The sequence below is a fragment of the Legionella maceachernii genome (assembly GCF_900167045.1).
Taxonomy (GTDB): domain Bacteria; phylum Pseudomonadota; class Gammaproteobacteria; order Legionellales; family Legionellaceae; genus Tatlockia; species Tatlockia maceachernii.
Window position 1 is genome coordinate 113,808 of sequence record NZ_FUXJ01000009.1, and the last position, 42,037, is coordinate 155,844.

Consider the following 42,037-nt stretch of genomic DNA (forward strand, 5'->3'; position numbering starts at 1 on the left):
GAGTTTAATCCAATAAAGGGAGTTTAATCATGTTAACATGGGCTCTGATTTTTTTAGTCATCGCAATCGTGGCAGGGATATTTGGCTTTAGAGGCGTTGCTTCCACGGCTGTTGATATTGCAAAAGTGTTATTCTTCTTATTTATCGTTGTTTTTCTCGTTTTATTAATACTGAGTCTCTTTGGCGTCGGTGGTCCAGTGCCTCCAGCGGCAGCAACTTAGCCCTAGAGCCATTTTTTCCTTTTAAAGTATTTATAAGGGATTAAAGCGGATAGGAACATAAGCCCAATGGCTAAAAAATAACCCCACTTAAAATTCAATTCAGGGATGAAATGAAAATTCATCCCGTAAATGCTAGCAATCAGGGTGGGGGGAAGAAAAATAACCGCCGCGACTGAAAATATTTTAATGATGGCGTTTTGTTCAATATTAATCATACCTAAAGTCGCATCAAGAAGAAAATTAACTTTGCTTGAAAAAAAGCTCGCATGGTCACTTAATGCACCAATGTCTTTGCTCAAAGTACCTAGTCGTGCCTGTTCTTCATTATCGAGTTCAGTACCAGCGGATTGGCCAAAAAAGGGAACTAGGCGACTAAACGTAACTAAGCATTCACGGGCTTTGGTATTTAAATCCGCATTGACGCCGATATTTTGGATTAAATCCTGATAATTGGGTTTTTCGCTATCTTCTGTGGCTAAATGAGGTCTAAAAATATGCTTGGAATACTCTTCCAGGCGATGGCCAATCACCTCCAAAATATCGGCTAAGCGATCAATAGTGGCCTCAAGTAACTCAATAAGCACGATGGCAGCGCGGTTATGAACAAAATCAATGGTATGCAGTTGGGAAACAAACAATTTAAAAGCTTGAGGCTCGATATAGCGTATGGTGATGAGTTGCTTTTTGGTAAAAATAAAGGTAACCGCATCATGTTGAGGATCGGGAGAGGACGATTGGGCAATCATTGAAGCAGTCATGAACAAAGCCTCTTTCTGCTTATAGAGTCGGCTAGACAGCTCAATTTCGGCCATTTCTTCTCGAGTAGGGATGTTGATATTTAACTGTTTTTCTAGCAATAATTCTTCTGCTCGAGTGGGCCGAACGAGGTCAATCCAGATGGCCTCCTTCAATAAAGAGAGATTATTTTCTTGCACTTCGTAGGCTTTTAGGGTTTCTTCACTCAAGTAGGCAGTAATCATAGAGTCTTAAAGAATGATGTCTTATCAATTAACTTAACGCACTTATTGATGATAGTCTATCATCGGAAATGCTAAATTATTAGCGCTTCATTTTTTTCTAAGTAGCGTTAATGCGGCTAAATGCCCAGTTTGTTCTTTAGGACAGAAATCCATAGCCACTGCAAATCCGATGTGCTCATCCTCAGGCATAGCTAGTTTGCCATTTAAAATCGGGGTGATTTGTTTAATTATTGCTTGCATGGCGACATCATCAATTGAGGTAAAATGCAGTTTTCTACTCGATATCATTTCTTTTAACGTGATATGTAAAGCATATTTTAACAGGTATAAAGCGTGTTCTTGTGTTTCGTCGAGCGTATTCAGCAAAATGGGATCAAGGTCACAATAGAGATGCGTCAGTTCGTAATCATAAGGTGAAAAATCCTGATGAAGAAGGTCCCCTTGCTCTTGATGCGTGGATTGACACCTGAAGAAAAAAAGAACGCAATTATCGCTATCAAGCTCAGTGACTTTGAAGCATCCTTGAAAAACAAAAGGTGTACTCCAAACAGCGACGAGTACAATGGTTTCGATGTTTAAGGCTAGCCCATTTTTCATAATGCTTATTGTAAGCCTTATTCGAGGGATATGAAATGGCTCGCAAACTTGCACGAGCCAAGTAAGTTGACGCTACTGTTGAGCTTGAGCGACTACGACAAACTCAGCTTCGTCAATATCCCCTTGATGATGGGTAGTACTAGAAGCCGGCATCGATGGAGGTTCAGGCTGCTTTGACCAAAAATAACTTACTAACCCTCGAGTATAATCCACGACTCCTTGTCTTGGGCTCTCTGATTTAGGAGGTTTTGCTTCATCGGAGTTTGCGTCCCCATTCTTTTCTGGGTCCGCAGTTGTTACAGCAGCCGCGTGCGAACTTTTCTGCTCTTGAGAACTATTGATTTCCTCTTTAGCGGGTTTTGCACTTGCTTTCGATGAAACAGAGGTTGTATCAACCGATCCCTGAGTGAAATAGTGATAGGCAGGACGAAGGAGCCAATCGCCAAACTCATACGGTTTCTTGGGGGCAGGCGCTGTGGAATTCGCTGCTTTTAGCTGCTCTCGCATATAGCTTATAAGGCCCTCGAGGACTTCAATTTGATTTGCTGATAATTTACTTCTATCCCCAATAGCAGCAGTGGCCAGCATTAAATAGCGGGGACCTCGCTGGAATGGTTGAATAAGCAAAGAAGGAAGATCCAGATAACGTGGGTGGTTGAGACGTGTGTAAGTGTTAATATTGGCAAAAGGGAGCGGATTGGTTTTCTCCTCTTTGACATAAGCGCTATAAAGTTCGCAGCACTTTGGATAAATTTTAAAAAACGCTTTCAATAATTGAAATCGCTGTACCCTAAGGGCATGGAGATCCGTTTTAGGGAGGAGGATGCTTTGTTCAATGTTTCCAAGGAGCTTATCTGAAATGACCTTCAATGGTGGGACAAGGCTCTTAAACTCCTCTAAAATCGGAATGTCTTTAACTAATTCGTTTTGCGCAAAGAGGGAATCTAGAAAAGTTAAAGTCTCATTAAAAGTGCGTTCGGTTTGAATCATTTCGCGAATGACGTCGTGTTCCGCTAAATTCCCTTTTTTGCTCTCAGCAGCATCCTTATCGATTTCTGGAGATGAACGATCCGTCTCTTTTGTAGCAACGACAGTTTCAATCATTTCATTACCGACTTCTGCGGATGAGTGAGCCACTTCTTCTGCAGTGATGGTTGATGTTTTGTCTTGTTCTAGCGTTTCTTTGATTTCCTGGTTGGATTGCATTGAAAATACTCCTACAAATAGCGAGAAATTTGCTCATTCTACTTAAAAAAAATTAAGGTAATATTAAGTGGGGTCATTAAAAGGAACAGCGCTTTCTCTTGGATGTACAAGAGAAAGCGCCTCAAACAAGGATTAACCCTGGACAGGTGAGACTACTGGATTCAATTCCTTCTGACATTCTGCCAGATACCTTTCTCCTCGAGTGTAATGATTAAAAAATAAAGGTGACGGTTTGTTGTTAGCTGCACAATAAAGTAAATAAGCGGCACCAGGAATGATTCCTGTAATGATAATTCCCAACACCGCAAAGCAAGTTTTAGTGTAACGAATCCATGCTTCATCCCGGTGTACATCTAATTTATTTTTTTCTTGAAGTGCTTGACTAAAATTATCCACTCGCTGACTTGGAAGAGGGTAATTTTTAGTGTCGTTCAATTTATTTTTTAAGCCTAATACAAAATTAAATTTGTCAACAATAAGATCATACTCTTTTTTTGCAGAAGGAGAGGAAAAATCGCTTTCTGATAGATTAGGAAGAGGGGTATTTAAGTCCTCTGGTAAATCAGATTTATATTTTTGAGCTTTCCTTAATAAATGATCCAGATACTTGTTGGTTGGTGGAAGCAGTTTGTAGGAAATTAAACCGGCTTTATTTATCTCTTTTTCTGACAGCAATGCATTGATCGTCTCGTTTACGTTGCGACATGCACTTTCGATCCTTTCTATTTCACCGGTGTTTTTCTCAATTTGCTGCTTGAGTGCCTCAATCTGTTGCTGTTGGAGGGCTATTTCGGAGTTTTTATCCTCGAGCGTGGATGACGCGCTTAAAAGTTGCAACTTTAGTTCTGTAATCGATTGTCGGGCTTGCAGAGCGTTCCGGCTATCCCCGTGAAGTGTTTTTTCAAGCTCAGCAGTTTTTCGCAGTTGCTGCTCTAATTGTTGTTGTAAATCTTCAATTTCGGGCGAAGGCGTACCCAGCTTAATGGCTTCTTGTTTAATCAAATTAAAGAATTTTTGGCTTATGTAATCCGGTTGTTGACGCAAATTAAATTTCCTTTCTTTCACTAATGCGTCAAGTAACGCTCCGCCTGCTTGGATTAACCCAAGGGCGCGGAAATTAAGCTCTTGTGGTTCAATGTCAATTTTTTTATCAGAAACTAGATTCTGTAATGAAGGAAAATCGTTGTATAAGTTATTAGCAAGCTTATAGAGACGTTCAAGATTGATCAGGTAGTCTTTGACGGAAGTTTGATGCGCGTCAAAGCAAGATTGTAAGAATTCGCGTTGTTTGTTCGCAATAAACCCTTTTATGGTTGAAATTTCATTCTCTGGTAGTTCCCCTAAGGAATCAATAGCGCTATTTATCCCATTTTGAATACTATCTATACTGTCAGGTTTAATTTCTGCTAAAAAAGCTTGGATTTCGCGCACTTTATTAGGAACATTTTCACCCTTTGTAAGATTCTCAACAAAAATTTGGAAAACAGCATTGAAATGCTCAGGGGAGGCTAGCCGATGCTTTATTTGGATCCATAAAGCATCTGCCTGTTCAATAATGGATCGGTAATGCATTTCAATGGTTTGCTTAGTCCCTTGCTGGATCATGTCATCGCATTGATCAATAATTTTCTGGTATTCAGCCGGAAAATCCTGCTTTGCTGCGGCTTCTTTCTTTTTCGCTTTTAAAAGGATAAATGGCTGTTCGATGACGTCTCTTAATTGTTTGTATTCCTCTGCGCTAAGATTATTGCGCAGGTATTTTTGACTGATTGCGTCAACTAAAATCGATAGACCACTAAAGAAAATTTTACACCCTTGTTCATTTTGCAGTAGGCGTAATATTTTTAACGTTTCCGGTTTCGTGTCGCTCTGGGCGGCGAATCGCTCTAATTCTTCATCATTATCACTTAATGCAATGACTTCGGTTGATTCCAACATTTTGTCGATGGTTTCAGCAAGTCCGTCTGTAATTTTACCGACCATTTCATGCAAGGGGGCTTTTGCGAATTCATCAAACTGGATGTAATCACGTAAACACAGGAGTGCATGCTCTTCGTTGATAAAATCTTCATGGAGGGTAGGAGCAACCGTTTCCATGGATTGATGGTAATGAACCTGATAATGCACATACCGCTTCCCGCCTGTTGCGTATTGGGTTCTCAGCCAAGCGTAGCCTTTTCCACTATCAGCAAAATGGCGATATGCCTTGTCATTCTCCAGTATTTTTGTGTAGAGAGCGAGCAGTTGCTTGCTACGATCGGCTTCATTAGCATTCAAGAACTCATTTAATACCTGATCGAGTCCCTTATACCCCTTATACTCTTTATGTTCAAGGTCGAGTTGATGCGGTTCGCTTTGTCTAAATCGACCGTTAGAATAGCGATCAAAAAAATCAAACATTTTACACAAAAGTAGATCTTGAACCGTGGTTGTATCTCGTGCATGCAGAGTATCTGGCACTTTTTCGCTTTGTTGATTATAGCGATTACCACTGCCTGTGCCATGGTGTCCGGGGATCAGCTTCGCTTTCATTCCTTTGGGTACAATAGGGGTAAAGCAACAAGTTCTTTCATCGCGATAAAGTAGTAATTCATAATCGCTGCACTCAGGCTCTTCATAAAAGCGCGGGCTGTGCCAACGAAGCATTTTTAGGCCAAATTTACTGCCCCCAGGAACTGGATCAATTAAAAAAGGGTATTTATCTAATTTATCGAGCCTTGCGCGTAAGGCTTGACGGGACTCATAAGTGTCATTGTCTGCAGGGCTAAACAATTTCTTCATTGCTTCAGCAATGTAGGTGTTATCGTCGGTAGCAGGGGCGGCACAAAGAATGTCATAGAGTGATTTATGAGGTTCTTCTCGTAATGCTTTTTTGATACGTTTTAATTCACTCATCAGCATAACGCCTTCGACCGCACCGCGGCTATGTGCTGGAATGAATAATCTCTCTTTACCAGAAGCGGCTGCGCGTAATGCTAAAGAAACGGCAAGGGCAATTCGCTCTCCCACTTCAGAACCTAAAGTGGTGGGCCCATTCACCACATCTACCGATGGAGAGCTGTAGGATAAAGGATTATCTTTTTCACCGATTTCTACTTGCTCTTGCTCGCCTAATAAAGTAACGGCAGCTTGCGCCGCATAAGAAAGCGTTTCGCCACGTTTATAAGATCTACGATCGGCTCTAGTCTTTGGATTTTTCTCGAGAAGGGCGGTCGGACGCTGAGTAAAAACGGTATCTGTTCCCAGCAAAAATAAGAAATGGTTTTTTTCTTCAACAGGGGCTGCCTGTAAGAGCGAAAAAATATTTGTTAGATGGGTTGATTTTGGCATTTGCACTCCCGAGACAAAAAAGCATGATCATCCCTGAGGCATTATTGTCTTTGTGATAGCTTTAAAAATTGGTTTAAAATTCTAAATTTGATTGATTATAGAACAATTGTTGAACCAGAATCAATAGACCACAGCAAAAATACTGTCGATTATTTGGGGATTCATTCGCATCATTTAAGAGACAGGTTTACTTCCAGTGTAAACAATTCGCCATATTGAATTCGAGCCGTCATCGCTGACCAGCAAAGAACCATCAGGAGCAACGGTGACCCCAACAGGACGACCCCATACTCGAGCCTTATCAATGACAAATCCAGTCATAAAGTCTTCGTATTCACCGGTTGCTTTTCCTGTTTGGTGTAAAGGGATGCGAATGAGTTCATACCCTGTGCGCACTGAGCGATTCCAGGATCCATGCTGTGCCGCAAAAATATCGCCGAAATATTGAGCAGGGAATTGTTTACCGGTATAAAACGTCAGTTGCAGTGACGCATTGTGAGGCTGCAGAAGCACGTCTGGTTCAATGAGCTTTGCTTTAAGCTCGGGGTGTTTTCCCGTATGGCGAGGATCTTGATGGCCGCCAACGTACCACCAAGGCCAACCATAAAAACCACCTTCTTGCACATGTGTGATGTAATCAGGGACTAAATTATCACCCAATCCATCACGCTCGTTTACCGAACACCATAATTCACCGGTCAGGGGATTAATAGCTAATCCTCCTCCAGCATTGCGAATGCCGTCAGCATAAATGCGCATTTGAGAACCATCGGGCTTCATCACTAAAATGGCAGCCCGGTTTTTTTCTTCAGGGTGAGTATCAGGATCGTCTGCATTAGAGGCAGAGCCTACTGACACAAACAGTTTTTTGCCGTCGGGGCTAAATTGAATATCGCGTGTCCAATGCCAACCCAAATCGCTGGGAAGAGAGGTTATTTTTTGCGGTGTGCCTCTGGCTTGCAAGTCACCGTTTTGATAAGGATAGCGCACAATGACATCCTTATTAGCAATATAAATCCATTGGGGTTGGGGACCTGTTGGATAAAAAGCAATCCCATAAGGGCGATTTAAACCGCTCGCGAAAATTTGGGTTTGTTCAGGTTTACCGTCGGAAGTGATGCCACAAAATACTTTGATTTTTCCACTGTTGCTTTCGGCAAGAAAAATATCGCCATTGGGGGCAGTACGCAACAATCGAGGATTATCAAGTCCGGTTGCGTAAAGCTGTACTTGAAACCCTGGCGGAACTTGTGGCCAAGCATTTGTCGGTCGTTTGACAATTTTGGCCCCATTGTCAAATGAGGTTGATGGGGCAGGCTGCGGTAAATCTTGTGGACGAAGGTGATGAAACTGCCCTGGTTTTTGCAAATGATAATCAGTAAAGATAAGTTCGGCACCAGCTTGAGCATTGGCTAGGGACGCATTCGCAGACATCCCTGTCCCTAGAAACAAAAAAGCTAAAATCCATTTCTCGATCGTCATTAATGAACACTTTATGCTAATTGAATCATGCAATCCGGGCCTTAACAGTTACCATTAAGCCGTTTCTTTCGCAGCTCTTTTTAAGGATTTTTGATATTGTTTCCATTCTTTGTCTTTAGCGAAAACAAAGTAGGCCGCTTCTTCTATGAAATAACCCACATCATCAATCTTTGCCCAAGCGCAATATTGTTCGATTTGTTTTAGAATATCCACGCTGATTTCAGCTTTAATTTTTTCTTTTTTTGTAGAACGATTACCATTAATAATGGCCATAATTTGTTTCTCCAGTTATATTTTGCGAAAAAATACTAGCAGACTCTGCGAAAGAATAAAATCAAAATCCGCACGTGTGCAACAAGTCAAGGGATGGTCTACTATTTACAAAGGATGTTTTAGCAACGCGCCCTAAGTAAAATGCCATTTGAGCCGGAAGAAATATGCCTATTAACCTGACTAAGCATTCAAAAATATGGATTCACCCTAAAGGGCTTCTTCCCGAAAAAATCATTAATCGTTTGATCTTTCAAAGGGAGGTAAGGCCCAAAGACTGTCTAACTTTTTTTGTCAATCAAGCTTGTGTCGAAGAAGCGGATGCTAAAATTGCCTTATTACAAGAATATGGCATTAAGATAAAAATCATCGAGGACTGCTTAGAGGAAAAAGTTGACGACGAGTTTCTAATCAGTTTTGCAAAAAAGGTCATGCATAGGGTATTAGAGACCCAAAAAGTGCGAGATACAGTGTATGCAACCGATGTCTTAAGACTCATGAAAGTGGTTCAGCGAGAAGGGTTGTATTCTGACAATGACGTTTTGTTTTTAAATTTTAACGAGACTTCTCATCTATTGAAAAAATACCTGTTTGGCTGTCATACGCATGGAATGCCTGACATTCATATTTTTGGTATTGATTTAAATTATTGTGACGATTTTTATCGAGAGCTAATCGCTAAAATAAAAGAGATGTGTGGAGACCCACCCTATCCCGATGAAGACGTGTGTGCTATTCCTGGACTGGCTTTTATTCCGGATAGTATTAATTTAATTGCTTATGGTCATTTAGCCTTTCCAGCAACAAGTGAGAACATTATTTCGGGTAAAGATAATTCTCATGATGATGGTGAGCAGCTGCTGCATGCGACTGGTGAAGATCGTCTTTTGGAGGAGGCTAAGTCGGCGTTAAAAGAAGGCCATGTAAAAAAAATACCGTTAAGTCATCTCATCGAAGATGCAGGAAATGATGATTTTCCTAGAATGAGTTAAATTTTATCTTCACTTTAGAATTGAGACCGAAATAAACTTCTGGGCTCCTGAGTCGGTAATGCTCGCTTCTTTTGTCAACGCACTGCGGATAAGAATAAAGATTTATACCTGCTGGCTAACGCGCAGCAGGTACGGTTAACTTAATTCGTTTTCTCTTGTAAAAAAAGCAGAAGTGCTTTTTGTACATGCAATCGATTTTCGCTCTGAGCAAAAATGGCTGAAGCGGGCGCATCGGGTAATGTTTGCGACACCTCTTTTCCGCGCTCCATCGGCATGCAATGCATAAATATGGCTTCTGGCCGTGCTTGAGCCATAAGGGCTTCATTCACTTGAAAACCCATGAAACTCTCTTCTGCTCGCTGATGCTCAAATCCCATGCTTGTCCATACGTCGGTATAAACGGCATGCGCCTGATGAACAGCTGCTTGGGGTGTTTCATGACGTTTAATCCGCTGCTTGTGGCGTTGTGATGAGTGAGCAACGATTTTAGCATCAGGCTGATGATTAGACGGGGAACAATAATTGATTGTGACTCCTAATGAAGGGGCAAGTTCTAAAAAGGTGTGCAAAATGTTATTCCCATCGCCAATGTAGGCCAAGTTGAGTCCTTCTAAATGACCAAAATACTCTAAAAGAGTAAGAAGATCAGCAAGAATCTGGCAAGGATGATACAAGGCTGATAATCCATTAATAATGGGTACCGTGGCATAAGTCGCCATTTCTTGCAAAACGTCATCATCATGCGTTCTTATCATGACAAAGTCACAGTAACCATTTAAAACACGGATTAAATCGCGAGGTTCCTCGGTTTTTCTGGTGTTGCTCACACTCTCAATCGCGCTACCCCCTAAGCTTTGTATGGCACGTGTAAAACTTAAGCGCGTGCGAAAAGAGGGTTTTTCAAAAATCATTGCAAGGCTTTTACCTGCAAGCTTTTGACTAAAATGCTCCGGGTTTTGTTTAAGTTGTTTTGCCAGCTTAAGAATTGCCATCATTTCTTCATTGTCTAACTCTGAGCCAGTTAAAACATGCCTTGTTTGTTGAGGATGATTTACTCGCTTATAGAGTGTTTGCAAGGGTTTAATCAATGACGAAGGTTTTTTACAATGCATTAAGCTGCGTAAGAGCATGACTGCTGCTTCTCGAGTGGTGACATACGGAATATTATGCTGCAAAGCATAAGCTAAATTAGAGCGTGAGCCGTCAATGGCGATAACAAAATCGGGCGTTTTTGTGCCATCGAGTTCTTCAAAAACAGCCAGACCGGTTTGCTTTAGTGCAGTAAGTAATTCGTCATCTGCAGTAAGGCCTGACACCAACACGCTATTCGATGCACTGATACTAAAATCATGGCCCGCTGCAATTTGTGCTTTCAGATAAGCCTCATAGGGTGTGGTACCTATTCCCATTACTTCCCCTGTCCCTTTCATTTCTGGACTTAAAATGGGCGATGAGGTGTGAAATTTGCGGAAAGGGAGGACCGCTTCTTTCACGCAATAGTAGGGCAAATGAATCGGAGTTAAACATCGTTGTTCTTTGAGAGAATGGCCAAGTAGGCAATTCACGGCGATCTCGACTAAAGGAAGACCGGTTGCTTTGCAAATAAAAGGGGTTGTTCTGGATGCGCGTGGATTGACCTCGATTAAAAACACCTTGGAATCTTTCACTGCATACTGAACATTCATAAGCCCTTTCAGTTGAAGGGCACGTGCCAATTCTTTCGTTTGTTGATGAATCACATTAATGATTGCTTGGGGAAGGCGATAAGGTGGCGTGATGCAAGCGGAATCCCCTGAATGCACTCCGGCTGCTTCAATATGCTCAAGTACGGTAGGAATGAACACGTCTTCGCCATCTGAAACGGCATCCACATCCACTTCAATCGCGCCTGCAAGAAATTCTTCAAGTAAAACAGCATGGGCCGTTGTTTTAAAAAGATCACTGAGTTTTTCTTGTAAATGAGCTTTATTGGTTACTACCTCCATGCCCCGTCCTCCAAGAACAAAAGAGGGGCGGATAATTAGGGGAAATTGCAGATCGTGCACGCTAGCCCCAAGTTCATCGAGGTTGTGGATTGCCCTATTTTTAGGTTGCTCTAAACCGAGCCTGTGGACGAGAGCGCTAAATTGATCGCGATCTTCCGTGACAGTAACCATGTCATTGGTTAAGCCGAGTAAAGGTACTCCGGTTTGATGAAGTGCCTCAAGCAAATTTAATGGTGTTTGGCCACCAAACTGGAGTGCCACTGCCGTGGGTTGTTCTTTCTCAATTAAATCCAGCACTTTTTCAAAGGTAAGTGGAATAAAATAGAGCTTATCGGCAACGTCATAATCAGTCGACACCGTTTCAGGGTTGCAGTTTACCATGATGGTTTCATACCCTGCTCTAGCGAAAGCTTGAATCGCTTTTACACACACATAATCAAACTCAATGCCCTGACCGATGCGATTAGGACCGCTACCAATAATCATGATTTTTTCTTTAGTGCTGATTTTCGATTCGCAATAGTCTTGGTAAGTGCTGTATAAATAAGCTGTTTCGGTTTTAAATTCGCCTGCACAGCTATCCACGCATTTATAGACTGGATGTATTGCCAATTCTTGACGACGTTGACGCACCGCTTGTTCAGTGCTCTGAGTAAGGTAGGCTATTCGCTGATCTGAAAATCCCTGTTTTTTCAACTTCAATAAGGTGGGTTGATCAAGATCATGAAGCGTTTTGCCTGCTAAATTTTGTTCTGCGCAAACCAGCCCTTTGATCTGTTGTAAAAACCAAGGATCGATAAAAGACGCCGCATGGACCTCTTCCACGCTGAAGCCCCGACGGAAGCTTTCCGCAAGACACCAAAGGTGCTTAGGGGTATGTCGTTGTAATTCTAATTTTAATGCCTCATCGCTTAGTTCTGTTAATGAGTCAAAACCCGTCGCATTGATTTCCAGACTAAGGATTGCATTTTGTAAGCTCTCGGTAAAAGTGGAACCCATTGCCATCACTTCACCGACCGATCGCATTTGCGGGCCTCGTGATAATTCTTGTGCATTAAATTTCTCGTCATGGAAACGGGGAATTTTAACGACGATATAATCAATACTGGGCTCAAAGGATGCAGGCAACAAGTCAGAGGTAATCTCATTTCGTAGTTCATCCAAGGTATAACCCACAGCAAGTTTGGCTGCAATTTTTGCAATGGGAAAGCCTGTTGCTTTTGAAACCAGGGCAGAGGAGCGTGAAACTCGAGGGTTCATTTCAATGACGACCATTCTGCCATTGTGTGGATTGACAGCGAATTGGACATTACTTCCACCCGTATCGACACCGACTGCGCGTAAAACGGCAAAGGCGGCATCCCGCATGGCTTGATATTCATCATCAGTCAATGTTTGAATGGGGGCGACGGTGATGGAATCACCCGTATGAATGCCTAAAGGGTCAATATTTTCAACACCACAAACCACAATGCAATTATCTTTTTTATCGCGAACGACTTCCAACTCAAACTCTTTCCAACCAATCAATGCTTCATCGATGGAAATCGTTTGGTCATTAGGTTGAGCGAACACTTGCTTAAAAATTGCCATGGCTTCTTCTTTCGTATGGACTAAAGCAGCGCCTGCACCACCTAAAGTAAACGAAGAACGCACAATGAGTGGTAATCCCATTTTTTCCATAATCGCAATGGCGGTTTCCAGCGTATTGGCAGTAGAACTTTGTGGTACATCCAGGCCGATTTCATGCATCTTTTGATGAAAGAGCGTCCTGTCTTCAGCAAGAGTAATAGCGTCAATGGAGGCACCGATGAGTTCAACGTTGTACTTGGCTAAAATGCCTTTTTTATGAAGTTCAAGGGCACAATTGAGGGAGGTTTGTCCGCCTAGTGTCGCAATGAGGGCATTGGGACGTTCTTCTTCGATTACTGCAGTGAGGTAATCAATAGTGATAGGCTCAATGTATGTCACATCCGCTAATTCCGAATCGGTCATGATGGTAGCAGGATTAGAATTAACCAAGATGACCCGATAACCTTCTTCACGCAGCGCTTTTAAAGCTTGAGTGCCTGAGTAATCGAATTCGCAGGCTTGGCCAATGTTAATTGGTCCTGAACCGATAACCAGAATGCTTTTAATGTGAGTGTTTTTGGGCATGTTGCACCTCATGGATGAACTGTTGAAATAAAAGGTTTAGTTCGTTAGGGCCTGGGTTTGCTTCCGGATGACCTTGGAATGAAAAGGCAGGGGCTTGGCGATGACGGATCCCAGCAATCGTGCCATCAAATAAAGAGGTATGGGTAATCTCTAAATGGCTGGGCAAAGAAGCATCATCCACCACAAAGCCATGATTTTGTGAGCTGATGAAGACAGCGCCCGTTTGACAACACTGGATGGGATGATTGGCTCCGTGGTGACCAAATTTCATTTTTTTGGTTTTTGCACCCGCAGCAAGGGCTAAAATTTGATGCCCCAGACAAATACCAAACACCGGAATCTGTTGTTGTAAAAGTTGTGCGGTGAGTTGGATCACCGAGTCACAGCTTTCTGGATCGCCCGGGCCATTTGAAAGCAGCACACCATGAGGTGAAAGCGCTTTCAGTTCGGCTAAAGCAATCGACTGGGGCACCACCGAAATTTTAACGGGGTACTGCGCCAAGGACTTTAAAATACCTTGTTTTACACCACAGTCAACCACAACAACGTGCGCTTTACTGCCTTGCGGATCATGATAAAGGTAAGGTGCTTTTGTGGAGACTAAGGCTGCCAGGTTAGCACCTTGCATGCTCGGACAGCATTGTGCGAGAGAGAGCGCTTTTTCAGCGGTTATTGTAGTCGTTGTAACTAAACAAGCATTTTGGCTGCCTTTTTCACGCAAGTGCAAGGTAAGTGCCCGGGTATCGATACCCCTTAAGGCAACCACGTTATGTTTAAGCAGAAAATTATTCAAACTATCTTGAGCACGCCAATTACTAAAATGCTCGGAAAAATCCCTAAACACTGCACCGGCTGCGTGTATTTTGTTTGATTCATTGTCATCTTGGTTGACTCCGACATTACCAATATGAGGCACAGTAAAATTAATAATTTGGCCGTGATACGACGGGTCAGTGAGAATTTCTTGATAGCCCGTATGCGAAGTATTAAAAACCATTTCGCCTACGGCATAGGAGGAAGCGCCAATGGCTTCCCCTTGGAAAAGGGTGCCATCAGCTAAAATCAGAAAAGCCATCGCCTACCTCCATTATCTCAGCAAGTGAGCAATTTTTTTCGAGTGCTTGGCTAACCCACTGTCCCACTTGATGGTGGGCATCCCTAAAGGGCATACCTTGAAGCACCAAGGATTCCAAAACGGCTGTCGCATCCAAATAGCCTTCTTTGGCTTTTTTTGCCATCCATTCGGTATTGAAATGCAATCTCTTTAAGAAGGGCGATATGATTTCAAGGCACGCAGTCAACGTATTAACGGTATCGAATAGTCCTTCTTTGTCTTCTTGCATGTCTTTGTTATAAGCAAGAGGAAGTGCTTTCATGATGGTTAATATACCGACTAAGTTTCCGAATACTCGCCCTGATTTGCCGCGAATAAGCTCCAAAATATCGGGATTTTTCTTATTCGGCATCAGCGAGGAGCCGGTTGCAAAGGCATCATCCAAAGTGATAAAAGCAAATTCTTGTGTAGCCCACACAATTAAATCCTCGGCCAAACGAGAAAGGTGCATCATGATGATTGAAGCAACTGAGCAAAACTCAATGATAAAATCACGATCACTGACTGCATCAAGGGTGTTTTCAATGATGCCATTAAATCCTAACGCCTGGGCGACCCAAACCCTGTCTAAAGGTAAACTTGAACCTGCTAACGCCCCTGCACCCAACGGTGAAAAATTCATTCGGGCTTGCCAATCGTGAAGCCGACTTAAATCCCGTTGAAACATAGAAAGATAGGCTGCAAAAAATTGCCCTAAGCCTATGGGTTGAGCTTGCTGTAAATGGGTGTAACCTGGCATCCAATCATTCTCATGTTTGATCATTAGATCGGTAAAGACTTGGCAGAGCTCCTGCAATAAAACAGCTATTTTTTCTGCGGCTTCGCGTGTATAAAGTCTTAGATCGAGCGCGACTTGATCATTGCGGCTGCGGCCGGTATGAAGTTTTTTGCCTGTGTCTCCGATTTTTTTAACAAGCAAATGCTCGATGAACATGTGAATATCTTCGCAAGTTTCATCAAGCGGGTGCTGCCCTTGCTCAATTTCATGGGCAATTTCGGTTAAAGCCGTAAGAATGGCTTGCGCTTCTTCCTCTTTAATTAATCCTTGACGAGCAAGCATCTGCGCATGCGCTTTGCTGCCGGTAATATCATGCGAATAGAGAACATGATCGAAAAGAAGAGACGCATTAAATTTCACCACTCGTGGGTCGAGCGGTTTTTTAAACCGCCCTCCCCAGGTTTTATGACTCATGCTCGCCTCCTTTATGTACCATGCCGTACACTTTGGCTGACAAAGAAAATAAATTAATAAAACCTTCTGCATCTTTTTGGTTATAGACATTGTCTTCTTCAAAGGTTGCCAAAGCGGGATTGTGTAAGCTAAAAGGTGATTGCATGCCACAAGGAATCATGTTGCCCTTAAACAGTTTGAGCTTGACGGTGCCGGTAAGGTGTTTTTGGGTGACATCAATCAAAGCATCTAGCGCCTCTTTGGCTTGGGAAAACCATCGTCCTTCGTAGACTAAGTTTGCATAAGTCTGTTGCAAGGATTGTTTTAGATGAAGTGTTGCCCGATCTAAGCAAAGGCTTTCCAACATTTGATGTGCTTTATAAAGTACGGCAGCGGCAGGTGCCTCATAAACCCCTCTAATTTTCATGCCCACTAACCGATTTTCAACAATATCCGCGACGCCAATTCCATGGGCACCTGCTTTTTTATTCAGTTCAGCCAATAGTTCAATGGGGCTCATTTCTATACTATTTAAAGCGACCGGTACCCCGTGTTTGAAATCAATGCTGACTAATTCAGGCTGATTAGGGGTATCTTCAATCGCATTAGTCATCAATAACAGATCGGTAGGTTTTTCTTGACTCGGATCTTCTAAAACACCGCCTTCATGAGAGATGTACCAACTATTATGATCTCTTGAATAAGGTGATTTTGGCGTCACAGGCACCTCAATGCCATGAGTCTTTGCATAGTCAATCGCTTGCTGTCGAGATTTAATTTCCCAAGATCGCCAAGGAGCAATGATCTTAAGTTGTGGAGCAAGCGCTTTAACGGTGTATTCAAAGCGCACTTGATCATTTCCTTTACCGGTGGCGCCATGGGCGACTGCTTCTGCGTTTTCTTGCAAAGCAATGTGAACGAGTTTTTGAGCAATCAAGGGCCTGGAAATAGTACCGAGAATGTACTGATTCTCATAAAGAGCGCCGGCTTTGACAAGGCGCCAAAGGTAATCGCTCACGAATTCTTCTTGCACATTAACCACGTAGGCTTTTTCAGCACCACTTTTGATTGCCTTTTCTCTAATGGCCTCTAGATCTTCATTTTGGCCAAGATCACAAAGCACCGCAATGATTTCTGCTTGCTGATGGTTTTCTTTAAGCCAAGGGATCATTACTGAGGTATCTAGTCCACCTGAATACGCCAAAGCAATTCTTTTTATCGATTCTGTCATGGTTACTCCTGATAATATTTTTTTAATTCATGAACGGGGGAGGTGAGTTCGTTCGGTTTCACATCAGCGACTAATTGTCCGCCTTTAAGCACAATGATGCGATCGGCCATTTTGCTTAAGAAGTCCAAATCATGTGAAGCGATAACCATTGTCACTCCCATGGCTTTAATGGCATTTAATAAGCTGATTACATCTTCAATAGTGGCTAAATCCAAACCTGACGTGGGCTCATCGCAAAGCAGCAAATGAGGTTGCATCATCAGGCTTCGGGCCAAAGCCACTCGCTGTTTTTGGCCACCAGAAAGTTGATGAGGGTAGGCGTTTGCTTTTTCGGCAATACCCAAGGTGGCTAGAAGTGCTTTTGCCGATTCCTCATGGTTGATTGTCTTATTCTGCAATTTAGGCGCATATACTAAGTTGTTTAGAACGTTCATGTGAGGGAAAAGTTGAAAATCCTGAAACATAAAGCCCATTTTCCCGTCACAATGAATTTCTCCTGAGTCCAACGATTCCAACCCTTGAATACATCGAAGTAAAGTGGATTTCCCCCCTCCGGAAGGGCCTGCAAGTCCCACTACTGTTTTTGCTTCAATGGTCAAATTGACTTGTTTGAGCACTTGAATAGAAGCAAAATTTTTACTGGCTTCATGAATATGTAGCATGTTTGCCTCCTTGTTCGATTTTTTTACCCAATTGTTCGATGAAGAGGACTAGGCCATAGTAGTAACAACCGGCAATACAGAGGGGTAAAAAATAGGTAAATTGTTCGGCAGCAACGGATTGAGCTTTTCGCATTAAATCCATCCCTCCAATGGTTGAAATGAGGGCTGTTTCTTTAAGCAGGGCAATCATTTCATTCACTAAAGCGGGCAAAATGGCTTTGATCACTTGCGGTAAAATAATGTCTTTCCACAAGTAAAAATTGGGAATATGCAAGGTCTTCGCCGCTTCAAATTGACCTTTGGGTAAATGTTCTATTCCCGATCGCAGGATTTCAGCAATGTAAGCAGAACTGTTAAGACCAAAAGTAAGAATACCGGCCATTAAAATATTGGCTTTTAGACCAATCAGTGCGGGCAGCGCGAAATACACAAAGCTCAGTTGTAAAATGAGAGGGGTTCCTCTCATGACTGAAACAAATCGATTGATCAATGGCTTAATAATGCCGTTATATCGCAGTATCGCGAGCACTGTCCCTAGCAGCATGCCAATGAGCATACCGCCTATCATCAGTTCTAAAGTGAGGATTATCCCTTGACCAATAAAAAGGAGATTTTGGCTTAGCTCTTCCATTGTATACTCTCCAACCAAGTTTTCTGTAATTTAGCAATTTCACCATTCTCTTTTAGGGTGTTTAAAATGCGATTGATTCTGGCGGTCAGTAAGGAGTGTTTGGGTAACGCAATGCCATAGCCATCTTCCGCTTTAGCGATAATGGCATAAGAAAGGGTGGGATTTTTCTGGCTGAAAATAGCCCCTTGCGCACCATCCAATAACACCACGTCCACATGCCCGGCTTTTAAGGCCTCTATGGCTTGATTGTTGTTATCCATTGGGACAATTTGTTCTTCTTGAGCATGTTTTTTTAACCATATCTCCATCGTGCTTCCGAGTTGCGCTGCTATTTTTTTCCCTGCTAATTGAGAAGGATCATGAATTGGGGAGTCCTTTTTAAAAACAGCTGCCATTCCTTCAAAATAATAAGGGGATGTGAAATCGAAATTTTTCTGCCGATCATAGGTGATGGTTATGGTCGAGATGGCTGCATCTGCTTGTCCGGAAGTGAGGGCAGGTAGAATGCTGGAAAATTGCATGTTGTCAAAAACGGCTTCTTTCCCTAATTCTTTGGCGATTAATTTTGCTAATTCAATATCAAATCCTTTGATCACGCCGTGTTCTTCGTATTCAAAAGGTGGATATTCAGCAGCGGTGGCAAAGTGAATAACATTCGATTTTTTTTGTCCATTACCCCCATTACATCCAGAAATAAAAAGGAAGGATGCAAGTAGTACAAAAAGAATAATTTTTTTCATGATGAGTATAAATCCAGTTTTTATCCATTTTTTGACTATATTGCTTTTGGGTTGTTCTGTCAACAAAAAATGAATATAATTACATAAAAATGATTATGAATTCACTTTGGAGAGCAGCCATGTCTTACGACAATGTGCTAGATGGACATATTCTCAGCATTGTTCAAACCAAGGAAATCCTTGAGCAAGTCGATTTACAAAAGCAATTAAAGGAACGTGGTTATGATATTCCGCAGGCAACATTATCCCGTCGCTTAAAAAAATTGAAAATTGCTAAGGTTGCAGGTATTTATCGAGTGGTTGATTTAACCATGCCGAGTTTACCCCTGGTGCTTAATTTACAAATTTCTGATTCGGGAATTATTGTGCTGCATACTCATCCAGGCAGTGCCAGCAGTCTTGGCTCATTCATCGACAGGAAATACGTGTCATTTTCACCCCAGTCCGCTAATAACTCGGGTATTTTGGGAACAATAGCAGGAGATGATACGGTGATTCTCATCATTCGATCGAAAGCAGAAAGTAAGAATGTATTGCGTGTCTTGCAGGAGGAATTTCCTTATCTCAAAATTGAATCATAGTTCCCGTTTTCTTCTTATTCCTACAACTTAGGACAAGCCGCGAGACCTAGAGGAAAGGGCGTTTAGTGATTACAAGCTTGGCCTCTAGGAAGATTAACTTCCCTTTTCGGTGTCATCGATTTATTCTTAGTTCCCCAGGGTCTCTTTGCTCTATTTTAGCATCATCGTTGGAATAAATACCCTGGGTTATTTCCACTTCTTGGAGTGTGAAAACTCTTTTTTTCTCTTTATGTTTCATAAAATAGAGGTAATGGGAGTTGCTTATACTCTCAATCTCTTCCCCGGCCTTTTCTAAGTTATAAACCACATAGAACTTCGTTTTTGGTGTAATATCTTCCGGATCGGATTCATAATATCTTATATTATGAGACCTAATCTCCTGTTTCGTCATTTGGTTGGGTGCTTTAAACAAAGTAACCCCCCTTTTTTCACGATAAAAATGAGGTTTAAACTCTTCTAGCTTTTCCTCATAGGGATAATTAGTCCACGGGTAATAATCCACGAAAATTGGGGTCTTCGGTGAGTGGAGTCGCCAATAAATGCCGATAGTGGGGGTTGCACCGCTGATGTAAGTTACTTTTTCAATAAAAAATTTCATACCAATGAGTAAACAGATGGAATTTCCCAATGATACAGGAAAATACAGTTTAGCTCAAATTATGAACAAAATGGTTGTTCTATAATGCTCTGAACTTTGCGAGTAAACGAATGAATTTTTAGCTTGAGGTTCTCATCCTGGGTACTTTTTGTGTTCTCAAAAAGACAATGGAGATAGGCGAGCAGCAAGCGCTCGTTGAACATGACTTTATTTTTTTGTTTATCAGCAAAGTGAGTATAAAGTATAAATTGCTGATAGGCTTCAGAGCTTATTTCATCAGCTAACACGTGTTGATAAAAATGCTTAACCCAATCTGTTCTTTGGGCATTTTTTAAGTATTGACGTACTCTCCGTAAAGCTTGTGTGACGTGTTGTTGCCAACTGTCTATCAATAAGCAAGCTTCGTTAAATTCACGCTGTGAAATTTCTTCCACCGCACAAGCTAACCAACAGCAGAGTAATAGTAAATTAACATTAGCCCCTTCTTGATTTTGAAACGATAGGCAGTCTTCTTTTACTCCTTCATGTTGGTAAATCTTCAATGAAAATTGCCAAAAAGGATTGTCTAACTCATCAATTAACGTATTAGCCATTCTTTAACTCAATCACTGTTACGTGCAGTGGTTCTTTGTCTAGATTTTCGTCTTGATGAAGTTCTTTCCCTTGAGCCACACTTAAATAAAGAGGAATTTGTTTTTTAAGATGAATAATCTCTTCTTTACCGGATTGATAGATGACTTTTAGGCGGCCTGTTTCTTCTGGAATAACTACTCTGGAATAATGATGGACATGAAAACCAAGCTTTTGGTTGGGACAAAGTGTTGTTTTCCAGACTCTCGTGGAAGGGTTTTCAATAAAAAGTTCACGTTTAGTCATGCACTCTTGAGCGAAGGCAAGTTGACTGAGAAGGCTTAGCGCTGCAATAATGAATTTGACCATGTTTCAATATCCTTTTGTTAACTCAATGAAATGGTTCGCCGTTATCAGTAGCACACCATAACATGGTTCTAAGTGGATGAAAATGAATTTTACTTTGCACTTTAGGCACACACATCCAGTTTTTGAACATAACAACTTGTCTTTTTGTCTGCTTACCGCGCTTTACGTGCGGTATCCATCAATCCTATTGGGATCATACTCTATGATTACGCATAAAGTGCAAAACGCAGCCTTTTAGGTTTATAGAGTAGGATTAGATGCGTTTACTCTGGCTTTGCACTACTTCCCTGCCAACCACAAGCGATCGAAGATCGTGAGGAGCGAATAAGTACGCATCATTCGTGGAGATTAGATTGCACATATAGAGGAGGAGGGATAGTGATGTTCAGTTTCTTCTTTCATGGAAGGTACATGTTCTATTTCAAGGTCTTTGTTGTGAAAATCGTCATACATTTGCAGTGCCACTTGTAAAAGGCTATTAGCCAGCATCCAATCGGGTGTATCGCTCACATAGGCTGCGGAATTATTCGCTAATAAGCCTAAACAAGCAGTATGATCAGCGTCCAGAGCAGTGTGATCTGTTGTAACAGGAGCACCAAAGTCCCCCTTGCGTAAGTTTTTAGGGGTTGCAGGAGGAAGTTTGGCCAAAGTAGCCAATGCGGATTCTAAATGAGCAGAATTTAAATGGACGAGAAGACTATATGCCTGCCTATTCATTGAACAATGAGGGTGTTCAAACAATTTGCGAATGAGACGGACTAAGGGCTCAGATTCATTTTGGTGAGGAAGATCGACGAGTCTATTGTGAATCTTGCGCTTTAACGTTTCTTGCTTCATGAGAAAATCATTCCAATCCTCCAATAGGGCGGATAAATCGCGTAAGTTCCTTTCTTTTAATTGTATAAAAGGAGTGGATTCTTCAAAAGGTGAAAAAAAACAGCAAAATAAATTGAAGATGAAATTCGAGTGACTTAATTTGCTGTACTGGGAAAACAAGGCATGTAACTCACGCACTGTGCTTATATAAGGGAGTTTGTTGCTTAAATCGGCGGCAAGCTGCTTTTGCTTTGAGGAAATAAACTTAGAGGTTTTTAAGAGGTGCAGGTAATTCTCAATAATTGAATTTTTCATTGGGTCCCCCCCTCCTATTTAAAATTTTACTCTCTCAAACCCACTCCTTTTTTTAATAAGGTCATATTGAGCACTGTTAATATAATTAACATTATGCAAATAATAAACATAGAGGTCAACATATCAACTTCATTTAATCCAATCATGGCATGACGCAGCGCATTAACCATATAAAGGATTGGATTTAAATGAGAAATTTTCTGCCAGAAGACGGGAAGCATGTTGGTGGTGTAGAATACGCCTCCTAAATAAGTGAGTGGCGTAAGGATAAAAGTGGGAATGATCATGACATCATCAAAATTACGCGCGACTAAGGCATTAGTAAATCCAGCTAAAGAAAATACAGCCGAAACGAGTAAAACCACTAAAAGAGTCATTGGCAGATGATTAAGCTCAATGTCTGTAAAAAGATAGGAAACTAAAAAAACCAATAGGGCGACGATTAAACCCCGTAACACCCCGCCAAAAACATAACCGAGTAAGAGTAAGCCATCATGCATGGGACTCACCAGCATTTCCTCAACACTTTTTTGGAAGCGTGCGCTAAACAGCGAAGTGGATACATTTGCATAGGCATTTGAGATGACTGACATCATAATCAACCCCGGTGCAATAAATTCGGAGTAGCTTACACCATCCATGTAGCCGATGCGTTTACCAATTAAGCTGCCAAAAATTAAAAAATAAAGGGCTGTCGTGATCACAGGCGGTAAAAATACTTGGCTAAAGATGCGAAACATCCTTACCAGTTCTCGTCTTACTATGGTGTAAAACGCTATCGTTTGTTGCTTAGTGGCCATGAGTAATAAGATCCAAAAAAAGTTCCTCTAAACGATTTGTTTTATTGCGCATGCTATGTATGGTGATACCTTGTTCACTTAACTTGGCAAAAACGTCATTTAGGGAATATTGATTATCGATGCGTAATTCAAACGTATTGCTATCGATTATTTGGGGAATAAAGCTATTGATGTTGGGCAAATGAGTAAATGGTTGGGCTGTGGTAAAGACTAAAGTTTGATGCCTTAATGTTTGTAAGAGCGCTTTCATCGAGGTATTTGCTACAAATTCTCCTTTATCAATAATGGCAATATTTTTACAAAGCTGTTCGGCTTCCTCGAGATAATGCGTGGTTAAAATAATTGTTGTGCCTTCGGCATTAGTGCTGCTTAAAAAATCCCACATTGTCCGACGAATCTCGATATCTACTCCGGCAGTGGGCTCATCAAGAATCAATACCTTAGGGCGATGTATTAAGGCTCGCGCTATCATGAGGCGCCGTTTCATGCCACCGGACAAATGGCGGGCAATTTCGTGTCGCTTTTCCCATATGCCAAGCTGTTGCAGAAGCATTTTGGCACGAAGAGTGGCTTCTTTGCGTAAGATGCCGTAATACCCCGCTTGGTTTATCAAAATTTGCTCGCAGGTCTCAAAAATATTGAGGTTAAATTCTTGCGGTACTAAGCCTAAACACGCTTTAGCTAAGTCTGGTTTTTCATCCAAATCGTAACCATGTATTTTAATGGTGCCTGAAGTTTTGGTGAGGAGAGTCGTGATTAAACCAATCGTGGTTGATTTGCCTGCACCATTAGCCCCTAGTAAGGCAAAAAAATCACCGGTTTTAACCAGCAAGTCGATTCCTTTAAGTGCCTCAACGCCATTAGCATACGTTTTGCGTAATTGATGAATTTCCAAAGCGTACATAAGTGGGGATCATGGTGCGAAAAAAACTTCATTATACACGAAGCAGTGCTTAGAAAACCACCGACATCGATCGTGTTTTCAGCCAACCAGCAATGCTATAGCGTGTTTGCGTTGTTTCACAAACTTCATGAGGCAAGTCACTGCTAAAACAGATAAAGCGGTTACCCAATGGAAGCACACTGGTAATGAGTTGATTGTCTTTGCTGTAGAGATTCAATTGGCCTGCGTAATCTTCTTGCCAATTCTCGTTGAGGTAATAGACACAAGAGATGCGTCGTTCTTGCGTTGAGGTAAATTGATCGACGTGTTTTCGATAAAAAGAACCGGCTTGATAAATGGCAAAATGCGTTTCAAAATCGACCAAACCTAAAAATAAAGTTTGGTTCAAGGTCTTAGCAATCCACTGAATTTTGCTGAAATAGGTGCTAATTGCACTGTCTGTGGCGTCATCATTTAACCAGTAAATTTTATCCCTGCGAATATCAGCATTAGGCATTGCTTCGAGCCGATGACCAATTTTAGCACTTTTAAATTGGCCTTGGCTGTTCATAAGCTCAGCTTTAGTTCGCAGCAGTGCGTAGTGCTGTGGCTCCAGGAAATTATCAATAATATGGAACCCTTGATTGTAGATATTGTTCTCGAGTTGATCATTCATTGCTTTAACAGTACTTTAAAATCACGCCATTGGGGTAGAAACTGATCCATAAGGGCATAAAATCGCTTATTATGACTCGCTTCCAAGAGGTGTACCAATTCATGCACAATGACGTATTCTAGGCATTCTAAAGGTTTTTTAATAAGATTTAAATTAAGCCAGATGCGTTTTGCAAGCGTATTGCAAGAACCCCATCGGGTTTTCATTACTCGAATTCTCCAAGTATTAGCCTTCACGCCAATCCGTGTTTCCCATTTACTGATCAATGAGGGTAGATGCGCTTGCATTTGTTGTTTGTACCAACTTTCCAAGTGTTTTTGTATACCTGATGGAGAAGCATCGGATTGTGTATAGCAATGGATGTGTTCGTCTTGAACCAATACCTGCGGGTTTTTCATGCCTTCATGGACAATCAAAGTGTATTTTTTACCTAAAAATTCATGTTGTTCACCTGACTTAAAAGTCATGGGCAATTGGAGGGGGTGAGCACTCAATTTGGCTCGCTGAGTGAGAATCCAATGGCGTTTCGCTTCAATTTGATGGCGAATGAAATCCAGATGAAGTTTAAGCGGGGCAGTGACTTTTACCTTTCCATCAGGAGGATAAATCCGAAAATGGATGTTTTTGATGGGTTTTCTAAGGATTTCAATAGAGATACCATCGAGTTCAAAAAAATGTTTGGGCATAGAAATCCAACGCAGCCAATTTGAGCGCTATTGTATACCCATGAGTCTGTTAAATGCTATTTTTAGCCGCTAATACCGTTCAGCGGGTATGCAGGGGCTGTCAATGTATTCCCCATTGATTTTTAGTACCATGTTCACGCTTGCTCTGCGGTAACGAGACAGAGTATCGTATTGTGCTTGAGTGACATACCCGTAAGAATCCCCGCAGTACACTAAAGAATGAGCATGAGATGAGCGACTAGGCTTGAGCGGGATATCGCAGCCCCAGCGAAAGCGGGTTAAATCACAGTTTGCAAATACGGAAGCCATGGGAAGTAGTAGCAAGATTGCAATTATACTTATTTTTTTCATGTGCACTCCCTAGGTATTTTAGTGTTGTCACTAGTAGCCGGGGCAGGCTTACTATACTGCCATTAAACGTAGGTTGGGCCTGGGCTCAATTTGACTTTTAAACCCCAACTTTCGTTGGGCCTACGTTTATCGCTTAACTTAATGGCTGCGCGCTATGCCAGAATCCGGACTACCTGCTTTGCTATCGTTTTTTTGTGAAATTTCTTAATACTCTTTTAAGCATAGCAGTAGAAGAAAAAAGGGATGGAAAAAGCGATGTTATTTTTAGAAAAACTACACAACAGCAGTTTCATGAGTGAGCAAAGAAGTTTTATAGCATAAAGCGTCAGCACGTCCCATATACCCTCCCTGATCAGTCTTCCCCACAACTCGATGACAGGGAATAAACAAGGCAATAGGATTATTTTTACAGGCTTGGCCTATCGCTCGTGGGCTGGATTGCAACGCTTTGGCAAGTTCACCATAGGTGACTGTTCGTCCTACAGGAATCACTAACAACGCATTCCAGACGCGTTGTTGGTAGGGAGTGCCCTGAGGCTTTAGTGAAAGGTGAAATCGATGATGAGGATTTTGGAAATAATCATTGAGCTCTTGAGCAATAACGTGAGTGATGGGCAGCTCATTGCTGTTTCTCGATGGTGTTTCAGTAAAGATAGCGCGATGAATGTAATGCTCATCGTATGCAACTTCAAGCCAGCCAGCAGGAGTATTGAATGCGGTAACGATGAGCATGGTAAAAAATTAACTTTCTTTTTTGCCAGTTAATTTTTCTTTAATGCGTGCAGCGCGACCCGCTAAATCACGAAGGTAGTATAATTTTGCACGACGTACATCGCCACGACGTTTAACAATAATGCTGTCCACAATCGGGCTATAGGTTTGAAAAACGCGTTCAACGCCAACGCCATGAGAAATTTTGCGAACGGTGAACGCAGAATTTAAACCACGGTTGCGTTTGGCAATAACAACGCCTTCAAACGCCTGTAAACGCTCACGGTTCCCTTCTTTTACTTTCACTTGGACTAAAATAGTGTCTCCTGAATTAAATTCGGGAATTTCTTTGCCTTTCATTTGTTCAGCATTCAATTGGTCAATAATGTTGGTCATGGAATCACTCCTTAAATTGGCATTCCTTTTCAGCAGGAATTACCGTGTTCGCGTTTAAACTCGACAAGCAGTTGCTTGTCTGTATCACTTAATTCAATTTTTTCTAACAAGTCTGGCCGTTTAAGCCAGGTTTTACCCAGCATTTGTTTTCTTCGCCAGCGTTCTATGTCCTTATGGTTACCACCTAACAGCACCGCTGGAACATCGAGACCATTGATGCTTGCTGGTCTGGTGTAATGTGGGCAATCCAATAGGCCATTCATGAACGAGTCCTGTTCAGCGGAACCTGCATGCCCTAGGCTGCCTGGTAGTAAACGCACAATCGCATCAATAAATACCATTGCTGCCAATTCACCACCACTTAAAACAAAATCACCGAGCGACCATTCTTCATCCACATGATGAATGATCACACGCTCATCGATTCCTTCATACCGTCCGGCTATAAACAGCAAGGATTGCTCATTTTTTGCCACCCGATTTAAATCGGATTGGCGAATTACTCTTCCTTGTGGACTGAGATAAATCGTTTTACAGGTCTTTGGCATCTGGCTTTTTGCATGTGTAATTGCTGCATGCAAGGGTTCATACATCATGACCATGCCTGGGCCACCACCATAAGGTTTATCATCCACTTGACGGTAAGGTCGAGCAGCCCAATCACGTGGATTCCAGTACTCAAATTTTGCTAAACCCTGCTCTATTGCTCGTCCAACTACCCCATATTCCAGACTCGCAAACATTTCAGGCATTAAGCTAATTATGCCAAGATGTAACATTGATTTAAAAATCCACGTCCCAATCGACAGTAATAAGCCGTTGACTGACATTGACATCGATTACAAATCGTCCGGGTAAGTAGGGGATTAAGTGTTTTTTCTCACCCTGTACTACGAGGACATCATTGGCACCAGTAGGCAGCATTTCAATCAATTGACCAAGTAATTGGCCTTGCTGATTAATAACTTGCATGCCAATCAGTTCATGCCAATAGTACTCACCTGGTTGTAGTGCAGGAAGTTGATCCTGACTAACGGCAATTTCTGCATTCGTCAAACGAGCTACCTGCTCACGCTCATGGTAACCCTCGATTTGGGCAAGAATTGCTTTATCACGGACTTCCAAGTGCAGTATTTTTAAAAGCTTCCATTGATGATCAATGTAGGCGTGCCAGTCTGTATAACGCAAAATGTTATCACGTGGATCAGTGAATGAATGAACTGTAATCAATCCCTTAATCCCGTGAGCTCTGCCAAAACGACCGATAACAACCCAGTCAGTGCTATTATTCACGCTTACTTAGTATCAGCTTTCTTCTTGTTAAATTCTTTGACTAATGCCTTGACACGGTCAGACAACTGCGCGCCATGATTTTGCCAATGAGTTAATTTATCCATTTCTAAGTGCAAGCGAACTTCTTGGCCGCGTGCAATTGGATTAAAATAGCCAATTCGCTCGATGTAGCCACCATCGCGACGCTTGCGGCTATCCGTTACGACCATGTTGTAAAAAGGACGCTTCTTTGCGCCAGCTCGTGATAAACGTATAACGACCATTGTTTTCCTCTACTTATAAGCGTGTTTACGTAAAAAATGCCGTGTATTTTACGAAAATTAACTCGGCATTGGAAGCGATTTTTCAATATTTATTTACTTAGTATCTATTTTCATCAGGAGTGTCATTTATTTCCGATCATCAGGAAGAATATTTTTCAGACCAGGCAAACCACCAATGCCCCGCATCATTTGCTTCATGCCTCCTGGCTTAGTAAATTTTTTCATCATTTTTTGCATTTGCTCGTATTGTTTCAGCAAACGATTAACGTCTTGGATTTGAGTGCCAGAACCCAATGCGATGCGTTTTTTTCGAGAACCCGAAATGATTTTGGGAATACGCCGTTCTTTTGGAGTCATGGAGTTGATGATGGCTATCGTTCTAGCCATTGCTTTGTCATTAATTTGACCCATGGCTTGCTGAGGTAATTGACTCATACCAGGGAGTTTGCTCATCATGCTGCTAATGCCTCCCATTTGATTCATTTGTTCAAGTTGTTGTTTAAAATCGTCTAAGTCAAACCCTTTGCCTTTTTTAAGTTTTTTAGCGAGTTTTTCACTGGCTGCTTTATCGGCTTTACGTTCGACTTCTTCAATTAAAGTTAAAATATCTCCCATACCCAGAATACGTGATGCAATTCGGTCTGGGTGAAAAGGTTCTAAGGCATCGATTTTTTCCCCAGAACCTAAGAATTTGATGGGTTTTCCAGTGATTTGTCGTACGGAAAGAGCTGCACCGCCGCGGGCATCACCATCCGTTTTAGTCAAAATTACTCCCGTTAGCGGTAGTGCTTCGTGGAAGGCTTTTGCCGTATTAACCGCATCTTGTCCTGTCATGCTGTCCACGACAAAAAGGGTTTCTACTGGGTTGACCGCTTGGTGTAATGCTTTAATTTCTGCCATCATTTCCGCATCGATGTGTAAGCGGCCGGCGGTATCGAGAATGACGACATCCATGTATTGTTTTTTAGCGCTATCTAAAGCTTTTTTGGCAATAGCAAGCGGTTGTTCATGGGCTTCAGCTTCAAAGAAGGCCACATCGAGTTGATTGGCTAATACCCTAAGTTGATCTATCGCTGCAGGACGGTAAACGTCAACACTCACAAGCATGACTTTTTTGTTTTCAGTTTCTTTTAAATAGCGCGCTAGTTTGGCAGATGAGGTTGTTTTCCCTGAACCTTGCAAGCCAGCCATTAAGAAGACTGCGGGTGGTTGAGTTTTGAAATCTAATTCAGCGCGCGTATCTCCTAGTATATGCACTAATTCGTCATGAATAAGCTTTAGTAGTGCTTGGTCGGCTTTTAAGCTGAGAGCAACTTCTTGTCCGAGGGCTTTTTGTTTAACCTGCTCGATAAACTCTTTAACCACCGGAAGCGCAACATCTGCTTCAAGCAATGATATACGCACTTCGCGCAGCATTTGCTGCATGTTTTCTTCAGTGAGACGCCCCTGGCCGCTTAGATTTTTAAAGGCGCGTGTTAAGCGCTCGGTTAAATTCTCAAACATGGTGATTACCCAAGATGCAAAACTCCTATTATAGCATAGTGATGAGTGGAGTAGAATTGACACAGGCTTAAGTAAACCACATTTTATTTCCTCATTTGTATGTACAAAGAAGTAAGACTTGTTATCATGCTTTCTTCAAATTGATGCAAGTTGAAGTGAGATTTTGATGCCATTAGCAGCAGTACTGGTCATTGGAGTCGCCTCTGCTTTTCAGGTAAGACTAAGCTAGCTGGAAAGGTTGTTGAGAAGATACATTATTATGTGAGGAATGCTTTTATTAGCAAGAAGCTCAAAAAAAGCGTGTATAGCTAAGATTGATTATTAATGGAGGCAATTGATTTTAAATTACCTTGCAATAATCATGAGGAAGAAGAGAAAGAAGAATTTATTGCGTCACTCATAGTGTTAGTCTAAACCATTTGGAGATAGGCGGTGCAGTTTTCTCTAATCATACAGATCATTGCTCTAATCTTTCTGATTCTTTTATCCGGCTTTTTTGCCGGTTCAGAAATTGGAATGATGTCTCTAAATCGCTACCGTCTACGCTACCTTGTTAAGAAAAACAATAAGCAAGCTATTCGTGTTAATCAAATGCTGGCTCGCCCCGATAAGTTGCTCAGTGTAGTGCTCATTGGTAACACGTTAGCTAACATTGTGGCTTCAACAATAGCGACATTAATTGGTCATCGGCTGTACGGAGAAGTGGGTGTGGCTATCGCAACACTCTTTTTAACCGTAATTATTCTTGTTTTTTCAGAAATGGCCCCTAAAACTTTGGCTGCTCTTTATCCACAACAAGTCGCATTTGCTACCTCTTTGCCCTTAAAAGTGATGCAAAATCTCTTAGCACCAATCGTGCAAATCATTAGCTGGATAACCAATGGAATTTTGTGGCTGTTTGGTATTTCTGTCGATAAAGTGCAAAAAGACGCTTTAACCGGCGAAGAATTACGCTCCGTTGTTCACGAAGCGGGAGGTCTTTTGCCAGTAGAGCACAAGAGCATGCTAATCAGCTTGATTGATTTAGAGCGGGCCACAGTAGAAGATATCATGATTCCCAAAGCGGACATTATCGGTCTCGATTTAGAACAACCCTGGCATGAATTGCTTGACCAATTTGAGACCGCGCAGCACACCCGTCTGCCGCTTTATCGCGGTACCATTGATAATTTAGTGGGCATGGTGCATGTGCGTAGTGTACTGAGCTTAGCCCTTGATGAACGTCTGGATATGGATAATTTGTTAAAAATTGCTGATGCGCCTTATTTTATCCCCGAAGCAACGCCTTTGAATGTGCAAATTTTAAATTTTCGCAAAATGAAAAAACGCAGTTGTTTTGTTGTCAATGAGTATGGGGACTTACTTGGCTTAGTTACAATGGAAGATATCCTTGAAGAAATAGTGGGCGAATTCACGACGGACATCGCTGATTTAAGCAAAGACATTTTGCAGCAAGAAGATGGCTCGGTCATTGTTGATGCGAGCATTACGCTGCGTCATTTAAATAGGCTCTTAAATTGGCAATTACCGATGATTGGTCCTCGCACCCTTAGCGGATTAATTATCGAGCATTTAGGTTATATTCCCCCACCCGATTGCTGTCTGCAAATTGAAAATTTTCGGTTTGAAATATTGAAGGTAGGTGATAATACAATAAAAACCGTCAAAATAGTTAAAGTAAACAAGAAAAAAAGAACCGTTTCGATGTAGTTCTCTCCTATTTAGCATCATGCTTAGTCTAAAATAAAAGAAATGGATTTTGCAGAGTAAATCGATGCAAACAACTCTTGAGATAGAAACATTAAAAAGCGAGAAGTTAAGAACGACCATCTTAACCAGTGTTTTCGCAGTATTGGCGTTAATGTGGATTATATTCATTGCCTTGTCTCCTGAAGAATACCACCAGTACATGAGGAATGCTTCAGTGGCAATTTTACCTGGTTATTTAGCTACTGTTTCATTGTATTTTTTACTTGTGCGGAAGGTTATTTGTCAATACCTTAAGCAGAAGAAAATCATGCCAAATTTCCTCCGATATCTTAATGCTTTTATTGAAGTTAGTATCCCAAGCATAGGGATTATTTTTTTTTCAAAATTTCAAACCCCAGCTTACGTATTATTAATGCCGCCTGTTTTAATTTATTTTCTTTTTATCATTCTTTCTGCGCTGACATTAAATGAATGGTTATGTCGTTTTTCAGGGTTAGTCGCGGCAGTGGAGTATGGAGTGATATCTTATTATATTTTGCATTATACCAATACCGCAGGAATTGATCCTTTTTTAATGGAACGGCATACTTTTGCGTCTCGCATAGCTGTTTTATTCATCGGGGGTATAGTGACAGGATTTATTACCTCTCAAATAAAAAAACAGCTTAATGCCGTTTTTACTGCCCAAAAAGAACGTGATCGAATCGAAAGTATTTTTGGCCAACATGTTTCTCCGGAAGTTGTCTCGAGATTATTATCCAAAGATGCGAATGCCAGCGAATATATTCCTGTATGTATTATGTTCTTGGATATAAGGAATTTTACTCATTTCACAGAGCAAAATGATCCATCAACCGTGGTTAAATATCTTAATAATTTTTTTCAATACACGGTAGAAATCATTCATGAAAATAAAGGAATTATAAATAAATTTCTAGGCGATGGTTTTATGGCCGTCTTTGGAGCGCCTATTTCTAGTGGCAATGATGTAGCCAATGCAGTAAGGGCCGCACTGACAATAATCCAACGCAGGGATGAGGAAGTAAAAAAGGGTAATATACCTGATATGAAATTAGGAATAGGATTGCATTTTGGGTATGCAGTGACAGGGACTATCGGTACAAAAAGGCGCTTAGAATACACTATTGTTGGGGATGTAGTGAATTCCGCAGCTCACATAGAACAGCTAAATAAAACGTATAATACGAGTGTGTTAATCTCTGAAGATGCAATTAATAAATTCCCTGAAGTCAAGGCTGAATTCGTTGGTAATGCGACTTTAAAGCATCGCGAAAGTCCTATGAAACTGTACCGATTAATTTAAAACAATGGCAGAAAATGGGTTGGATGATTTCAAAAGAAACCATCCAACCGGATTAAATTCCTAAACGCGAATATTCAAATTCAAGTTGAGCCCCTCGTTCATGAGTCAATTCTGATTCTAACTCTCTTGAGAGATTTTTAGCCGCTGATTCCAGAAGCCGAGAGCTCGAGCTTTCGTGTATTTTTTTATACAGTTTTGAAAAGGCGGCGACCTTATCTGTAAGTGCAAGGTGTAATGCACTATCTTTAGGAATAAAAAGGTCAGCTTCTACTGTGGTGCATTTAGGGCATTTAGCTGAGGGTTTTTCAAAAAGCTTGGTGATTAATAATCTCATCAACACGGTCCGAAATGCTTCGTTACTAGGGAGCATAGAACGTAAACTTATATACTCGCTGGGAATCCTTCCTGCATCCAGGGCTAATCTTAAGTTCTTCATATGCTCTTGAATTTTCTGATAGTGATATCCGGCTTGCGTCGTTTTTTCTTCCAGCTGAGCGATTAAATTCTCATATTCGACCACCTGCTGCAGAGGACAAAGAAAAGGTAATATTTTGTCTAATGAAGGATCATTAAACTTAATTGCACGATGGAATCGAAGTGGCTGGAGTTGAACTACAGCACGAAGGCGAAACTCCATATCACCAATAAATTTCATTGATTCAAAGCATCGTTGTAGTTGTTCATTCTCTATTGATTCGACTATTTGTGAATTAGAGTCGAATAATGAATTAGAGATGATTGTTTCAACGCAAGAGCGCAAATACTGTTGTAAATTTTTTGCCTGCTTAAATTTATCATCTGTTTCATTTAAATAATTTTGATAACCCAGATCTAAAATTTTGAAAATTTCTCTAAGTAATAAAATTTGATCGCGTTTAATTTGGTATAGTTCAACTTGTAATTGCGTATTCTCAAGGGTTAATAGACTTTGAGCTGTCTGCCAATGAAAGTTTCTTCGAGTTTGGATGGCTTCGTCATTTTGCTCTCCTATTATTTCATAAACTAAGGTAGCTCGCCAAAGCTCAGGATTTTTTTCAAGCGAAATGAGTGAATCAAGAGCAATGCTACGTGGTGTTTTGGGTGTAACTTGGGGAGAGGATAAATCAAGTTTTTCTGTTTCTAATTGAGGGATATCTATCGTGGAGGCAGAGGTAGAAATGGAGAGATCAATCAATGAGCTACTCGAAGAATCGGTGGTGTAGTCCTTTAGCGTAGCGCTTGAGTTTGATTTTCCTTTTAATTTGAAAAGACCGAGAAAAGCACTCCCCTTTTTAATTTTTTTCCCTGTTTGCTCACCTTTTCCGTGCATATTGGTATCCTTATTTCATCCTGTTTAAAATCCATGCAAATTCCAAAATAAATTCAAAATTTTTTTTTGAACAATAGCATTATGAATTAAACCCTAGGAAAGGTCATTTAGGGGTTCGCCTGTCTCACTTTCTTTAGAGGTTATCACCCGAGCAGTGAATAAATAACCTCCATTTCTAATTGTTTTAATGAGGGCGGGTTTTTTAGAATCAGTCTCAATTTTTTGTCTCAAACGGCTGATTTGGACATCTATACGCCGATCAAAAGGATTGAGGTCGCTATTTTTGGTCACCTGCAGTAGAAATTCTCTCCCTAGGACACGCTGCGGTTGGCGTATAAAGGCAAGTAGCAAATCATACTCCCCAGCACTAAGCTGCAATTCTTGATTCGTCTTACTGAAAATTTGCCGTGATGCTGGATATAAGCGCCAGTCCGCAAATCGTAGCACTTCTTTTTCTTGATCGACTTCTTTAGTTGAACGCTGAACTCTTCGGGTGATAGCACTGATGCGCGCATGCAACTCCCTGGGATGAAGAGGCTTAATGAGAAAATCATCCGCGCCGGCCTCTAGCATTTTAACGCAGGCTTCTTCATCAATTTCATTACTAATGACAATTAATGGAACAGGATAACGATGGTATAGTTCATCAATGATAGAAGTATCTCCTTTAAAAAGGGCCCAATTTACCAATAAAGCTGCAGGTTGATGGATTTCTTCATTGAGTTCCGATAAGCTTTGCAATTGCACAATTTTATAATCAAATTTGGCAAAATACTCTGCAAGTGGGTTATCCCAGGGGGAATGATCAATAAGCAGCAAGTATTTTTGACGCGATAGCATTAATTTATTCTCCATCCCAGTGTGATTGAGGGTGAGTATTATACCTTTAATATCTTAGGTATATTTTATATCCGTTCATTCAATTGTAATTTCAGGCTTTTTAAAAACGCAAGATTATACACTGATTATTAATGCTTTTGCGATTTTAGTGAGTGGTATTTACCCAAAAAGAAAAGACAACTGTTTGAATAAACCTTTTTAAATGAGTCAAAAAATTGATATGCACCGGTTAGTATTTTGCTCATAGCAATAAAGGATTGTTATTTGTAGAATAAAGCCCGAGCAAAAACTTGTCATGGAGAAAAAATGAATAAATTGGTTTGGTCGTTTGGCTTAATTTTTTGTTTATTGCTGAGCGCATGCAAAAGCATTAATCCCAGTGAATACGATGTTTCAGAGGTTGGAAAACTGAAAAAAGTCGCTTCTGGGGTGATTATTTCAAAACAACCTGTTAAATTTCACCGTAAAAGCAACAACAGCAATAGTCGAGTAGCTCCAGGTAGCGAATACATTGATGGAGGACAAGGCTATGTTTACGTAATCAAACTGAATAATGGTGCGATCGTTTCGGTTGCGCAATCGGAAGATTTGAAATTAAAAATAAAGCAGCGTGTGCTCATCGTGTACGGCAAACATACTCGGGTTCTGCCAGATGACAGCAGCAATAGCTAAGTGGATTTGCCCGTTGAATTCGCAGATTTAGCTACTTATTCCTATCTCCCCGCGGCTTGCCGCGGGATTCAAAAAATGGTCAGAGAAATTAGGACTCGTTTACACTGGTATTTTTTTAAAAATTGCGTGTTAAAGAATAAGTTTATGTGTTCTCAAACCCAATCTTATCCCCAATTAATATTTTCATCTCCTGTGAGCTCTAAACATTGAATCAGTTTTGTCTTGTGGTGCTTTACCCACTGGTCAAACGATAGCCCCCTACGGTTACACAGGATTTGCATGTCGTCTTTCACATTGCCAATGAAAGCCATTCGCCCATCTTCGATCTGCGCAAAGGACTCAGCCACACTGTAGGCATAAGGATCTAGCGATGTTGAATCGCTACCCTGATCTTTAAGAAATTGCTCGGCCGATTGTAAATCGGCTGTGACGTGCTTTCCGGTCTTATTGCTTAGAATTTGGGTTAATTTTTGTAAATCCAAGGATTCGGTTGAAAACCAATAATCTTTACCATGATGTTTTTCAGGACCCTCCAAAAGTATTTTTGCTGTTGCCTCAGCAAGATCTTCTAAGGCAATCCAGCCACAGGGTTTGGAGGTGTACCAACGAAACTTTCCCTTTTTTAGAAGAGAAAAATTAAGGAGATTTTGAAAAAAGCAATTAGGGTGAAGAAATGTCCATTTAAATTCGAGGTGTTTTATATAGGTTTCAATCAGTTGGTGCCAGGCAAAATGTGGCGTAGTACAATCCCATGCTTCACTAAACACACCTAAGTGAACGATGTGCTCAACGCCAGCTTTTTTTGCTGCATCAAGCACCGTTTTGGATTGAGTTACCATAGAAACGGAATAACCGGTTAATAAAAATAAACGGTTTACGCCTTGAAGCGCTGAAGTAAAAGTGTGTGGTTGATCAAGGTCAATATAGACGGAGTCACCATAGCGTGCAGCAAGCATGGCCAACTGTTCTTGTTTCCTCGCTGCAGGACGCAACGTCATGAAATGACTTCTAGCAAGTTCTTCTGTCACCAGTTGTCCCATTTGGCCTGTGGCTCCTAAGAGCAGAATAACAGGTTTATGATTTTGCATGTTCTTCCCTTAACCTTGAGATGTGATGATCTTTAAGTGTTATTCGTCTGAAACGGTACTGTTTAAATGCCAATTATAGACAAAATTATCAATGTTATTGATGTGTTTAAGCTGATTACATAAGGGTTCTTTGGCAAACTGTTTTAAGTGAGAGATCACATCGTGCTTAGTGCCACCAAAATCTTCGTTAAACCAATCGTAAATTTTGGATACAATCAAAGCACCTTCAATGACTTGTGCACCTCGAAGAGAATTAACATAACCAAAAGCAGCTTCATTGAGTGCTGCATCAATAGTGGGGCCTCGATAAGCTTGTTTGCTTAAATTTGCAGCACCTATGGAGCCATTATTAATCGCATACAGTGTTCGCTGATCATTCCAAATGGGTCGAATAATGCGATTTTGGATTTCATCAAGCGATAAAGCAACCCCGTTAATAGTGACTACTTTTTTACCCCATGGTCCGATGCTAAATAAGCCGGGAGAAATGCTTATCTCTTCAACGCTTCCGACAGGATAATAATCGGCTATGATTTGTACAGTGAGTGCGTTGTAGAGGTTAATCCAAAAAGCTAATTGTTCATTGCGATTGTATTTATCAATATCGATTTTTGACATTTTTTCGATGTATCGCTGCAATAAAGCGTAATCTTCGTCAGTAAGATGCGCGTAATCCACTAAATTGATATTTTCTTCATTTGTTTTTACGCGATGGTTGAGGAATTCTTGCCAATCACTATGATCAATACTTGCCCTTGATAATGGATTATTAACTTCCCATATTGGCCACAGACTTTTATTAAACGAAGCGTATACGCTGCTTGCTGTTAGCATTAAGCTTATGAAAAGAATATACCCAAGCGATTTCAATAAGCTAAAAATAGAACTTTGGCGTTTCCTGGGTGCATAGCAATATCTAAACGGATTAAAACTAAACATTAATCTTAGCTCTATTTCGTAATGCGCTGCTGATTGTATTGGCATCGAGAAATTCCAATTCGCCACCAGAGGGAATTCCATGGGCTAATTGACTAATACGTAATGGATGTCCGCGTAAAAGTTCGTGAATGAAGTGAACCGTGGTTTGCCCTTCAACGGTCGGGCTTAAGGCGAAAATAACCTCTTTTATGTCTTCACGGATGATTAAATCTCGTAATCGAGGTAAGCCAATGTCCTCTGGTCCAAGACCATCAAGCGGTGAAATTTTTCCCATCAATACATAGTAGCAACCGTTAAACGCATTGCATTGCTCGATTGCAGCGACATCAGCTGGGTTTTCGACAATGCAAATCGTCGATAAATCACGAGATGGGTTCTGGCAGAGTGCGCATAAATCTTGCTCAGTGTAATTATTGCAACGCTGACAATGTTGAATAGCCAGCATGGCTTGTTCTAGGCATGAAGCGAGATGTAAGCCGCGCTGGCGCTGGTGTTGCAGAAGATGAAACACCATACGCTGCGCAGATTTTGGGCCAATTCCAGGTAGGCAACGGAAAGCATCCACCAAACGGCTTAAAGCATCCATTAGCTCTATTATTCCTTATCTTCCTTATCTTTCATAAAATCAGTTGGAATATTAAGACCAGCGGTCAACTGACTGATTTTTTCTTTAGAGGCTTTTTCCACTTTGCGAACTGCATCATTGAAAGCTGCTGCCGTTAAATCTTCAAGCATCTCAACATCTTCTTCCATCAGCATCGGATTAATTTTAATTTCAACGACATCATGACGGCCATTCATTTTTACCTTAACCATTCCACCGCCTGATTCACCCTCTACCACTAATTTACTTAATTGCTCTTGAGCTTCTTGCATGCGTTGTTGCATTTTTTGCGCTTCTTTCATCAAGTTGCCCAGATTTTGACTAATATCCATAGTTACCTCACGATTAATTAACTTGTTAATTATAATTCATCTTTAACAGGGGCAATAGAATTTTTGACCAATTCAGCTGAAAATTCTTGTTGCAACTGTTGAAAGAAGGGGTCATTTTGCAAATTGATTTCTGCCTCTTGTTGCCGTTGATGCTGAACAATTTGCTTTTGTTGAGCAGGAGAAGACTGAATTGTATCTTCAGTGATCAGATTAATTTTAATCAATTCGCCATAATAAATGCCTAGTGCTTGCTCTATCCGAGTTACCACTGTGGGGGTAAATAATGATCGGTGTCCTTTAGCAACACGAAGCGTGACTTCTTGATTTGATTTTATAACAAATTCGGCATTTTCTGCAGCTGTTAAAGCTAATCCAGTTAATTTCAACCGAATCAAAATAGCTTCCCAATCATCGGTATGCGAATTAATCGCAGATTGCTTTGCAGCCTCAAAAGAGGGAGCAAGAATTTCTTCGATATGCTCTTCATTCCTAGGGGATGTTGATTCCTGTTCGCTAAATACTTCATCACTGTGACTGGAATTTGCTGGAACTGTCGAGTTTCTCGTCGCCTCATAAGCCAGCGGGGGAGTAGTTACTTTGGAGGCGGGTCTAAACGTCAGCATACGCAATAAAGTCATTTCAAACCCAATGGCTAAAGTCGGTGCTAGAGCTATCTCTTCGGTCCCTTTAATCCCAATTTGATAAAACAATTGCACATCTTCGGGACTCAATTGATTAGCTAGTGCTTTTATTTCGGAGTGAGTTTTGATTAAAGGATTATCGCTAGCAAGCGCTTGATGGATTGTCATTTGATGTAGATAATCCAGTAATTCATCCAGTACATAACGAAAATGCCCCCCTTCGCTAGCAATTTGCCTACTCACCTGAATGAGTTTTTGGGCATCCAATCTTGCTAGAGCCTGTAATAATTGTATTGCATAATCCTGCTGAGTGTAGCCTAAAATAAATTTTACTTCTTGTGCCTTTAGCTGGTTATCCGCACTAGCGATCGCTTGATCGAGTAAACTCAACGCATCACGCATGCTTCCCTTCGCTGCTTTAGCTAAGAGCTCGACAGCTTCAAGTTCAAAGAGTAATTGTTCATCTTGCAGAATATGCTGCAAGTGTTGACTGATCATCTCTGCTGGCAAATGCTTAAGGCTAAATTGCAGGCAACGTGAGAGAACCGTGACAGGCAGCTTCTGAGGGTCAGTAGTTGCCAATAAAAATTTCACATGAGAAGGAGGTTCTTCCAGGGTTTTCAACAAAGCGTTAAAGCTATGCTGTGAAAGCATATGCACTTCGTCTATTAAATAGATTTTAAATCGTCCATTCACTGGACTATATTGAACATTTTCTAAAAGTTCACGCGTATCTTCCACGCGCGTTCTTGAAGCACCGTCGATTTCAATTAAATCTATAAAACGGCCTTGTTCGATTGCTAAGCAGGCATCGCATTGCAAGCAAGGTTGTGCACTAATTCCTCGTTCACAATTAAGCGATTTGGCCAAAAGTCGAGCAACACTGGTTTTACCCACTCCGCGTGTACCAGTAAAAAGGTAGGCATGGTGCAACCGTTGCTGATTAAGCGAGTTGATTAATGCCTTATTTATATGTTCCTGGCCAACCAGTTGGGAAAAGGTACGTGGTCGCCATTTACGCGCTAGTGCCAGATAGCTCATTGGGCTTTCACAAATTGGGCGGCAGCTCTAAAAGCCACACCCCGGCGCCCGCATCAATTGCTACCGCTGCTCCCTTCCGGGCCTGACGGGGTTCGCAACCTATCGTCGCGAGGGGACCAATAGAGCCACCATCGTTGAATTGCGAAGAGTAGCAAAAAATAATAGGGATGGCTAGGTCTTCAGTAATAAATCAGATAAATCATGGTTTTTGAGTGAAGAACACCTCCATAACTATGTTAACATCCGTGTAATCTGTTATGACAAAATTAAGTCTCTGTATCATGCCTAAGCTTTTACCCTGGCTTAACTGGGGAACTACAACCTGTTTTGTATTATTTCAATTTTATCTTCAAACAATGGCCGGATTAATGGCTACCGAATGGAAAAAGGATTTTCATCTCACGAGTACGGAGGTTGGAGCATTGTCGGGTGCTTTCTTTATTTCTTATGTGTTCATGCAAATTCCTGTAGGTTTTGCCTATGATCGCTACGGGCCACGAAAAATTTTAATTCTTGCCTCATGCTTACTTTCTTTAGGTATTTTTTGTTTAGCTTTCAGCCAACTCTATTGGCAGGCTTATATTGCCCGAATAATTATGGGAGCGGGGAGTGCCTTTGGTTTTGTAGGGATGCTTTATGTTACTTCCTCTTGGTTTTCTGCACGACATTTTGCGTTGTTAGTTGGGATTTCAGAAACCCTAGCGATGTTTGGCGTTGCAGCAGGAGAAATTGGGATGGCTTGGATTATTACTCATTACAGCTGGCGAATGACAATGATTTTAGCGGGTTGCTGCGCTTTAGTGATGGCTGTCACTATTACTTTTGTGGTTCACAATCAACCTGCGTCACGACAAAAGAACGACAACGTCCAGCTAACATTAAGATCTATACTCAAGCAAACTTTATCCAATAAGCAAGTTTGGCTGGCCGGTTACTACGGTTTTGCAATGTTTGCCATAGTTAATGTGGTTGTAACGCTTTGGGGCGTTCCTTTTTGCATGCAAAAATTTCAACCTCTTTCTTTAGAATCAGCCGGAGCTATGATGTCCATGGTTTTTATCGGCATTGGAATTGGCGGACCGTGTAATGCTTGGCTTATTCAGCGCTGGGAACACAGATCCTTCATTATGATTTTATTTACCAGTATCACCGCTTTGCTCTTTGCAATACTATTGTATGCACCTAAATTATCATTATGGGGTTTATATCTTATACTATTATTGTTGGGTTTTTTCTCATCCTGCTATATTCAATCTTTTGCTGTAGTAAAAGATGCAGTCCCCGCCACTATTCGCGCTACTGCTTTATCTACAAGTAATATGATTCTAATGATGAGTGCACCCTTATTACAGCCAGTGGTGGGTAAGCTTTTAGCGCTGAATTATACTTTTCCGGAGGCTTTATCAATTGTATTAATAGTGCTGCTTATTAATATAATGATGTCATTGGGTTTGGATAAAGGAATACAAAAGAAGGACTTTCATTGGAGGAAAAAATTTTGTCAAAAAATTAAAGAAAGTGTTTGACAAGGAGATAAGGATGAGTAGAATACGCATCACGCCTACGGGGCGGGTTCATTAAGAAGATAGAAGACAAACTGTGTGGGCGCTTTGAGTGATTGAAGTGCAAAAGAAAGAAGTAAAGAAGCTAGAGAGATCTAGCACAGGAATTGAACTGAAGAGTTTGATCCTGGCTCAGATTGAACGCTGGCGGCATGCTTAACACATGCAAGTCGAACGGCAGCACGGTCTAGTTTACTAGATGGGTGGCGAGTGGCGAACGGGTGAGTAACGCGTAGGAATATGCCTTAAAGTTTGGGATAACATGGGGAAACTCATGCTAATACCGGATGAGCTCTTAGGAGGAAAGCTGGGGACCATTTATGGCCTGGCGCTTTAAGATTAGCCTGCGTCCGATTAGCTAGTTGGTGGGGTAAGGGCCTACCAAGGCGACGATC

At 41.2% G+C, this 42,037-nt stretch carries 42 protein-coding genes, 1 rRNA gene, 1 other RNA gene and 1 pseudogene; 8 read left to right on the top strand and 37 right to left on the bottom strand.

Translation table 11 applies throughout. The features are described 5' to 3' along the window. The first annotated feature begins 29 nt into the window (after positions 1-29). A complete protein-coding gene (locus tag B5D33_RS09300) occupies positions 30-221 on the top strand; it encodes a DUF1328 domain-containing protein (RefSeq protein WP_058452098.1) in 192 nt (63 codons plus the stop codon). Positions 222-223: 2 nt separating this feature from the next. Here the strand turns inward: B5D33_RS09300 and corA are convergent, their stop codons facing one another. From corA to B5D33_RS09330, 6 genes are all read right to left on the bottom strand, one after another. Further along, positions 224-1,201, bottom strand: coding sequence for a magnesium/cobalt transporter CorA (corA, locus tag B5D33_RS09305; RefSeq protein ID WP_058452099.1), 978 nt, complete (start codon positions 1,199-1,201; stop codon positions 224-226). A gap of 87 nt (positions 1,202-1,288) precedes the next feature. Further along, on the bottom strand, positions 1,289-1,798 hold the full coding sequence (locus B5D33_RS09310; RefSeq protein WP_058452100.1) for a hypothetical protein: 510 nt from the start codon (positions 1,796-1,798) through the stop codon (positions 1,289-1,291). Between the two features lie 72 nt (positions 1,799-1,870). Beyond that, a complete protein-coding gene (locus B5D33_RS09315) occupies positions 1,871-3,004 on the bottom strand; it encodes a RhoGEF domain-containing protein (RefSeq protein WP_058452101.1) in 1,134 nt (377 codons plus the stop codon). 132 nt (positions 3,005-3,136) lie between these two features. Beyond that, positions 3,137-6,334 carry a hypothetical protein gene (locus B5D33_RS09320; RefSeq protein WP_058452102.1) on the bottom strand — a complete coding sequence of 1,066 codons (3,198 nt, stop codon included), beginning with the start codon at positions 6,332-6,334 and terminating at the stop codon, positions 3,137-3,139. A 174-nt stretch (positions 6,335-6,508) separates the two neighbouring features. Then, the gene (locus B5D33_RS09325; protein ID WP_058452103.1) at positions 6,509-7,816 is read right to left on the bottom strand and encodes a PQQ-dependent sugar dehydrogenase; all 1,308 of its coding nucleotides are present in this window, start codon (positions 7,814-7,816) and stop codon (positions 6,509-6,511) included. 54 nt (positions 7,817-7,870) lie between these two features. After that, positions 7,871-8,089 (bottom strand): hypothetical protein, encoded by a 219-nt coding sequence (locus B5D33_RS09330; RefSeq protein WP_058452104.1) that lies wholly within the window; start codon positions 8,087-8,089, stop codon positions 7,871-7,873. Positions 8,090-8,253: 164 nt separating this feature from the next. Here B5D33_RS09330 and B5D33_RS09335 point away from each other — a divergent pair, with 164 nt between their 5' ends. After that, positions 8,254-9,078: a hypothetical protein gene (locus B5D33_RS09335; protein WP_058452105.1), complete on the top strand. Its 825-nt coding sequence runs from the start codon at positions 8,254-8,256 to the stop codon at positions 9,076-9,078. 140 nt (positions 9,079-9,218) lie between these two features. On the opposite strand, the gene argF is transcribed toward B5D33_RS09335, so the two are convergent. The 8 genes and pseudogenes from argF to B5D33_RS09370 form a co-directional block, all read right to left on the bottom strand. Further along, the gene (gene argF / locus B5D33_RS17125; RefSeq protein WP_412530978.1) at positions 9,219-10,292 is read right to left on the bottom strand and encodes an ornithine carbamoyltransferase; all 1,074 of its coding nucleotides are present in this window, start codon (positions 10,290-10,292) and stop codon (positions 9,219-9,221) included. 90 nt (positions 10,293-10,382) lie between these two features. Then, positions 10,383-13,232 (bottom strand): annotated as a pseudogene (gene carB / locus B5D33_RS09340) (carbamoyl-phosphate synthase large subunit); the annotation flags it as partial. Continuing rightward, positions 13,198-14,295, bottom strand: a complete 1,098-nt coding sequence (gene carA / locus B5D33_RS09345; RefSeq protein ID WP_058452107.1) for a glutamine-hydrolyzing carbamoyl-phosphate synthase small subunit — start codon at positions 14,293-14,295, stop codon at positions 13,198-13,200. The gene carA and the pseudogene carB, both read right to left, overlap by 35 nt. After that, entirely contained in the window at positions 14,273-15,526 is a 1,254-nt protein-coding gene (argH, locus tag B5D33_RS09350) for an argininosuccinate lyase (RefSeq protein ID WP_058452108.1), read from the bottom strand. Before argH ends, carA begins: the two co-directional genes overlap by 23 nt. Continuing rightward, complete coding sequence (locus tag B5D33_RS09355; protein WP_058452109.1) at positions 15,516-16,736, bottom strand: argininosuccinate synthase; 1,221 nt, start codon at positions 16,734-16,736, stop codon at positions 15,516-15,518. Before B5D33_RS09355 ends, argH begins: the two co-directional genes overlap by 11 nt. Before the next feature lie 2 nt (positions 16,737-16,738). Then, a complete protein-coding gene (locus B5D33_RS09360; protein ID WP_058452110.1) occupies positions 16,739-17,398 on the bottom strand; it encodes an amino acid ABC transporter ATP-binding protein in 660 nt (219 codons plus the stop codon). Then, on the bottom strand, positions 17,382-18,029 hold the full coding sequence (locus B5D33_RS09365; RefSeq protein WP_058452111.1) for an amino acid ABC transporter permease: 648 nt from the start codon (positions 18,027-18,029) through the stop codon (positions 17,382-17,384). Before B5D33_RS09365 ends, B5D33_RS09360 begins: the two co-directional genes overlap by 17 nt. Then, on the bottom strand, positions 18,017-18,769 hold the full coding sequence (locus B5D33_RS09370) for a substrate-binding periplasmic protein (protein WP_058452112.1): 753 nt from the start codon (positions 18,767-18,769) through the stop codon (positions 18,017-18,019). Before B5D33_RS09370 ends, B5D33_RS09365 begins: the two co-directional genes overlap by 13 nt. A gap of 119 nt (positions 18,770-18,888) precedes the next feature. Here B5D33_RS09370 and B5D33_RS09375 point away from each other — a divergent pair, with 119 nt between their 5' ends. Continuing rightward, positions 18,889-19,350 carry an arginine repressor gene (locus B5D33_RS09375; protein ID WP_058452113.1) on the top strand — a complete coding sequence of 154 codons (462 nt, stop codon included), beginning with the start codon at positions 18,889-18,891 and terminating at the stop codon, positions 19,348-19,350. Between the two features lie 112 nt (positions 19,351-19,462). Here the strand turns inward: B5D33_RS09375 and B5D33_RS09380 are convergent, their stop codons facing one another. The 15 genes from B5D33_RS09380 to ffh all read right to left on the bottom strand — a co-directional run bounded on the left by B5D33_RS09380 (position 19,463) and on the right by ffh (position 29,580). Continuing rightward, positions 19,463-19,948: a hypothetical protein gene (locus B5D33_RS09380; protein WP_058452114.1), complete on the bottom strand. Its 486-nt coding sequence runs from the start codon at positions 19,946-19,948 to the stop codon at positions 19,463-19,465. A 59-nt stretch (positions 19,949-20,007) separates the two neighbouring features. Next, positions 20,008-20,541: a TIGR02444 family protein gene (locus B5D33_RS09385; protein WP_058452115.1), complete on the bottom strand. Its 534-nt coding sequence runs from the start codon at positions 20,539-20,541 to the stop codon at positions 20,008-20,010. Next, the gene (locus tag B5D33_RS09390) at positions 20,534-20,887 is read right to left on the bottom strand and encodes a cupin domain-containing protein (protein WP_058452116.1); all 354 of its coding nucleotides are present in this window, start codon (positions 20,885-20,887) and stop codon (positions 20,534-20,536) included. Before B5D33_RS09390 ends, B5D33_RS09385 begins: the two co-directional genes overlap by 8 nt. Positions 20,888-21,235: 348 nt before the next feature. Then, positions 21,236-22,018: a hypothetical protein gene (locus B5D33_RS09395; protein WP_058452117.1), complete on the bottom strand. Its 783-nt coding sequence runs from the start codon at positions 22,016-22,018 to the stop codon at positions 21,236-21,238. Positions 22,019-22,044: 26 nt separating this feature from the next. Then, positions 22,045-22,818 carry an ABC transporter permease gene (locus B5D33_RS09400; protein ID WP_058452118.1) on the bottom strand — a complete coding sequence of 258 codons (774 nt, stop codon included), beginning with the start codon at positions 22,816-22,818 and terminating at the stop codon, positions 22,045-22,047. After that, complete coding sequence (locus B5D33_RS09405; RefSeq protein ID WP_058452119.1) at positions 22,808-23,722, bottom strand: ABC transporter ATP-binding protein; 915 nt, start codon at positions 23,720-23,722, stop codon at positions 22,808-22,810. Before B5D33_RS09405 ends, B5D33_RS09400 begins: the two co-directional genes overlap by 11 nt. A gap of 49 nt (positions 23,723-23,771) precedes the next feature. Beyond that, entirely contained in the window at positions 23,772-24,377 is a 606-nt protein-coding gene (locus B5D33_RS09410; protein WP_058452120.1) for a 2OG-Fe(II) oxygenase, read from the bottom strand. Further along, positions 24,374-25,063 carry a M48 family metallopeptidase gene (locus B5D33_RS09415; RefSeq protein WP_058452121.1) on the bottom strand — a complete coding sequence of 230 codons (690 nt, stop codon included), beginning with the start codon at positions 25,061-25,063 and terminating at the stop codon, positions 24,374-24,376. The genes B5D33_RS09410 and B5D33_RS09415 overlap by 4 nt, the downstream gene beginning before the upstream one ends. 69 nt (positions 25,064-25,132) lie before the next feature. Then, positions 25,133-25,414 carry a hypothetical protein gene (locus tag B5D33_RS09420; RefSeq protein ID WP_078767400.1) on the bottom strand — a complete coding sequence of 94 codons (282 nt, stop codon included), beginning with the start codon at positions 25,412-25,414 and terminating at the stop codon, positions 25,133-25,135. Between the two features lie 273 nt (positions 25,415-25,687). Further along, positions 25,688-26,146 carry a methylated-DNA--[protein]-cysteine S-methyltransferase gene (locus B5D33_RS09425; protein WP_058452122.1) on the bottom strand — a complete coding sequence of 153 codons (459 nt, stop codon included), beginning with the start codon at positions 26,144-26,146 and terminating at the stop codon, positions 25,688-25,690. Positions 26,147-26,155: 9 nt separating this feature from the next. Then, a complete protein-coding gene (rplS, locus tag B5D33_RS09430) occupies positions 26,156-26,521 on the bottom strand; it encodes a 50S ribosomal protein L19 (protein ID WP_058452123.1) in 366 nt (121 codons plus the stop codon). 29 nt (positions 26,522-26,550) lie between these two features. Beyond that, a complete protein-coding gene (gene trmD, locus B5D33_RS09435; protein WP_058452124.1) occupies positions 26,551-27,300 on the bottom strand; it encodes a tRNA (guanosine(37)-N1)-methyltransferase TrmD in 750 nt (249 codons plus the stop codon). A 4-nt stretch (positions 27,301-27,304) separates the two neighbouring features. Further along, complete coding sequence (gene rimM / locus B5D33_RS09440) at positions 27,305-27,814, bottom strand: ribosome maturation factor RimM (protein WP_058452125.1); 510 nt, start codon at positions 27,812-27,814, stop codon at positions 27,305-27,307. A 2-nt stretch (positions 27,815-27,816) separates the two neighbouring features. After that, positions 27,817-28,077, bottom strand: coding sequence for a 30S ribosomal protein S16 (gene rpsP / locus B5D33_RS09445; protein ID WP_058452126.1), 261 nt, complete (start codon positions 28,075-28,077; stop codon positions 27,817-27,819). 126 nt (positions 28,078-28,203) lie between these two features. Further along, complete coding sequence (gene ffh, locus B5D33_RS09450; protein WP_058452127.1) at positions 28,204-29,580, bottom strand: signal recognition particle protein; 1,377 nt, start codon at positions 29,578-29,580, stop codon at positions 28,204-28,206. A gap of 432 nt (positions 29,581-30,012) precedes the next feature. Here ffh and B5D33_RS09455 point away from each other — a divergent pair, with 432 nt between their 5' ends. Together B5D33_RS09455 and B5D33_RS09460 are read left to right on the top strand one after the other, a co-directional pair. Beyond that, a complete protein-coding gene (locus tag B5D33_RS09455; RefSeq protein ID WP_058452128.1) occupies positions 30,013-31,290 on the top strand; it encodes an HlyC/CorC family transporter in 1,278 nt (425 codons plus the stop codon). Between the two features lie 64 nt (positions 31,291-31,354). After that, positions 31,355-32,614 (top strand): adenylate/guanylate cyclase domain-containing protein, encoded by a 1,260-nt coding sequence (locus B5D33_RS09460; protein ID WP_058452129.1) that lies wholly within the window; start codon positions 31,355-31,357, stop codon positions 32,612-32,614. Positions 32,615-32,666: 52 nt separating this feature from the next. Here the strand turns inward: B5D33_RS09460 and B5D33_RS09465 are convergent, their stop codons facing one another. Then, entirely contained in the window at positions 32,667-33,923 is a 1,257-nt protein-coding gene (locus tag B5D33_RS09465) for a hypothetical protein (protein ID WP_058452130.1), read from the bottom strand. A 93-nt stretch (positions 33,924-34,016) separates the two neighbouring features. Continuing rightward, the gene (locus B5D33_RS09470; RefSeq protein WP_058452131.1) at positions 34,017-34,763 is read right to left on the bottom strand and encodes a response regulator transcription factor; all 747 of its coding nucleotides are present in this window, start codon (positions 34,761-34,763) and stop codon (positions 34,017-34,019) included. Positions 34,764-35,069: 306 nt separating this feature from the next. Between B5D33_RS09470 and B5D33_RS09475 the strand changes: the two genes are divergently transcribed. Beyond that, a complete protein-coding gene (locus B5D33_RS09475; protein ID WP_058452132.1) occupies positions 35,070-35,435 on the top strand; it encodes a hypothetical protein in 366 nt (121 codons plus the stop codon). Between the two features lie 164 nt (positions 35,436-35,599). Here B5D33_RS09475 and B5D33_RS09480 read toward each other — a convergent pair whose 3' ends face one another. The 6 genes from B5D33_RS09480 to ffs all read right to left on the bottom strand — a co-directional run bounded on the left by B5D33_RS09480 (position 35,600) and on the right by ffs (position 40,202). Beyond that, complete coding sequence (locus tag B5D33_RS09480; RefSeq protein WP_058452133.1) at positions 35,600-36,523, bottom strand: NmrA family NAD(P)-binding protein; 924 nt, start codon at positions 36,521-36,523, stop codon at positions 35,600-35,602. 39 nt (positions 36,524-36,562) lie between these two features. Further along, positions 36,563-37,462 carry a DUF547 domain-containing protein gene (locus tag B5D33_RS09485; RefSeq protein WP_078767401.1) on the bottom strand — a complete coding sequence of 300 codons (900 nt, stop codon included), beginning with the start codon at positions 37,460-37,462 and terminating at the stop codon, positions 36,563-36,565. Next, positions 37,455-38,048 carry a recombination mediator RecR gene (gene recR, locus B5D33_RS09490; RefSeq protein ID WP_058452134.1) on the bottom strand — a complete coding sequence of 198 codons (594 nt, stop codon included), beginning with the start codon at positions 38,046-38,048 and terminating at the stop codon, positions 37,455-37,457. Before recR ends, B5D33_RS09485 begins: the two co-directional genes overlap by 8 nt. Before the next feature lie 8 nt (positions 38,049-38,056). Then, a complete protein-coding gene (locus B5D33_RS09495; protein WP_058452135.1) occupies positions 38,057-38,398 on the bottom strand; it encodes a YbaB/EbfC family nucleoid-associated protein in 342 nt (113 codons plus the stop codon). A 29-nt stretch (positions 38,399-38,427) separates the two neighbouring features. Beyond that, positions 38,428-40,080, bottom strand: coding sequence for a DNA polymerase III subunit gamma/tau (gene dnaX, locus B5D33_RS09500; RefSeq protein ID WP_058452136.1), 1,653 nt, complete (start codon positions 40,078-40,080; stop codon positions 38,428-38,430). Between the two features lie 25 nt (positions 40,081-40,105). Continuing rightward, positions 40,106-40,202, bottom strand: an RNA gene (ffs, locus tag B5D33_RS09505) — signal recognition particle sRNA small type. Between the two features lie 135 nt (positions 40,203-40,337). On the opposite strand from ffs, the gene B5D33_RS09510 reads away from it, so the two are divergent. Continuing rightward, entirely contained in the window at positions 40,338-41,606 is a 1,269-nt protein-coding gene (locus B5D33_RS09510) for an MFS transporter (RefSeq protein ID WP_078767402.1), read from the top strand. A 145-nt stretch (positions 41,607-41,751) separates the two neighbouring features. Next, positions 41,752-42,037, top strand: a 16S ribosomal RNA gene (locus tag B5D33_RS09515); the annotation flags it as partial.

What these genes read in the sequence shown, in the direction of transcription:
- B5D33_RS09300 (WP_058452098.1), top strand. Translation starts at nt 30, where the DNA reads ATGTTAACATGGGCTCTGATTTTTTTAGTCATCGCAATCGTGGCAGGG.
- corA (WP_058452099.1), bottom strand. Translation starts at nt 1,201, where the DNA reads ATGATTACTGCCTACTTGAGTGAAGAAACCCTAAAAGCCTACGAAGTG.
- B5D33_RS09310 (WP_058452100.1), bottom strand. Translation starts at nt 1,798, where the DNA reads ATGAAAAATGGGCTAGCCTTAAACATCGAAACCATTGTACTCGTCGCT.
- B5D33_RS09315 (WP_058452101.1), bottom strand. Translation starts at nt 3,004, where the DNA reads ATGCAATCCAACCAGGAAATCAAAGAAACGCTAGAACAAGACAAAACA.
- B5D33_RS09320 (WP_058452102.1), bottom strand. Translation starts at nt 6,334, where the DNA reads ATGCCAAAATCAACCCATCTAACAAATATTTTTTCGCTCTTACAGGCA.
- B5D33_RS09325 (WP_058452103.1), bottom strand. Translation starts at nt 7,816, where the DNA reads ATGACGATCGAGAAATGGATTTTAGCTTTTTTGTTTCTAGGGACAGGG.
- B5D33_RS09330 (WP_058452104.1), bottom strand. Translation starts at nt 8,089, where the DNA reads ATGGCCATTATTAATGGTAATCGTTCTACAAAAAAAGAAAAAATTAAA.
- B5D33_RS09335 (WP_058452105.1), top strand. Translation starts at nt 8,254, where the DNA reads ATGCCTATTAACCTGACTAAGCATTCAAAAATATGGATTCACCCTAAA.
- carA (WP_058452107.1), bottom strand. Translation starts at nt 14,295, where the DNA reads ATGGCTTTTCTGATTTTAGCTGATGGCACCCTTTTCCAAGGGGAAGCC.
- argH (WP_058452108.1), bottom strand. Translation starts at nt 15,526, where the DNA reads ATGAGTCATAAAACCTGGGGAGGGCGGTTTAAAAAACCGCTCGACCCA.
- B5D33_RS09355 (WP_058452109.1), bottom strand. Translation starts at nt 16,736, where the DNA reads ATGACAGAATCGATAAAAAGAATTGCTTTGGCGTATTCAGGTGGACTA.
- B5D33_RS09360 (WP_058452110.1), bottom strand. Translation starts at nt 17,398, where the DNA reads ATGCTACATATTCATGAAGCCAGTAAAAATTTTGCTTCTATTCAAGTG.
- B5D33_RS09365 (WP_058452111.1), bottom strand. Translation starts at nt 18,029, where the DNA reads ATGGAAGAGCTAAGCCAAAATCTCCTTTTTATTGGTCAAGGGATAATC.
- B5D33_RS09370 (WP_058452112.1), bottom strand. Translation starts at nt 18,769, where the DNA reads ATGAAAAAAATTATTCTTTTTGTACTACTTGCATCCTTCCTTTTTATT.
- B5D33_RS09375 (WP_058452113.1), top strand. Translation starts at nt 18,889, where the DNA reads ATGTCTTACGACAATGTGCTAGATGGACATATTCTCAGCATTGTTCAA.
- B5D33_RS09380 (WP_058452114.1), bottom strand. Translation starts at nt 19,948, where the DNA reads ATGAAATTTTTTATTGAAAAAGTAACTTACATCAGCGGTGCAACCCCC.
- B5D33_RS09385 (WP_058452115.1), bottom strand. Translation starts at nt 20,541, where the DNA reads ATGGCTAATACGTTAATTGATGAGTTAGACAATCCTTTTTGGCAATTT.
- B5D33_RS09390 (WP_058452116.1), bottom strand. Translation starts at nt 20,887, where the DNA reads ATGGTCAAATTCATTATTGCAGCGCTAAGCCTTCTCAGTCAACTTGCC.
- B5D33_RS09395 (WP_058452117.1), bottom strand. Translation starts at nt 22,018, where the DNA reads ATGAAAAATTCAATTATTGAGAATTACCTGCACCTCTTAAAAACCTCT.
- B5D33_RS09400 (WP_058452118.1), bottom strand. Translation starts at nt 22,818, where the DNA reads ATGGCCACTAAGCAACAAACGATAGCGTTTTACACCATAGTAAGACGA.
- B5D33_RS09405 (WP_058452119.1), bottom strand. Translation starts at nt 23,722, where the DNA reads ATGTACGCTTTGGAAATTCATCAATTACGCAAAACGTATGCTAATGGC.
- B5D33_RS09410 (WP_058452120.1), bottom strand. Translation starts at nt 24,377, where the DNA reads ATGAATGATCAACTCGAGAACAATATCTACAATCAAGGGTTCCATATT.
- B5D33_RS09415 (WP_058452121.1), bottom strand. Translation starts at nt 25,063, where the DNA reads ATGCCCAAACATTTTTTTGAACTCGATGGTATCTCTATTGAAATCCTT.
- B5D33_RS09420 (WP_078767400.1), bottom strand. Translation starts at nt 25,414, where the DNA reads ATGAAAAAAATAAGTATAATTGCAATCTTGCTACTACTTCCCATGGCT.
- B5D33_RS09425 (WP_058452122.1), bottom strand. Translation starts at nt 26,146, where the DNA reads ATGCTCATCGTTACCGCATTCAATACTCCTGCTGGCTGGCTTGAAGTT.
- rplS (WP_058452123.1), bottom strand. Translation starts at nt 26,521, where the DNA reads ATGACCAACATTATTGACCAATTGAATGCTGAACAAATGAAAGGCAAA.
- trmD (WP_058452124.1), bottom strand. Translation starts at nt 27,300, where the DNA reads ATGTTACATCTTGGCATAATTAGCTTAATGCCTGAAATGTTTGCGAGT.
- rpsP (WP_058452126.1), bottom strand. Translation starts at nt 28,077, where the DNA reads ATGGTCGTTATACGTTTATCACGAGCTGGCGCAAAGAAGCGTCCTTTT.
- ffh (WP_058452127.1), bottom strand. Translation starts at nt 29,580, where the DNA reads ATGTTTGAGAATTTAACCGAGCGCTTAACACGCGCCTTTAAAAATCTA.
- B5D33_RS09460 (WP_058452129.1), top strand. Translation starts at nt 31,355, where the DNA reads ATGCAAACAACTCTTGAGATAGAAACATTAAAAAGCGAGAAGTTAAGA.
- B5D33_RS09465 (WP_058452130.1), bottom strand. Translation starts at nt 33,923, where the DNA reads ATGCACGGAAAAGGTGAGCAAACAGGGAAAAAAATTAAAAAGGGGAGT.
- B5D33_RS09470 (WP_058452131.1), bottom strand. Translation starts at nt 34,763, where the DNA reads ATGCTATCGCGTCAAAAATACTTGCTGCTTATTGATCATTCCCCCTGG.
- B5D33_RS09475 (WP_058452132.1), top strand. Translation starts at nt 35,070, where the DNA reads ATGAATAAATTGGTTTGGTCGTTTGGCTTAATTTTTTGTTTATTGCTG.
- B5D33_RS09480 (WP_058452133.1), bottom strand. Translation starts at nt 36,523, where the DNA reads ATGCAAAATCATAAACCTGTTATTCTGCTCTTAGGAGCCACAGGCCAA.
- B5D33_RS09485 (WP_078767401.1), bottom strand. Translation starts at nt 37,462, where the DNA reads ATGTTTAGTTTTAATCCGTTTAGATATTGCTATGCACCCAGGAAACGC.
- recR (WP_058452134.1), bottom strand. Translation starts at nt 38,048, where the DNA reads ATGGATGCTTTAAGCCGTTTGGTGGATGCTTTCCGTTGCCTACCTGGA.
- B5D33_RS09495 (WP_058452135.1), bottom strand. Translation starts at nt 38,398, where the DNA reads ATGGATATTAGTCAAAATCTGGGCAACTTGATGAAAGAAGCGCAAAAA.
- dnaX (WP_058452136.1), bottom strand. Translation starts at nt 40,080, where the DNA reads ATGAGCTATCTGGCACTAGCGCGTAAATGGCGACCACGTACCTTTTCC.
- B5D33_RS09510 (WP_078767402.1), top strand. Translation starts at nt 40,338, where the DNA reads ATGACAAAATTAAGTCTCTGTATCATGCCTAAGCTTTTACCCTGGCTT.